Annotated in this window: 51 protein-coding genes and 1 pseudogene (1 of these 52 cut by a window edge); 18 read left to right on the top strand and 34 right to left on the bottom strand. The window is 71.4% G+C overall.

Annotated features, from left to right (window positions below; genetic code table 11):
* Positions 1-195: 195 nt before the first annotated feature.
* Entirely contained in the window at positions 196-645 is a 450-nt protein-coding gene (locus ACIGWZ_RS29330) for a ribonuclease (protein WP_400069709.1), read from the bottom strand.
* 171 nt (positions 646-816) lie between these two features.
* Between ACIGWZ_RS29330 and ACIGWZ_RS29335 the strand changes: the two genes are divergently transcribed.
* The 3 genes from ACIGWZ_RS29335 (at position 817) to ACIGWZ_RS29345 (ending at position 4,542) form a co-directional block, all read left to right on the top strand.
* Positions 817-1,500 carry a helix-turn-helix domain-containing protein gene (locus ACIGWZ_RS29335; protein WP_400069710.1) on the top strand — a complete coding sequence of 228 codons (684 nt, stop codon included), beginning with the start codon at positions 817-819 and terminating at the stop codon, positions 1,498-1,500.
* A gap of 44 nt (positions 1,501-1,544) precedes the next feature.
* The gene (locus ACIGWZ_RS29340) at positions 1,545-1,700 is read left to right on the top strand and encodes a DUF6126 family protein (RefSeq protein WP_400069711.1); all 156 of its coding nucleotides are present in this window, start codon (positions 1,545-1,547) and stop codon (positions 1,698-1,700) included.
* Positions 1,701-1,854: 154 nt separating this feature from the next.
* Positions 1,855-4,542 (top strand): beta-N-acetylglucosaminidase domain-containing protein, encoded by a 2,688-nt coding sequence (locus tag ACIGWZ_RS29345; RefSeq protein ID WP_400069712.1) that lies wholly within the window; start codon positions 1,855-1,857, stop codon positions 4,540-4,542.
* Between the two features lie 111 nt (positions 4,543-4,653).
* Here the strand turns inward: ACIGWZ_RS29345 and alc are convergent, their stop codons facing one another.
* The 4 genes from alc to ACIGWZ_RS29365 form a co-directional block, all read right to left on the bottom strand.
* Complete coding sequence (gene alc, locus ACIGWZ_RS29350) at positions 4,654-5,787, bottom strand: allantoicase (RefSeq protein WP_400069713.1); 1,134 nt, start codon at positions 5,785-5,787, stop codon at positions 4,654-4,656.
* Entirely contained in the window at positions 5,784-7,127 is a 1,344-nt protein-coding gene (gene allB / locus ACIGWZ_RS29355; RefSeq protein ID WP_400069714.1) for an allantoinase AllB, read from the bottom strand. Before allB ends, alc begins: the two co-directional genes overlap by 4 nt.
* A gap of 157 nt (positions 7,128-7,284) precedes the next feature.
* Positions 7,285-8,844 (bottom strand): NCS1 family nucleobase:cation symporter-1, encoded by a 1,560-nt coding sequence (locus ACIGWZ_RS29360; RefSeq protein ID WP_400069715.1) that lies wholly within the window; start codon positions 8,842-8,844, stop codon positions 7,285-7,287.
* Between the two features lie 163 nt (positions 8,845-9,007).
* Complete coding sequence (locus ACIGWZ_RS29365) at positions 9,008-9,802, bottom strand: aspartate/glutamate racemase family protein (protein WP_400069716.1); 795 nt, start codon at positions 9,800-9,802, stop codon at positions 9,008-9,010.
* A gap of 279 nt (positions 9,803-10,081) precedes the next feature.
* Between ACIGWZ_RS29365 and ACIGWZ_RS29370 the strand changes: the two genes are divergently transcribed.
* Positions 10,082-10,885 carry an IclR family transcriptional regulator gene (locus ACIGWZ_RS29370; protein ID WP_400069717.1) on the top strand — a complete coding sequence of 268 codons (804 nt, stop codon included), beginning with the start codon at positions 10,082-10,084 and terminating at the stop codon, positions 10,883-10,885.
* Between the two features lie 140 nt (positions 10,886-11,025).
* Here ACIGWZ_RS29370 and ACIGWZ_RS29375 read toward each other — a convergent pair whose 3' ends face one another.
* The gene (locus tag ACIGWZ_RS29375; RefSeq protein WP_400069849.1) at positions 11,026-11,316 is read right to left on the bottom strand and encodes a DUF5955 family protein; all 291 of its coding nucleotides are present in this window, start codon (positions 11,314-11,316) and stop codon (positions 11,026-11,028) included.
* A gap of 938 nt (positions 11,317-12,254) precedes the next feature.
* Entirely contained in the window at positions 12,255-14,069 is a 1,815-nt protein-coding gene (locus tag ACIGWZ_RS29380) for a protein kinase (RefSeq protein ID WP_400069718.1), read from the bottom strand.
* A 326-nt stretch (positions 14,070-14,395) separates the two neighbouring features.
* Here ACIGWZ_RS29380 and ACIGWZ_RS29385 point away from each other — a divergent pair, with 326 nt between their 5' ends.
* The 3 genes from ACIGWZ_RS29385 (at position 14,396) to aceB (ending at position 17,399) form a co-directional block, all read left to right on the top strand.
* A complete protein-coding gene (locus tag ACIGWZ_RS29385) occupies positions 14,396-14,620 on the top strand; it encodes a hypothetical protein (RefSeq protein WP_400069719.1) in 225 nt (74 codons plus the stop codon).
* Between the two features lie 277 nt (positions 14,621-14,897).
* Positions 14,898-15,476 (top strand): NTP transferase domain-containing protein, encoded by a 579-nt coding sequence (locus tag ACIGWZ_RS29390; RefSeq protein WP_400069720.1) that lies wholly within the window; start codon positions 14,898-14,900, stop codon positions 15,474-15,476.
* Positions 15,477-15,770: 294 nt separating this feature from the next.
* Complete coding sequence (gene aceB / locus ACIGWZ_RS29395; protein ID WP_400069721.1) at positions 15,771-17,399, top strand: malate synthase A; 1,629 nt, start codon at positions 15,771-15,773, stop codon at positions 17,397-17,399.
* A gap of 353 nt (positions 17,400-17,752) precedes the next feature.
* Here aceB and ACIGWZ_RS29400 read toward each other — a convergent pair whose 3' ends face one another.
* From ACIGWZ_RS29400 to ACIGWZ_RS29415, 4 genes are all read right to left on the bottom strand, one after another.
* Positions 17,753-18,274 carry a hypothetical protein gene (locus ACIGWZ_RS29400; protein ID WP_400069722.1) on the bottom strand — a complete coding sequence of 174 codons (522 nt, stop codon included), beginning with the start codon at positions 18,272-18,274 and terminating at the stop codon, positions 17,753-17,755.
* 19 nt (positions 18,275-18,293) lie between these two features.
* A complete protein-coding gene (locus ACIGWZ_RS29405) occupies positions 18,294-19,961 on the bottom strand; it encodes a YfcC family protein (RefSeq protein ID WP_400069723.1) in 1,668 nt (555 codons plus the stop codon).
* On the bottom strand, positions 19,958-21,382 hold the full coding sequence (locus ACIGWZ_RS29410; RefSeq protein WP_400069724.1) for a M20/M25/M40 family metallo-hydrolase: 1,425 nt from the start codon (positions 21,380-21,382) through the stop codon (positions 19,958-19,960). Before ACIGWZ_RS29410 ends, ACIGWZ_RS29405 begins: the two co-directional genes overlap by 4 nt.
* 211 nt (positions 21,383-21,593) lie before the next feature.
* Positions 21,594-22,715 carry an FAD-dependent monooxygenase gene (locus ACIGWZ_RS29415; protein WP_400069725.1) on the bottom strand — a complete coding sequence of 374 codons (1,122 nt, stop codon included), beginning with the start codon at positions 22,713-22,715 and terminating at the stop codon, positions 21,594-21,596.
* 161 nt (positions 22,716-22,876) lie between these two features.
* On the opposite strand from ACIGWZ_RS29415, the gene ACIGWZ_RS29420 reads away from it, so the two are divergent.
* From ACIGWZ_RS29420 to ACIGWZ_RS29430, 3 genes are all read left to right on the top strand, one after another.
* The gene (locus ACIGWZ_RS29420; protein ID WP_400069726.1) at positions 22,877-23,467 is read left to right on the top strand and encodes a TetR/AcrR family transcriptional regulator; all 591 of its coding nucleotides are present in this window, start codon (positions 22,877-22,879) and stop codon (positions 23,465-23,467) included.
* A 5-nt stretch (positions 23,468-23,472) separates the two neighbouring features.
* Complete coding sequence (locus ACIGWZ_RS29425) at positions 23,473-24,288, top strand: GNAT family N-acetyltransferase (RefSeq protein ID WP_400069727.1); 816 nt, start codon at positions 23,473-23,475, stop codon at positions 24,286-24,288.
* 166 nt (positions 24,289-24,454) lie between these two features.
* Positions 24,455-25,375, top strand: coding sequence for a chitosanase (locus ACIGWZ_RS29430; RefSeq protein ID WP_400069728.1), 921 nt, complete (start codon positions 24,455-24,457; stop codon positions 25,373-25,375).
* A gap of 139 nt (positions 25,376-25,514) precedes the next feature.
* Here the strand turns inward: ACIGWZ_RS29430 and ACIGWZ_RS29435 are convergent, their stop codons facing one another.
* From ACIGWZ_RS29435 to ACIGWZ_RS29470, 8 genes are all read right to left on the bottom strand, one after another.
* On the bottom strand, positions 25,515-26,993 hold the full coding sequence (locus ACIGWZ_RS29435) for a nucleobase:cation symporter-2 family protein (protein WP_400069729.1): 1,479 nt from the start codon (positions 26,991-26,993) through the stop codon (positions 25,515-25,517).
* A gap of 301 nt (positions 26,994-27,294) precedes the next feature.
* The gene (locus tag ACIGWZ_RS29440; protein WP_400069730.1) at positions 27,295-28,698 is read right to left on the bottom strand and encodes an 8-oxoguanine deaminase; all 1,404 of its coding nucleotides are present in this window, start codon (positions 28,696-28,698) and stop codon (positions 27,295-27,297) included.
* Between the two features lie 45 nt (positions 28,699-28,743).
* Positions 28,744-30,147 (bottom strand): nucleobase:cation symporter-2 family protein, encoded by a 1,404-nt coding sequence (locus ACIGWZ_RS29445; RefSeq protein WP_400069731.1) that lies wholly within the window; start codon positions 30,145-30,147, stop codon positions 28,744-28,746.
* An 82-nt stretch (positions 30,148-30,229) separates the two neighbouring features.
* Positions 30,230-31,153, bottom strand: a complete 924-nt coding sequence (gene pucL, locus ACIGWZ_RS29450; RefSeq protein ID WP_400069732.1) for a factor-independent urate hydroxylase — start codon at positions 31,151-31,153, stop codon at positions 30,230-30,232.
* 7 nt (positions 31,154-31,160) lie between these two features.
* On the bottom strand, positions 31,161-31,586 hold the full coding sequence (uraH, locus tag ACIGWZ_RS29455) for a hydroxyisourate hydrolase (protein ID WP_400069733.1): 426 nt from the start codon (positions 31,584-31,586) through the stop codon (positions 31,161-31,163).
* Complete coding sequence (uraD, locus tag ACIGWZ_RS29460; protein ID WP_400069734.1) at positions 31,583-32,104, bottom strand: 2-oxo-4-hydroxy-4-carboxy-5-ureidoimidazoline decarboxylase; 522 nt, start codon at positions 32,102-32,104, stop codon at positions 31,583-31,585. The genes uraH and uraD overlap by 4 nt, the downstream gene beginning before the upstream one ends.
* Before the next feature lie 171 nt (positions 32,105-32,275).
* Complete coding sequence (locus ACIGWZ_RS29465; protein ID WP_400069735.1) at positions 32,276-32,656, bottom strand: helix-turn-helix domain-containing protein; 381 nt, start codon at positions 32,654-32,656, stop codon at positions 32,276-32,278.
* Positions 32,653-32,922, bottom strand: a complete 270-nt coding sequence (locus tag ACIGWZ_RS29470) for a hypothetical protein (RefSeq protein WP_400069736.1) — start codon at positions 32,920-32,922, stop codon at positions 32,653-32,655. The genes ACIGWZ_RS29465 and ACIGWZ_RS29470 overlap by 4 nt, the downstream gene beginning before the upstream one ends.
* Before the next feature lie 137 nt (positions 32,923-33,059).
* On the opposite strand from ACIGWZ_RS29470, the gene ACIGWZ_RS29475 reads away from it, so the two are divergent.
* The 5 genes from ACIGWZ_RS29475 to ACIGWZ_RS29495 all read left to right on the top strand — a co-directional run bounded on the left by ACIGWZ_RS29475 (position 33,060) and on the right by ACIGWZ_RS29495 (position 38,362).
* On the top strand, positions 33,060-33,899 hold the full coding sequence (locus tag ACIGWZ_RS29475) for a TIM barrel protein (protein ID WP_400069737.1): 840 nt from the start codon (positions 33,060-33,062) through the stop codon (positions 33,897-33,899).
* 52 nt (positions 33,900-33,951) lie between these two features.
* Positions 33,952-34,848, top strand: a complete 897-nt coding sequence (locus tag ACIGWZ_RS29480) for a 2-hydroxy-3-oxopropionate reductase (RefSeq protein WP_400069738.1) — start codon at positions 33,952-33,954, stop codon at positions 34,846-34,848.
* A 215-nt stretch (positions 34,849-35,063) separates the two neighbouring features.
* The gene (locus ACIGWZ_RS29485; RefSeq protein ID WP_400069739.1) at positions 35,064-36,521 is read left to right on the top strand and encodes a catalase; all 1,458 of its coding nucleotides are present in this window, start codon (positions 35,064-35,066) and stop codon (positions 36,519-36,521) included.
* 458 nt (positions 36,522-36,979) lie between these two features.
* Positions 36,980-37,735, top strand: coding sequence for a hypothetical protein (locus ACIGWZ_RS29490; protein WP_400069740.1), 756 nt, complete (start codon positions 36,980-36,982; stop codon positions 37,733-37,735).
* Positions 37,736-37,828: 93 nt separating this feature from the next.
* Entirely contained in the window at positions 37,829-38,362 is a 534-nt protein-coding gene (locus ACIGWZ_RS29495) for a GNAT family N-acetyltransferase (protein WP_400069741.1), read from the top strand.
* On the opposite strand, the gene ACIGWZ_RS29500 is transcribed toward ACIGWZ_RS29495, so the two are convergent.
* Positions 38,346-38,636, bottom strand: coding sequence for an SDR family NAD(P)-dependent oxidoreductase (locus ACIGWZ_RS29500; protein WP_400069742.1), 291 nt, complete (start codon positions 38,634-38,636; stop codon positions 38,346-38,348). The two genes, ACIGWZ_RS29495 and ACIGWZ_RS29500, sit on opposite strands and share 17 nt — an antisense overlap.
* 121 nt (positions 38,637-38,757) lie before the next feature.
* Here ACIGWZ_RS29500 and ACIGWZ_RS29505 point away from each other — a divergent pair, with 121 nt between their 5' ends.
* A complete protein-coding gene (locus tag ACIGWZ_RS29505; protein ID WP_400069743.1) occupies positions 38,758-39,138 on the top strand; it encodes an MmcQ/YjbR family DNA-binding protein in 381 nt (126 codons plus the stop codon).
* Positions 39,139-39,235: 97 nt separating this feature from the next.
* Here ACIGWZ_RS29505 and ACIGWZ_RS29510 read toward each other — a convergent pair whose 3' ends face one another.
* Positions 39,236-39,907 (bottom strand): hypothetical protein, encoded by a 672-nt coding sequence (locus ACIGWZ_RS29510; RefSeq protein WP_400069744.1) that lies wholly within the window; start codon positions 39,905-39,907, stop codon positions 39,236-39,238.
* Between the two features lie 209 nt (positions 39,908-40,116).
* Here ACIGWZ_RS29510 and ACIGWZ_RS29515 point away from each other — a divergent pair, with 209 nt between their 5' ends.
* Positions 40,117-41,721 (top strand): NUDIX hydrolase, encoded by a 1,605-nt coding sequence (locus ACIGWZ_RS29515; protein WP_400069745.1) that lies wholly within the window; start codon positions 40,117-40,119, stop codon positions 41,719-41,721.
* Here the strand turns inward: ACIGWZ_RS29515 and ACIGWZ_RS29520 are convergent.
* From ACIGWZ_RS29520 to ACIGWZ_RS29540, 5 genes and pseudogenes are all read right to left on the bottom strand, one after another.
* On the bottom strand, positions 41,718-43,391 hold the full coding sequence (locus tag ACIGWZ_RS29520; RefSeq protein ID WP_400069746.1) for an AMP-binding protein: 1,674 nt from the start codon (positions 43,389-43,391) through the stop codon (positions 41,718-41,720). The two genes, ACIGWZ_RS29515 and ACIGWZ_RS29520, sit on opposite strands and share 4 nt — an antisense overlap.
* A 584-nt stretch (positions 43,392-43,975) precedes the next feature.
* Complete coding sequence (locus ACIGWZ_RS29525; RefSeq protein WP_400069747.1) at positions 43,976-44,437, bottom strand: PPOX class F420-dependent oxidoreductase; 462 nt, start codon at positions 44,435-44,437, stop codon at positions 43,976-43,978.
* 78 nt (positions 44,438-44,515) lie between these two features.
* Positions 44,516-44,710 (bottom strand): annotated as a pseudogene (locus ACIGWZ_RS29530) (methionine adenosyltransferase domain-containing protein); the annotation flags it as partial.
* Between the two features lie 113 nt (positions 44,711-44,823).
* The gene (locus ACIGWZ_RS29535; protein WP_400069748.1) at positions 44,824-45,564 is read right to left on the bottom strand and encodes a class I SAM-dependent methyltransferase; all 741 of its coding nucleotides are present in this window, start codon (positions 45,562-45,564) and stop codon (positions 44,824-44,826) included.
* A 49-nt stretch (positions 45,565-45,613) separates the two neighbouring features.
* The gene (locus tag ACIGWZ_RS29540; RefSeq protein WP_400069749.1) at positions 45,614-46,903 is read right to left on the bottom strand and encodes an MFS transporter; all 1,290 of its coding nucleotides are present in this window, start codon (positions 46,901-46,903) and stop codon (positions 45,614-45,616) included.
* Between the two features lie 143 nt (positions 46,904-47,046).
* On the opposite strand from ACIGWZ_RS29540, the gene ACIGWZ_RS29545 reads away from it, so the two are divergent.
* Positions 47,047-47,604, top strand: coding sequence for a PadR family transcriptional regulator (locus ACIGWZ_RS29545; RefSeq protein ID WP_400069750.1), 558 nt, complete (start codon positions 47,047-47,049; stop codon positions 47,602-47,604).
* Here ACIGWZ_RS29545 and ACIGWZ_RS29550 read toward each other — a convergent pair.
* The 8 genes from ACIGWZ_RS29550 to ACIGWZ_RS29585 all read right to left on the bottom strand — a co-directional run.
* Positions 47,540-48,127 (bottom strand): TIGR00730 family Rossman fold protein, encoded by a 588-nt coding sequence (locus ACIGWZ_RS29550; protein ID WP_400069751.1) that lies wholly within the window; start codon positions 48,125-48,127, stop codon positions 47,540-47,542. The two genes, ACIGWZ_RS29545 and ACIGWZ_RS29550, sit on opposite strands and share 65 nt — an antisense overlap.
* A 76-nt stretch (positions 48,128-48,203) precedes the next feature.
* Positions 48,204-48,965 carry an FAD-dependent thymidylate synthase gene (gene thyX, locus ACIGWZ_RS29555; protein WP_400069752.1) on the bottom strand — a complete coding sequence of 254 codons (762 nt, stop codon included), beginning with the start codon at positions 48,963-48,965 and terminating at the stop codon, positions 48,204-48,206.
* A 28-nt stretch (positions 48,966-48,993) separates the two neighbouring features.
* The gene (locus tag ACIGWZ_RS29560) at positions 48,994-49,971 is read right to left on the bottom strand and encodes a DMT family transporter (RefSeq protein ID WP_400069753.1); all 978 of its coding nucleotides are present in this window, start codon (positions 49,969-49,971) and stop codon (positions 48,994-48,996) included.
* A 47-nt stretch (positions 49,972-50,018) separates the two neighbouring features.
* Positions 50,019-51,083: an isopenicillin N synthase family dioxygenase gene (locus ACIGWZ_RS29565; RefSeq protein ID WP_400069754.1), complete on the bottom strand. Its 1,065-nt coding sequence runs from the start codon at positions 51,081-51,083 to the stop codon at positions 50,019-50,021.
* A gap of 3 nt (positions 51,084-51,086) precedes the next feature.
* Positions 51,087-52,127 carry a ketoacyl-ACP synthase III family protein gene (locus ACIGWZ_RS29570; RefSeq protein ID WP_400069755.1) on the bottom strand — a complete coding sequence of 347 codons (1,041 nt, stop codon included), beginning with the start codon at positions 52,125-52,127 and terminating at the stop codon, positions 51,087-51,089.
* A gap of 121 nt (positions 52,128-52,248) precedes the next feature.
* A complete protein-coding gene (locus tag ACIGWZ_RS29575; protein WP_400069756.1) occupies positions 52,249-53,505 on the bottom strand; it encodes an MFS transporter in 1,257 nt (418 codons plus the stop codon).
* A complete protein-coding gene (locus tag ACIGWZ_RS29580) occupies positions 53,502-55,421 on the bottom strand; it encodes an FAD/NAD(P)-binding protein (protein WP_400069757.1) in 1,920 nt (639 codons plus the stop codon). The genes ACIGWZ_RS29575 and ACIGWZ_RS29580 overlap by 4 nt, the downstream gene beginning before the upstream one ends.
* A 497-nt stretch (positions 55,422-55,918) precedes the next feature.
* On the bottom strand, positions 55,919-56,650 hold the 3' portion of the coding sequence (locus ACIGWZ_RS29585; protein WP_400069758.1) for a helix-turn-helix domain-containing protein. Its footprint extends 630 nt past the window's final position; only the last 732 of its 1,362 coding nucleotides appear in the window; its start codon lies beyond the right edge, outside the window; the stop codon is at positions 55,919-55,921.

A 56,650-nucleotide genomic window follows, 5' to 3' on the forward strand; every position in this document is an offset into this window, starting at 1 on the left:
CAAACACCCCCCGCGGGGGGCCGCCCCCCCCCCCCCCCCCCCCCGGGGGGGGGCCCCCCCCCCGCGCCCGGGCGCCCCCCCCCCCCCCGGGGGGGGGGGGGGGGGCGCCCCCCCCCCCCCGCCGCGGTTCTCGTCCACGGCGTTCCGGTCCGCCGCCGAAGCGGTCCCGGTCCGCCGCCGTTCGCGTCCGCTGCGTCAGCAGCTGCGGTCGACGAGGTCGAACGACTCGTAGTGGTCTGCGGTGTAGTAGTCCTCGTCCTTCTTCTCACCGGCCACGATGCGCCGCGCACCGCGGTCGGGCGAGCCAGGAGTGATCACGGTGTACTCGTGGTAGTAGCCCGTGCTCTGCGAGGGGAGGATGCCCTCGCGGTTGTCGAAGACGGTGCCGTCCTTCGGGTAGGGGAAGGGCCCGCCCTTCTCGATCAGGTCCAGGGTGTCGTGGGCCTGGGAGGGCAGCTTGGAGTAGCAGATGTCGCCGACCGCGTTCACCTGCACGGTCTTTGCGTGCGCCGTCGCGGCGTACGCGGTGACCTGGTGCGGGGTGGCGACGGCGGGCGTGGCGGCGACCGCGGTGCCGCCGATGAGCAGGGCCGATGCGAGGGCGCCGGCGGCGCCGATGCGGGTGATCCGTGGGGGGATTCTCATGCCTTTCAGCATGACGCGCGTAGACATGGCCCTGTCAATCCCAACGGGCTTAAGTTTCCCGGGAGTTCACAGGATCCCCACCTTGACCACGCGCCCGCTCCGGGCCGTCGGCGGGTTTGCCTCAGAGGCAAAAGTTTTGCCTCTGAGGCGAAGGGTCGCTATACCGGGCATATGACCGATACGCGCAGGGACCCGCCCGCGGAGCGACGGACGGATCCGCTCCCGGCCGGGCTCTCCGACGAGCCACCGGCCGCCCCGGCCCCGACCGAGGAACTGTCCACGGTCGCCCCACGGTTGCGTGACCTGAGACGGCACAGCGGTCTGACCCTGGAGTCCGCGGCGCGCCGCGTCGGGCTGTCGCCGGCGCATCTGTCCCGGCTGGAGACCGGCCGGCGCCAGCCGTCGCTGCCGATGCTGCTGGCCCTCGCCCGTACGTACGGAACCACGGTATCCGACCTGCTCGGGGAGGCCGCACCCGAGCGGGACCCGATCATGCGGGCCGGCCGCGCCGAACCGTCGGAGGCCGGCGGCTGGACGTACTGGACCGTGGGCGGCGCCGGGCGGGCGATGCAGGCCCTGCGGGTGCATGTGCCGCAGCGGGCGCAGGGAGAGCTGGTGCGGGTGCACCCGGGGGAGGAGTGGCTGTACGTCCTCAAGGGACGGCTGCGGCTGACGCTCGGCGACGCGGTCCATGTGCTGGATCCCGGCGACGCGGCGCACTTCGACTCGCTGACGCCGCACCGGATCGCGGCCGCCTCTCGGGGCGGGACGGAGCTGCTGTTCGTCCACACGCTGCTGCAGAGCGGCGCCACGGAGCTGTGCCTGGGGGACGAGCCCCCGCGCCGCGGCCTGTGACACCCGACACCACCCCACCGAACCCCCCAGGGAAGGATCGCGCCGTGCCCGGACAGACCCCCGAGGACAGCCCCGCCCGGAAGTACGTCGAGACCAAGCCGCCCCGCGGGGTCTACGTCCGCGTCTTCATCTACGTCGTCGCCACGCATGTGCTGCTGGCGTTCATGAGCCTGCTGGTGTACGCCGCCAAGACCCGCTGAGCAGGGCCCGCCTCGGCCGGGGCCTGTCCGGTGGATCGCGACCTGGGTCCATCCATACGGCGGGAAAGTCCATTGCCTCCGCCCGCCGGGCGGGTAAAGCCTGCATGCGCACTCCGCTCCGCGCAGCCGCTCGCCGCACCGAGGAGACCGAAGGATGCCCCGTACGCGCACCGCCGCGGCCACCGCGTTCGCCCTGGCCCTCGCCACCGTCCCGCTGACGGGCATGACCGGGCCGCCGGCCACCGCCGCGGACGCCGGCCGCGCCCCGGACCGGCCCACGGCCCGGGCGCCCCTCTCCCCCACCCCGCAGTCCGTCCACGCCCGCCGGGACCGGGTCACCATCACCCCGTCCGTGACCGTCGTCGCGGGCCCCGGGGCCGACGCACCCGCGCTGGCCCTCGTCGAGAAGTCCCTCAAGGCCGCCGGCGCCGACCGGGTCGTCCGCGCCCGGCGGGCCCCGGCCGGCAAGCAGCTGACCGTCTACGTGGACGGGACGGGCGCGGCCCGCACCCTGCGGGGCCTGGGCACCCGCGACGCCGGCGGGCTGCCCGCGGAGGGCTACGCCCTGGCGCTCGGCGACGGCCGGATCGCGCTGTCCGGCAAGGATGCCACCGGGACCTACTACGCCGCCCAGACGCTCACCCAGCTGCTGCCGCACCGCTCCCGTCCCGGCGCCCGCGTCCAGGGCACCGTCGTACGGGACTGGCCGGCCACCCCGCTGCGCGGCGTCATCGAGGGCTTCTACGGCACCCCGTGGTCGCATGCGGCCCGCCTCGACCAGCTCGACTTCTACGCCGACCACAAGATGAACATCTACGTCTACTCGCCGAAGGACGACGCCTACCTGCGCGAGAAGTGGCGCGATCCCTATCCGGCCGACCGGCTCGCAGGGCTCAAGGAGCTGGTGGACCGGGCGCGGCAGCGGCATGTGGAGTTCACCTACGCGCTCTCGCCCGGCCTGTCCGTCTGCTACAGCTCGGAGGCGGATCTCAAGGCGCTGACCGCCAAGTTCGGGACGCTGTGGGACATCGGCGTACGGACCTTCGCGGTGCCGCTGGACGACATCAGCTACACGGACTGGAACTGCGCGGCGGACAAGGAGAAGTTCGGCACCGGCGGCGGAGCGGCGGGGGCGGCGCAGGCGTATCTGCTCAACCGGGTCGAGAAGGAGTTCATCGCCCAGCATCCGGGTGCCGAGCCGCTGCAGATGGTGCCGACCGAGTACTACGACGTGAAACCGTCGCCGTACAAGAAGGCGCTGGCCACGCAGCTGGACAAGGATGTGCTGGTGGAGTGGACGGGCGTGGGCGTGATCGCGCCGACGATGACCGTCGCGCAGGCCCGGCAGGCCCGGGAGGTGTTCGGGCATCCGATCCTGACCTGGGACAACTACCCGGTCAACGACTATGTGACCGGCCGGCTGCTGCTCGGGCCGTTCAACGGGCGCGAGCGCGGGCTGCCCGCGCAGCTGGCCGGGATCACCGCCAACCCGATGATCCAGCCGTCCGCGTCCAAGATCGCGCTGCACACGGTGGCCGATTACGCGTGGAACGACGCGGCATACGACCCGCGCGCCTCCTGGAGCGCGGCGATCGAGGAACTGGCCGGTGGCGATGCCCGTACGGCGCGGGCGCTGCGGGCCTTCGCGGACACCGGCTACGCCTCGTCGCTGAACCCGCGGCAGGCGCCCGAACTGGCCGCCGCCCTCGCGGAGTTCGGCAAGGACGGCAACGCCCGGCGGCTGGACGCGGCGCTGCGTACCGTCGAGGAGGCGCCCGCGGTGCTGCGCGACCGGCTCGCCGACCGCGGCTTCGTCGAGGACAGCGGGCCATGGCTGGATGCGACCGAGGCGTGGGGCGTCGCGGCCCGTACCGCCCTCCGGCTGATCGAGGCGACCAGGGCGGGCGACGACGCGACGGCATGGCGCCTGCGGCAGCGGATCCCGGAGTTGGTGAAGACGGCCACGTCCTTCGTCTATGTCGACATGAAGGGCAAGAAGATCCCGGTGGTGGTGGCGGACGGGGTGCTGGACACCTTTGTCGAGGACGCGGTCGCCGCGCATGACGAGGCGCTGGGCGTCATCGGCCGCCCCAAGGCCTCATCGGACCTCGCCGCCTATCAGGACAACGCCGTCTCCCGGATGGCCGACGGCGACGATGCGACGTTCTACTGGAGCGCGGCGGGGCCCAAGGCGCAGTCCGCCGTCGGGCTGGATCTGCGTACCGAGCGCCCGCTGGGCACCGTCACCCTCGCGATGGGCAAGAGCGGCAGCCCGGACGACTATCTGCACCACGGGGTCCTGGAGTATTCCTCCGACCGCACGCACTGGCGACCGCTGGCCGTCTTCGACGGCAAGCCGGAGGTGACCGCCGAACCGCCGGCGGGAACGACGGCCCGGTATGTGCGGGCCCGCGCCACCCAGGCGCAGGACAGCTGGCTGGCGGTACGGGAGTTCGCGGTCGCCGGGACCGATCGGGTGACGGTCGCCGGGGACCCGCCCGCGGCGCGGGGCGGGGCGCTGCGGGCGGCGGCGGACGGCGACCCGGCGACCGCCTATCGCGCGGCGCGGCCCGCCCGGCGGGGCGAGGCGCTGGAGTTCACGCCGGAGGCGCCCCGCGGCGCGCGGTCCGTGGTGGTGCTGCGGCCGCAGGGCGCACCGGCCGAAGCGGCGCAGGTCGAGGTCCGTACGGGCGGAGCCTGGCGCACGCTCGGCGCGCTGGGCGGCGCGTACACCCGGCTGGCGACGGGCGGCGGCCGGGTCGAGGGCGTACGGCTGGCGTGGCGGGACGGGGCGGGCGACGGCGAGCGGGCCCTTGAGGTCAATGAGGTGATTCTGCGCTGACCCGGGGCGTCCGGCGGCCCTACCCTCAGGCCCTGGCGCCGCCGGCCTCCGGCCTCACGGCCCGGGGTGACCGGACGGCACGGACCGCCCGGTCACCGGTTCACGGGGCGGCTACCGGCCGCCCAACTCCTTGTGGCGGTCGGCCAGTCGGCGCGCGCCCTCCTCGGTGAGCGAGCCGTGCAGCCGCAGCCGGGCGATGCCGCCGTCCGGGAAGATGTCGATCCGGACATGGGTGGCGCACGGGGCGTCGTGCAGCAGGAAGCGGTGGACGGTGTCGGGCTGCAGCCGGGTGCGCGGCAGCAGTTCGGTCCAGCTGCCGTCCTCGCCGTCCCGTCCGAACAGGGCGGCCCAGCCGGCCGAGTTGCCCTTCAGGTAGCCGGTGTCGATCTCGACGGCGCGGATGACGGACTGCTCGGTGAGGCGGTAGCGCACCCAGTCGTTGCCGCTGCCGCGGCGGCGCCGGGTCTCCCAGCCGTCGTCCATCTTGCGGGAGCGGCCCGGCTGGATGGTGTTGGTGGGCGAGGAGTAGAAGCGGTCCGAGGCGTCCTCGACCTGACCGCCGTTCTCCAGCGCGGCGAGGTCGAACGTGCCCAGCGCGGCGAGCCAGTTGGGGGCGGGCACGACCTCGCCGTGGACGCGGAGGCGGGCGACGCCGCCGTCGGGGTGCTGGTTGAGCCGCAGGTGGGTGAAGCGCCGTTCGGCGTCGATGGCGAAGCCGTTGGCGGCGTGTCCGCCGATGGCGGTGCGCGGTACGAGCGTCGTCCATTCGACGCCGTCGGAGAGCAGCTGCTCGGGCGACGGGGAGCCCACGACGCAGGCGCCCTCGACGCTGACGGACTGCGGGTAGTTGCCGCGGAAGTGGGCGGTGTCGACCACGATGCCGCGGATCACGCCGGGGGCGCCGAGTCGGATCAGCGCCCAGTCGCGGTCCTCGTCCGTCGGGAAGGGGTGCTCGCCGTCGGTGCCGCGGCGCCGCCGGGTCTCCCAGCCGTCCATGATCTTGCCCTTGTGGCCGAAGGCCTCGGGGTCGAAGTGGGCGGCCTCGGGCTTGAGGAGGTTCTCGCGCTCGGCGAAGAACTCGTCGTTCGCGGCGATCACCCCCGCGCCGAGCCGCCGGTCGGCGAGGTCGGGCAGGTGGGTGAAGGGGAAGCCGTCGGGGCCCGGGGTGCGGTAGTCGGCGTACGGGTCGCCGCCTCCGTAGGGGCTCGCATCTCCGGTGTAGCAGGGGAACTCGGCGGTCGTCATACGCGGTCCGCCCTTTCGAGAAGCTCGCCGGTGGGCTCGGCGAGGGTGGCCCCGTCGTTGATCTGCCGGCCGCGCAGCCAGGTGGAGCGGACGACGCCGTACAGCGTCTTCCCGGCGTACGCGGTGATCTTGTTGCGGTGCTGGAGCGCCTGCGGGTCGACGGTGAAGGTCTCGTCCGGCGCGAGGACCGCGAAGTCGGCGTCCCGGCCGGGCTCGATGGCGCCCTTCCGGCCGAGGCCGACCAGCGCCGCGGGGGCGGTGGCCATCCAGCGCACGACGTCGTCCAGGGTGTGGCCGCGCTCGCGGGCCGCCGTCCAGATGGCGGGCAGGCCGAGCTGGAGGGAGGAGATGCCGCCCCAGGCCGCGCCGAAGTCGGCGGTCTTGAGGTCGGCGGTGGAGGGCGAGTGGTCGGAGACGATGCAGTCGATGGTGCCGTCGGCCAGGCCCTGCCAGAGCGCGTCCTGGTTGGAGGCCTCGCGGATCGGCGGGCAGCACTTGAACTCCGTTGCGCCGTCCGGGATCTCCTCGGCGGTCAGGGTCAGGAAGTGCGGGCAGGACTCCACGGTGATCTTGACGCCCTCGCCCTTGGCGGCGGCGATCAGCGGCAGCGCGTCGCTGGAGGACAGGTGCAGGACGTGCACCCGGGCGTCCAGCAGCTTGGCCAGGGCGATCAGCCCGGCGATGGCGTCGTCCTCGGAGACGCGGGGGCGGGAGGCGAGGAAGTCGACGTACTTGGGGCCGTGCGCCTCGGGGGCGGCGTCCAGGTGGCCCGGGTCCTCGGCGTGCACGATCAGCAGACCGTCGAAGCCGGCGATCTCCCCGAGGGCGGCGGCCAGCTGCTCCTGGTCGAGCTGGGGGAACTCGTCCACGCCGGAGGGCGACAGGAAGCACTTGAAGCCGAAGACCCCGGCGTCGTGCAGGGGGCGCAAGTCCTTGACGTTGCCGGGGATGGCGCCGCCCCAGAAGCCGACGTCGATATGCGCCTTGCTGCGGGCGACCTCGCGCTTGGTGTCGAGGTGGGCGGCGGTGGTGGTAGGGGGAAGGCTGTTGAGCGGCATGTCCACGAGGGTGGTGATACCGCCGGCCGCGGCCGCGCGGGTGGCCGTCCAGAAGCCCTCCCACTCGGTGCGGCCGGGGTCGTTGACGTGGACGTGGGTGTCGACGAGACCGGGCAGCAGGACGTCGTCGCCGAAGTCCTCGACCCGCGCCCCGGCCGGGGCCTCGGCGTCGTGCGGCAGCACCGCGTCGATCTTCCCGTCCCTGACGGTGACGGACGCGGCGCGCGTCCCCTCCGGGGTGACGACGCGCGTGGAACGCAGCACCAGCTCTATTTCGGACACCCGGTCCCCTCCTCGTATCGTGTCTTCATCGTTGCGTGACGGCGCTCGGTACGCACGGCCACCGGGCTCGCTCCGTCCGGAGCGGGGAATTCGCTCCGTGACGACATGCGGAATTCAACAGTCTGTTGAATGAGTCTTCACTCCGGACCCCGGCCCGTCAAGACCCCTTCGCCGGCACTGGCGCGACGGCCACCGCACGGCCCTCGGGAACCACCGGCTCCGCCACCCCACCGCCCCTGACCTGCGACGGGATAATCTCCTCCGGGATCGGCCCGGCGCCCGCCGCGATCCGCCCACGGCGCGCGAGCGCGGCGTAGAGCGCCCCGGAGATCCCCATCCCGAAGATCCAGGAGAACGGCGCCAGCACATCGAAGGCCGGCACCAGAGCGAGCCCGGCGGAGACCGCCGCGGCCGGCAGAAAGGCGAGCACGGCCTTCGGGTTGTAGCCGCGGCGATAGAAATACGCCCCCTCCGCATCGGCCGAGAACAGCGCATCGACATCGATCCGGCCGCGCCGTATCAGGTAGTAGTCGACGAGCAGAATGGCCACCAGCGGGCCGAGGAAGGCACCCAGGGCCCCCAGGAAGTACTGGATCACCAGCGCCGAGGAGTACAGCTTCCAGGGCATGACGAGGACCGCCAGCACCGCCGTGATCATGCCGCCGCGCTTGAAGTCCAGATACTTCGGCGCGAGGTTGGCGAAGTCGTAGGCGGGCGAGACGAAATTGGCGACGACGTTGATGCCGATGGTGGCAACGATGAAGGCCAGCGCGCCGATGACCGTCACCACCGGATTGTCGATCTTCTCGATCACCTTCACCGGGTCGTAGATCGCCTCACCGAAGACGGAGATGGTGCCCGCGGTGACCAGGACGGCGACCACCGCGAAGGCCGTGAAGTTCACCGGCAGCCCGATCAGATTGCCGCGCCGGTACGAGCCGTGATCGGGCGTGAACCGCGCGAAGTCCGCATAATTGAGAACCAGCGTCAGGAACGTGGCCACGGTCAGGCTGACCGCGATCAGACTCTGCTCCACCTGCGAGGCACCGCTGAGACCGGTGAGGCTGCGGGTCAGCGAGATGTCGCCGCCGGCCTTGACGACCAGATAGACCGCGAGCGCCAGGACCACGAGCCAGACCACCGGGCCGGTCGCGAAGTCCTGCACCTTGCGGATGAACTCCATCCCCCGGGTCAGCAGGACCGCCTGCAGCCCCCACATCACCATGAATGCGATCCAGCCCAGGGTGGACAGGCCCAGCACCGAGTTGTGGTTATACGTGGCCAGGCCGGGCGCGATCTGCAGGGTCAGCAGGACCACCGCCGTCGAGGCGAGCCAGGTCTGGATGCCGTACCAGGCCACCGCCATGATCGCGCGCAGCAGCGCGGGGATGTTGGCGCCGTAGACGCCCCAGCTGGCGCGCGCGAGCACCGGATAGGGAACGCCGGTCCGATGGCCCGCGTGCCCCATGCGATTCATCAGCCAGTAGACGATCGTGATGCCGACGAGCAGGGACAGGAACACCTCCCAGGCCGGCAGCCCGAGGACGAACAGGCTGGCGGCGAAGGCGTAGTTGCTGATCGCGTGGGTGTCGGACATCCACAGCGCGAAGATGCTGTACGTGCCCCATTTGCGCTCGGCGGCGGGCGCGAGGTCCTCGTTGAAGAGGCGGGGGTCGGGTGGCGCGGGGAGCTGCTTGTTCTGCGGGGACGTTGGCATGTGTCCTCCCGGGCAGGTGGGGTGGAGCTCAGGGACCGGTGGTCGGGTGTCGGATCCAGTGGTGTCGTCGGCCGGTGCTGTCGTCGGCCAGTGGTGCCGTCGGCCAGTGGTGCCGTCGGCCTGCAGCCGGTTGAACGCGGCCACGGGACGTAGTTGTCAGTTGTCAGATGCCTGATGTCTGTGGGGAAAATTCGACCTCGTGCGAGGAGGCCTGAACGCGCCCCTGGGGCAGCCGGAGATGCGCGCTCAGCGGCCAGGAACCGATGGCCTTCGGTCGCGGTGGCGCGAAGCTGCGGCCCGTACTGGTGGTCAGCCCGAGGCCGACGACCGCCTCCGCGAACTTCACCGCGGCGGCGACCCCGTCGACAACCGGCACCCCGAGCGCCGCCGCGACCCTCTCCTGGAGCCCGGCCATCCCCCCGCACCCCAGGCAGATCACCTCGGCCCCGGCCCGTACGACCTCGCGGGCGGTCTCGATGATGACCTCGACGGTGCGCTCCGGGTCCTCCTCCAGCTCCAGGACGCCGAGGCCGGTACCGCGGACGGCGGCGCAGCGCTGGAGCAGTCCGGCGGTCAGCAGCCGGTCCTGGATCTGCGGCACGGAGCGGTCGAGGGTGGTGACGATCCCGTAGGCGTGCCCCAGCATCATGGCCATCTGGGCGGCGCTCTCGGTGATGTCCAGTACGGGGACGTCCAGCAGCTCCTGGGCGCCCTCCCGGCCCGGTTCACCGAAGCCGGCCATGACCAGCGCGTCGAAGGGCGTATCAAGGGTGGCGAGCCGGTCCAGGACGGCCGCGGCGCTGAGGTAGCCCTCGAAGTGACCCTCGATCGACTCCGGGCCCCAGAGAGGTTCGGTGGCGATGATCCGGGTCCCCGGGGCGGCGACGGCGGTGGCGGTGGCGCGGATCGAGGCGGTCATGGAAGCCGTGGTGTTCGGGTTCATGACGAGAATGCGCATGACACTCCAGCAATTTGGAGGATTCCACAGAATGGACAGTAGGTTTCGCGCAGCAGAACGTAGCTACGACCACTGGCACCGTCAAGGGATGGCGAGTAGGGAAGGGGACCTTCTCGCTCCTCAAGACGATCTGCACCCTGACCGGCGGGAACGAGTGTGCGAGAGACCGTGTGTCAATGAGAGGGGACCGGTAGGCTGCTCCGGTCGGGCCCGGCGCCCGAAAGCCTTCGGGCACGCACCTGCCGAGACCGACCTGACCCGCCCCGAAAGGAACGCGACGTGCCGCCGTCCAGCGCCAGCACCTCCGCCGCCGAAGCCAAGCCCACAGGCGCCAGCGGCGGCGTCCAGTCCCTTGAGCGCGCCTTCGACCTGCTCGAGCGGATGGCCGACGCCGGTGGCGAGGTCGGCCTCAGCGAACTCTCCGGCAGCAGCGGACTTCCGCTCCCCACCATCCACCGCCTGATGCGCACGCTCGTGGCCTGCGGCTATGTCCGCCAGCAGCCCAACCGCCGGTACGCCCTCGGCCCCCGCCTGATCCGGCTGGGCGAGAGCGCGTCGAGGCTGCTGGGCACCTGGGCCCGGCCGTATCTGGCCCGCCTGGTGGAAGAGACCGGCGAGACCGCCAATATGGCGCTGCTGGACGGCGACGAGATCGTGTACGTCGCACAGGTCCCCTCCCGGCACGCGGTGCGCATGTTCACCGAGGTCGGACGCCGCGTCCTGCCGCACTCCACCGGGGTCGGCAAGGCGCTGCTGGCCAACCACCCGTCGGAGGAGGTCCGCGCGCTGCTCGGCCGTACGGGCATGCCGGCCGCGACCGAGAAGACGATCACCGACCCGGACACCTTCCTCGATGCGCTCGCCGATGTCCGGCGGCTCGGCTACGCGGTGGACGACAACGAGCAGGAGATCGGCGTCCGCTGCTTCGCGGTGCCGGTGCCCAACTCCCCCACGTCGGCGGCGATCTCCATCTCGGGCCCCACGGGACGCGTGACGGAAGCGTCGACGGAGAAGATCGTGCCGGTGCTGCAGGAGATCGCGGCGCAGCTCTCGGTGGCGCTGGCGAGCCAGTCACCGGCATAGGGGGCAGCGAGCGGGACCGGGGCTCCCTCGGGCCTTCGGGCCACCTGGCCATCGGCCGTCAGACTTCGGGCCGCGATCCGGGGCCGTGGCCGGGGCGCGTTCGCTCCGGCCCGCGCCGGGCTGCGCTTCCGTGCACCCGTTCACCGGCCGCGGGGCAGCTCACCGAAACTGTCGATTCCCTCGCGCACCTCGGTCAGCGCGGGCGACAGCGCGCTCACCGAGCCGACCGCCCCCGCGATCAGCAGCAGCGAACGCCGCAGGCGGGGCACTTCGGGCATCCCGTGGCTCACCATCGCATCAAGCGCGGCCAGCTCCTCATCGGCGGCGGCACGGTCGGGTAACTCCCCTGGAAGTACGGCCAGTTGGCGCCGCAGCCGGGCCACCGCGCCGCGCAGCACCTCGACCCGTACATCGCCCTCTCCCCCGGTCATCTGCCCGGCCACTCGCCCGCGCCTCTGCCTCTGCGTCTCCACCTGCACCTGCATCTGTAGCCGTGTCTTTGCCTGCACCCGGGTCCGCACCTGTTCCACAACGACAGCGGCCTCCATGCTCGTTGACCGTTTCACAATGCGGGACAGTTAACGCCACTCTGTGGTGATCGCGCCATACGGAGAGCGAAATATTCCGATCACCGGGGGGAACGGCTGGGGCGGCCCTGGCAGGCGGGCCCCGGGCGCCGGTTCCGGTGCGTTGGCCTCCTGCCGGGGGCCGTTGAGGGGCGGGCGACGGGTGCGGGGTCACGGGTGAGTCGGTCGACTGCGGGCGATCCCGATGAGGTGGGCGACGGGTGCGGCTCGCGGGTGGGGCGAGTGAGCCGAGTGGCCTCCGTGGGGCCTGTGGGCCGGGTGGATCGGCGGGACGGGTGGGCCTGGCGACCGCCGCGGGTGCGGTGGGTCGGCGGCTGTCGTCATGGGCGGGTCACCCTTGGGAGACCGCACCAATTCCGGCCATTCCCGGCCACATTGCCGCGGTTCCTGGTGGCGCTTCGGGGCACCCCTTGGTTTTTTCCCCGCCGCCCACGCACCTGTTGGTTTTTTCCCCGCCGCCCACCCCCCTTCGGGGGGTGGGCGGGTCAGGAAGGGCGGTTCGGGGGCGGGGGGCGGGGGCGGGTCCGGGTCAGCACCCACCCAGAGGGCGGGAGAACCGCGGGAGCAGCCGATGCCCACCGAAACGCTCAGAGGCCGCGAGGCGGCCTCTGAGTGGGCGCGGCGGGCCAAGGGTTGGGCCGCGCCCCAAAGCCGGCCAGAGGCAGCCCGAGCCGGGCAGCGGACCACCGCCCCGCACCGCCCGGAGCCCGCCACGACCCGCACCGGTGCGGTTCAGGGTCAGCCCCGGGCCGCCCCCGCACAAGCGCCGCTACAAGCGCCGCTCACTGGTTGGTGTCGGCCTCCGTCGCGTTGCGCCACACCCGTACGTCGACGGTGATGTAGCGGCTCGGGGACTGCTCGGGCGCGGAGCGCTTGTACGTGATCAGCGCGATCGTTCCGTAGTTGGTGGTCAGGCAGATCTGCGAGCCCTTGCTGAGCTGCTTGGAGACGATGCTCGTGGTGAACCGGGTTTCGGCCCGGCAGGTGTCGAGCGTGCCCTCCTGGCCAGGGTTGAGCAGCACCAGCTTGCCGGTCTCAGTGCTGACCGAGTCGTCCGAGTATTCGTTGTCGTCGTACTGGAAGTCGACGTCCGAGCCGCCCTCGGCCTTCGGCTTGAGCGGAGAGTCGGCCATGGACAGGTGATAGCTGTCCGTCAGGTCGACGTCCTTGGTGTCGACCGGCTCGGGGTCCGCAACCGGCTCGCTCGAGCCGTTGTTGCCGCCCTGGGCACCGGGGCTCGCCGTACCCCCGCTGGGGTCCGCGGACGCGTCGCCGCTCGTCGGCTTCTTCTTGTCGCCCTTGTTGCCGGCACCGTCCGCCTGATCCTTCGCCTTGCCGTCGCCCTTCATGACGTAGTAGACGGCGGTGCCGCCCGCTCCCGCGAAGACCAGCATGCAGGTCAGCGCCAGGGCCGTGACCAGCCCCTTGCGCTTCTTCTTCGGCGGCTGCGGGGCCGGCGCGTGGCCGGCCGGGCCGCCCCCCACCTGGGTCAGGGGCGCGGTGGCGTTGGCGGTCGGCGCGTAGGCCGCCGGGCCGAAACCGGGCGGCGGGGTCTGCGGGTGGCTCGGCGCGGTCGGCACCGGAGGGGCCGGCGGGTGCGCCGGCGCCTGCGGAGCGGCCGACTGCCGGCCGAGCGGCTGCGTGGCCGGTGACTCCACCGGGGGCGGCGGGGCCTGCGCGGGCGCGGGCGCCGCCGTACGCGCGGTGATGTCCGCGGCCACCGCGGTGGGCAGCCAGTCCTCGGGGCGGCGCAGTTGCGTCTGCCCGGAGGCCTCGCCGCACAGCGCGATCACCTCGGCGACGGACGGCCGGTCCGCGGCTTCCTTGGCGAGGCAGCGGGAGACCAACTCGCGCAGCTCGTCGGGGAGTCCGGTCAGATCCGGCTCCTCGTGGACGATGCGGTAGAGCACACCGTGCGAGGTGCCCTCACCGAACGCCGGGGTGCCGATGGCCGCGTACGCCGCCACCTGGCCGAGCGCGAAGATGTCGGTGGCGGGGGTGATGGTGCTGCCGGCGGCCTGTTCGGGCGCCATGAACGTGGGTGTGCCGACCGTGACGCCGCTGCTGGTCAGGGACGTGGCATCGGCGGCGCGCGCGATACCGAAGTCGATGACCCGCGGACCGTCGGCGGCGAGCAGGACGTTGGACGGCTTCAGGTCCCGGTGGACGATCCCCGCGCCATGGATGACCTGCAGCGCTTCGGCGATCCCGGCGACCATCAACAGCACGGTGGGGACCGGCAGCTTGCCGTGCTCGGCGATCGCCGCGGAGAGCGAGGGGCCGGGCACGTACGCGGTCGCGAGCCAGGGGCTGGCGCCATCGGAGTCGCTGTCGATGACCGGGGCGGTGAACAGCCCCTGGACGCGCTGCGCGGACTGCACCTCCTGCTTGAAGCGGCGACGGAATTCCGCGTCCTCGCTGAACTCGGGGCGGATCACCTTGATGGCGACCGGACGGCCACCAGGCGTGTACGAGAGATAGACCTTGCCCATGCCGCCGGCGCCGAGCTTCGCCGCAAGGCGGTAGCCCGCGATCGCCCGCGGGTCATCACCTTCCAGCGGCTGGAAGATCCCGGACGAGCCCACACTGTTCACCATTAGGTCCCCCGACTCAGAAACTGGGCCCGCCGCGTCGGCACGGCGGCCACGATGTCCGCAACGGAGCAGAACTTTATCCGGCCAACCGCCGTGCCGTGACATCCGTCCCGCCCGGGTAGGCGCCATGTCCGAAGCGTCGGATTCGTGGCCGGATTTCGTCCCGTCGGCTGCGCAATGCCCCACTCCGCCCCGATCATGCATCAGACGTTCGTTCGCATCGTCACCCGTTGGCATGAGCGTGGGGAATCCGATGCGTATGGCGCGGCCTGATGGAGCACTCTCACGTTCAGGGAAATTTCCGGCATATCACTGGATCGGAGACTGTCTTGGAGCCCAACACCGGCCCCGAATCCGGCCCGAACCCGCACCCCGTCAGCGTCGTACAGCTGATCTGCCGGGCATACGGCCTCACCGACGCGTCCGAGATCACCGTCGAGCACATACACCGCTACGTCACCGAGCACCGCCTCACCGACCACCGGACGCACCAACTCCGGGACCGGCTGCGGCCGAGGATCCCCCGTCAGCGGGCGTCGGGCGATGCGGCGTGAGCCAGGACGGCGCCGACAGGAAGGCGCGGGACGGGACGCCGTCGGTCCGGATGGCGTCGACCCGGACGACACCGGTCCGGACGCCGTCGGACAACACCGCGTCGGACAACACCGCGTCAGACGGCGCCGCGTCGGACAGTACGGCGTCGGACAGGGCGGCGTGAGACGGGACACCGTGCAGCCGGCCGCCATGAGGTAAGCACTCCCCATGGCTTCAACCTCACGGACAACAGCAACATCCCGGCCGCCTCAGTCGGCACCGCCTCCACCGGGACGGGTGGCCGGTCTCCTGCTCGCCGCGGGTGGCGGGCGGCGGCTGGGCGGGCGCCCCAAGGCGCTGCTCGGCCACCGGGGACGCCCCCTCGTCGAGCACGCCGCGCAGGTGTTGCGGGACGGCGGCTGCGACCCGGTACACATCGTGCTGGGCGCGGCCGCCGACGCCGTACGCGAGCGGGCCGACCTCGCCGCTTACGGCACGTCGGAGAATCCCGACTGGGCCCAGGGGATGGGCTCTTCGCTGCGCGTCGGACTCGCGGCGCTGGCCGGCTCCGGGGCGGATGCGGTCGTGGTGTCCCTGGTGGACCAGCCGGGGATCGGCGCCGCGGCGGTGGCGCGGGTGGTGGCCGCGTACGAGGGGCGCGCGTCGCTGGCATCCGCGGCGTACGGAGGCCGGCGCGGCCACCCGGTCCTGTTCGGCGCCGACCGCTGGGCGGACATCGCGGCGGGCGCGGAGGGCGACCGGGGGGCGCGCGACTATCTCCAGCAACACGCCGGTGTGATCAAGCTCATCGAATGCTCGGACGTGGCCGAGCCGTACGACATCGACACACCGGAGGATCTGCGGCGGCTGGAGTGACCGATCAGGGGCGCTACCAGGGACGCAGCCCGGGACACCGGGGAGCCCGGGACGCACCATGGAGAGTGACGGCGATGGCACTGAGAGCCATTTGATCTCCACTTCTGTCGACTCAGAGAATCTCGACATCAACAAACCATTGAAGTTCCGCGATAAGGAAACTACTCTCCACTGGTCAGAAGCGCCCTGAATCTCAGACGGCGCCCGCGACCGTATCCCGGAGTCCGCGGCACCCCGTGCCGCATGGGCGCCCCGGCGGCCGCCAGGCACCGCCGCTGAATGGAGTGACAGCCCATGTCCGCACCAGCGCCGTCCCCGCTGGCCATCGTCGAAGTCGACCCCGAACACACCCCTGCACGGCAGGACGAGGTCCTCACCGACGCCGCACTCGCCTTCGTCGCCGAGCTTCACCGGCGATTCACCCCGCGTCGCGACGAGCTCCTCGCCCGCCGCGGCGAGCGCCGCGCCGAGATCGCCCGCACCAGCACCCTGGACTTCCTCCCGGAGACCGCGCACATCCGGGCGGACGACAGCTGGAAGGTGGCCGCGGCGCCCGCCGCGCTCAACGACCGCCGCGTGGAGATCACCGGTCCCACCGACCGCAAGATGACCATCAACGCGCTCAACTCCGGCGCCAAGGTGTGGCTCGCCGACTTCGAGGACGCCTCCGCTCCCACCTGGGAGAACGTGGTCGGTGGCCAGCTCAACCTCATCGACGCCTACGAGCGCCGGATCGACTTCACGGACCCGAAGTCCGGCAAGTCCTACGCCCTCAAGCCCGCCGAGGAGCTCGCGACCGTCGTGATGCGCCCGCGCGGCTGGCACCTGGAGGAGCGCCACCTGCGCTTCGAGGGGACCCCCGTCCCCGGCGCCCTGGTGGACTTCGGCCTGTACTTCTTCCACAACGCCCAGCGCCTCCTGGACCTGGGCAAGGGCCCGTACTTCTACCTCCCGAAGACCGAGTCGCACCTCGAGGCCCGCCTCTGGAACGACATCTTCGTCTTCGCCCAGGACTACGTCGGCATCCCCCAGGGCACCATCCGCGCCACCGTCCTCATCGAGACGATCACGGCCGCGTACGAGATGGAGGAGATCCTCTACGAGCTGCGCGACCACGCCTCGGGCCTGAACGCCGGCCGCTGGGACTACCTCTTCTCCATCGTCAAGAACTTCCGTGACGGCGGCGCCACGTTCGTCCTCCCCGACCGCAACGCGGTCACGATGACGGCCCCCTTCATGCGCGCCTACACCGAACTCCTCGTTCGCACCTGCCACAAGCGCGGCGCGCACGCCATCGGCGGCATGGCGGCCTTCATCCCCAACCGCCGCGACCCCGAGGCCAACGAGAAGGCCCTGGCCAAGGTCAAGAACGACAAGGACCGCGAGGCCGGCGACGGCTTCGACGGCTCCTGGGTCGCCCACCCCGATCTGGTCAGGGTGGCCCGCGCCTCCTTCGACGCGGTCCTCGGCGACAAGCCCAACCAGAAGGACCGCCTGCGCGAGGACGTCTCGGTCGCGGCCGCCGACCTCATCGCCATCGACTCCCTCGACGCCAAGCCCACCTACCAGGGCCTGGTCGACGCCGTCCAGGTCGGCACCCGCTACATCGAGGCCTGGCTGCGCGGCCTGGGCGCCGTCGCCATCTTCGGCCTGATGGAGGACGCCGCCACCGCCGAGATCTCGCGCTCGCAGATCTGGCAGTGGGTCGACGCCGGCGTCGTCTTCGAGAACGGCGAGACGGCGACGGCCGACCTGGTCCGCAAGGTCGCCACGGAGCAGCTGGCCGCCATCCGCGCCGAGGTCGGCGAGGACGCCTTCACCTCCGGCAAGTGGCAGCAGGCCCACGACCTGCTGCTCCAGGTCTCCCTGGACGCCGACTTCGCCGACTTCCTCACCCTCCCGGCATACAAGCTGCTGGGCTGATCCCCGCGCCCGAAGGGCCCGTACGCGCCGCCGCACTGCGGGGCGTACGGGCCCTTCGTCATGCCCGGCGGGTGCGACGCGAGGGCGTTGTCAGTGGCGGGTCGTACGGTATGTGCATGAGCGATTACGACTCGTTACGCGTGCATCAACTGCTGGTCGGGGCGGCCGGATTGCTCCCCGTGGAGCTGGGCGAAGGGCGGCGGTTCGCGCTGTGGGAGCTGGGCGCGCCAGTGGAGCCGGCGTTGGGGGAAATCGTCGAGCCGGGGAGGCTGACCGGACCCCGGGAGCGGGGCTGCCGCCGCCGTCGTGGAGGAGGGATGGCCAGGGCGCGCCCGGTGGGGCACGGCCGTCCGCTACGGGGCCGGGTCCACGTTCCATGCCGCGGGCAGGTCGGCGCCGCAGAAGACGCAGACGAAGTCGTTCTCGCGCACGATGTTGTGCTCCTGGCAGCGTTCGCAGCGCCGGAACACCACCTGGTGCGTAAAGCCGCCGGGGTGACGGAGGCCGATGCGGTCCAGGGCCGCGGCGACGGCGGGCCAGGAGGTGACCTCGGGGCAGTAGCCGGTGGACTGGTTGGTGACCTCGCCGACCTTCCAGGCGTCCGCCGCGCGGCCGAAGCCCATCTCGCCGGCGCTCAGGACCCGTTCGCCGCCCGCGCATGCCACATGCTCGCTACGCCGCGACGCCAGTCGCAGAGAGCCGGTCAGGTCGATGACGAAGGTGAAGGGTTCGGCCAGGTCCGCTGGCGCGCACGAGGAGATCCAGGTGTGGAAGTCGGCCGCCGAGCCGATCGGCAAGGCTCCGGCGCCGGGCCGGACCGCGGCCATCAGCCCCGGGGGCCCGACATACCGGTAGCTCCTTCCGTACGCAGTCATGCGGGTCAACGTAGTCCGCCTAGGTGGCCATCGCGCCCACGGCGATGAAGGCGCAGATGAGGACGGCGAGGGTGAGGAGGAGGGGCCAGATGAAGCGGAGGTAGGTGTCGTAGCCGACCTTGGCGAGGGAGATGCCGCCCATGATGACGGCGGTGGTGGGGACCCAGAGGTTCATCCAGCCGCTGGCGGCCTGCCAGGCCGTGACGGCCACGGCGCGGGAGACGTGGGCGAAGTCGGCGAGTGGGGCGAGGATCGGCATGGCCAGGGTGGCGTGGCCGGAGGTGGAGGGGATGAGGAAGGCCAGGGGGAGGTTGACGACGTAGACCATGATCCCGAAGAGGGCGGACGGGGTGCCGGAGACCGCGCCTTCGATGGAGTGCAGGACGGTGTCGGTGATCTTGGAGTTGTTCATGATGACGGTGACTCCGCGGGCCAGCACGATGACGAGGGCGGGCGAGATGAAGTCGGCCGCGCCCTGGACGAACGTCGCGCTGAGCCGGGGTTCGGACATGCGGGCGATGATGCCGACGAGGACCGCCGCGACCAGGAACAGTGCCGCCAACTGGGGGAAGGACCAGCCGAGTTCGAAGGGGTAGGGGGTGGCGTCGGCTTCTCCGGTGAGGGCACCGGCCCAGGGGATCACCGAGAAGATCATGAAGGCGAAGACCAGGGCCACGGTCAGCAGGACGACTTTGTGGAGGGGGGTGAGGGGCGGGGGTTCCTCCGCGTCGGCGGTGTTCTGGGCGTGCTCGCGGTCGCCGGGGAGGAAGCCGCAGAGGGAGCGTTCGGGGTCGGTGCGGACGCGGCGGGCGTAGCGGATGACGTAGGCGATCGTGACGGCGGTGAGGACGAGCCACATGGTGAAGCGGAGGGCGATGCCGTCGCCCAGGGAGATCTCCGCGGCGGAGGAGGCGACGCCGGTGGCGAAGGGATTGACGGTGGAGCAGAGGACGCCGATCCCGGCGCCGAGGATGATCGTTCCGGTGGCGACGAGACGGTCATAGCCGAGAGCGAGCATCAAGGGGACGATCAGGCCGTAGAAGCCCAGGGTCTCCTCGGCGAAGCCTTCGACGGTGCCGAGGAGGGAGAAGACCGCCATGATGCCGGCGATGAGGAGGGCGCCGCGGTGGCGGAGGCGGTGGGCGAGACGGCCGATGCCGCGGTCGAGGGCACCGGTGGCGAAGACCACGGTGATGAAGGCCCCGATGGCGAGCACGAAGAGGAAGACGCCGGCGCTGCCGTACAGTTCGCCGGCCAGATCGGGGCCGACGCGGCCGGTGGCGGAGTCCCTGATGCCGTAGAGGCCGTTGACCGGGGAGAGGAAGAGGTCGGTGAGGCGGTCGAGGAAGGCCTGGCCGGAGGGCAGGCGGTGGTACGTGCCCTGGACGGGGCTGCCGGCGGCGGTGCGGCGGTAGGCGCCGGAGGGGATGAAGAAGGCCAGGATCCAGACCGCGAGGGTCACGATGACCAGGACGGTGAGGGCGCTGGGGAAGGTGAAACGGGGGCGGTGCGGGTGGCTCGGGGGCGCTTCTCCGGCCGGGGGCGGCCGGTGGGGCGGGCCCTCCCCTGCGGACGGGCCGGGCGGTTCCTCGGCGGCGGTCCGGTGCGGCGGGTCTTCGGCGGGAGACCGGTGGGGCGGCCTCCGGGGCGTGGGCCGGCCGGGGTTCGGGGGTTGCGGGTCGGTCATGCGGGGGCTCCGGCGTGGTGCATCGCCGCGTACTCGGCCAGGAAGGCGGTCACGGCGAGGAGGGCACCGCGGAGTTCGGAGAAGAGGACCCGTTCGTTGGGACCGTGCAGGTTGCTCAGGCTGTCCTCGGCGCCGAAGAGCAGGATCTCGGCGTGCGGCACGGCCTTGGCCAGGCCGTTGACCAGGGGGATGGAGCCGCCGCCGGCGGCGTGGACGGGGTCGCGGCCCCAGGCGCGGCGCAGTGCGGTGGCGGCCGCGCGGTAGGCAGGGCCGTCGGTGGCGGCCTCGTAGCCGGGGCCCGTCTCGCCGGGGGTGACGGTCAGGGAGACACCGAAAGGGCGCAGCCGTTCCAGGTGGCGCACGAGGGCGGCGAGGGCTTCCTTGGGGTCCTGGCGGGGATGGACGCGGAGGTTGAGTTTGGCGCGGGCGTAGGGGACGACGGCGGAGGCGGCGCGGTCGACGGGCGGCGCGTCCAGGCCGATGACGGTGAGGGCGGGGCCGCTCCAGAGCCGTTCGCCGAGGCCGCCGGAGCCGAGGAGCGGGGTGCCGCGGGTGACGCCGGCCAGTTCGCGGAACTCGTCGTCGCTGAAGGTCGTGCCGTGCCACGGTGCGCGGTGCAGGCCTTCGACGGCGACATCACCGTGCACGTCGTGCAGGGTCGCGAGGGCCTTGAGGAGGGTGAGCAGGGCGTCGGGGGCGGCGCCGCCGTATTGGCCGCTGTGCACGGCGGCGTCGAGGGTGCGGGCCTCGACGAGGAGATCGGCGGAGCCGCGCAGCGCGGTGGTGAGGGTGGGTGTGCCGGGGCGGATGTTGCCGGTGTCGGCGATGACCATCGCATCGCAGGCGACGAGGTCGGGGTCGGTGGGCGGATAGTCGTCGAAGGCGCTGCCGTACTCCTCCTGCCCCTCGAAGATGATCTTGATGCCGACCGGGGGCCGCCCGCCGAACGCCCGGAGCGCGCCGATATGGACCATCACATTGGCCTTGTCGTCGGCGATGCCGCGGGCGCGGATGCCGCCCTCGATGCCGGTGGGTTCGAAGGGCGGGGAGTCCCAGAGCCGCTCGTCGCCGGGCGGCTGGACGTCGTAGTGGCCGTAGAGCAGGACGGTGGGGGCATCCGGGGTGGGCGGCGGGACGGTGGCGGTGATGACGGGGGCGGTGCCGGGCAGGTTGAGTTCGCCGATGTCGGTGACGCCGGCATCCCTGAGCAGGGCGACGATCAGATCGCGCGCCTCGAGGACCGGTTCGGGTGAGAAACCGGGGAAGGCGATGGAGGGGATGGCCGCGAGTCGCTTGAGGTCGGCGGACACCCCGTCCATCAGGGCGTCGACGGTGGACTCCAGGCCGGGGGCCACCACACCGGACCGAGCGTGCCAGGTGTGCCGGGCGTGCCTGTGCGGATCGTTGGCTGCCTGATTCACCGCGAAACCCCTCTCCATGGCGCCGCCGGGGCGCCCGCGCCCATTGACTCACCGTCAGAGCCAGTGCAGCAGCATATGGGGCAAATGGGGAGTCAATGGGGCGTGTCGGGTGAGTGGCTTCCAGGGTTCCGGGGTTCTGAGGCTCCGGGTTCCGGTGCGGGTTTGCGGGCCCGCCTTCCGACTCCGGTTGCCCGCGCGCGGGATTGCGGCGCTACGAGGGCGGCCCACCCAGCGCGAGTGCGGCACGCAGGAGCGCATCGCGGGCACCCGTGCCGCGGCGCACCCGCGACATACGGTTCATCGCCCGCGACAGGCGGGCCAGCCGTTGGGTGGCCGGCCGGCGCCCGGCGTCGTAGGCACGCAAGGCGGTCGGCACATCGGGGGCAGTACGCAGGGCGGCGGCCAGCGCCACGGCGTCCAGCAGCGCTTCACACGCCCCGCGCCCCAGATCCGGGGTCATCGCATGGGCGGCGTCACCGATCAGGACCGTACGGCCGGCGAAGTAGCGCGGCAACGGCGGGGCGAGGCGGTAGAGATCGTGGCGCAGCACCTCACCCTCCTCCAGGCGGTCCAGGACGTCGCGTACGGCGGGGTGCCAGTGCCCGAAGCGGGCGCGCAGTGCGGCGATTTCCCCGTCGGGTGAGCGGGCGCCCTCGGGTGCGGGGCCGGTAGCGAACCAGTTGGTCCGGCCGCCTTCCTGCGGGGTGACGCCGAAGCGCCGCCCCTCCCCCCAGGTCTCGGTGCAGGTCCCGGTATCCCCGGCGACCGTGCCCCGCCAGCCGGTCGCGCCCACGTAAACCGGCCGGTACGCCGGGCCGAACAAGGCGGTCCGGGCGCGGCTGTTCAGGCCGTCGGCCGCGATGACCAGGTCGTACGCGGCCTCCAAGCCGGGCAGCCGGTCGGCGTCGACGGGCGCGCCGAAGCGCACCGCTCCGGGACCGGCGGCGCCGCGCAGGAGGCCCAGGAGGGCGGGGTGGGAGAGCAGATGGACGACGTCGCCGGTGCGGCGCGCCGGTCCGGCGACGTCGAGTGCGGCGATCCGGCGGCCGTCGGGACGCAGGAAGGCGCCGCCGGTCGCCGGTCGCCCCAGATCCCGTACGGCACCGCCGATGCCGAGTGCGTCGAGGGCGGCCAGGGCGGTGGGCCACAGGCCGAGGGCGGTGCCCGCGGGCGGGGCGGCGTCGGCGCGCTCCAGGATCTCGACCCGCCAGCCGTCGGCGCGCAGGGCGATGGCGGCGGCGAGCCCGCCGATGCCGCCGCCGATGACGACCGCGGAGGACCGGGCGCCCGGCGACGACCCTGTGCGCGGCGACGACCGCGTGCGGGGCAACAAGGGCCGCGCGGGCGATGAAGACGGTGTACGGGAGGAAGACGGTGTACAGGACAAGGACGCCGCCTGCGACGACGGATGCGCGACCGCGTGAGGCTTCATGTCCGCACGGTACTATGTTTGTAGTGGCCGGGCACTATGAACGTAGTAAAAGGACGGATGACGTGGCACGACGGCGGGACCAGGTACTGGACGCGGCGATCGAGGTACTGGGGGCCGAGGGGCTGCGACGGCTGACCTATCAGGCCGTGGACACCACCGCGGGCGTCCCCACCGGCACCACGTCCAACTACTTCCGCAACCGCACGGCCCTGATCGACGGCATCGTCGACCACCTCCAGGCTGTGGAGCGGCGCGAATGGGAGTCCTTCGCGGCGGGCACCGATCCGGCCGACCCCGGCGAACTGGCCGACGCGATGGCCGCCTTCGCCCGCCACGCCACCGGGCCGGCGCGGGCCCGTACGGCCGCCCGCTTCGCCCTCTTCCTGGAGTCGACGGCCCGGCCCGAACTGCGCGCCCCTCTCGCCCGGGGCCGGCAGACGGTCCTGGCCTGGGGTGCGGAGTGGGTGGGCCGCTTCGGCTCCGCCGCCCCGGACCGGCACGGCCGGATCCTGCTCGACCACCTCGACGGCGCCATCCTGCATCAACTCGCCTTCCCCGACGAGGACTTCGACCCGGCACCGGAGATCCGGGAGCTGCTGGGCGGGCTGCTGGGAAAAGGAGGTCGCGGCACGGGACCCCGTGTGGTGAAGTGACGCGGATGACGACCCATGACGACGACGGCCGGGCCGCCGCCTATCGCGCCGCGTACGACACACAGTTGCGGGCCCGCGGCTTCGCTCCGGGCCGGGCGGGAACCGAACGCATCGGCCCGGTGCTGCGCCGGGTCCAGCCGGGGCAGGGCGGGCTGATCCTCTACCGCGATCTGGGCGGGCTGGACGGGCCGGAGCTGGATGCCTTCATCGCCGCGCAGCGCGATCATTTCGCGGCGCTCGGGCAGCCGGTCGAGTGGAAGTACCACGGCCACGACCTGCCCGCCGATCTGCCCGAGCGGCTGAGGGCGGCCGGTTTCACCCCCGGCGAGCGGGAGACGGTGGTGATCGGCGAGGCCGCGACGGCCGCCGCGGAGCCCCGGCTTCCGGAGGGCGTACGGCTGCGCGAGGTCAGCACCGGGGCCGGCTTCGCGCGGATCCGGGCGCTCGCGGAGGAGGTGTGGGGCGGGGACTGGAGCTGGCTGCCGCCGGCGATGACGGAGTGGGTGTCAGGGGCGGACGACCCCTGCACCGTACTGGCCGTCGAATCGCCGGACGGCGAGGTGGTGAGCGCCGCCTGGGCCCGCTTCCACACCGGGACCGACTTCGCCTCGCTGTGGGGCGGTGCCACCCTCCCCGGCTGGCGCGGCCGCGGCCTCTACCGCACGCTGGTGGGCGCCCGCGCCGCGCTCGCCGTACGGCGCGGCTTCCGCTACGTCCAGGTGGACGCGCTGGAGACCAGCCGCCCGATCCTCGCCCGTCTCGGGCTGGTCCCGGCGGCCACGACCACGCCGTACATCTGGCGCCCGGCAAACGGCCGCTGACGGACGGTGCGGCCCGACCGCCGCCCTCCACCGCGCCGCTCTCCCCGCCCGTTGGTGACGCATGACGGGTTCACGCCATCCCTCAAGTCTGGTAGGAAAGCTTCCTAACGATCGGGACCCCCCACGGGCCCCAGCCCCACGGCCCATTTCCGGACTGGAGGACTCCATGCGCACCGGATCGATAGGCAGCCGACGCACAGACAGCCCGTCAGCAGACGGCCGGCCGCCCCGCAGAGGCCTGCCCAAGAGCGCAGCCCGCGTCGCCCTGGGCCTCGCCCTGCTCGCCGTACCGGCCACCGCCGTCGCCACCACGGCCGCTCCGGCCGAGCACCACGCCCCGGCGGCGGCCCCGCACGCGCCCGCCGCCGCACGGGCCGCCACCGGCCTCGACGATCCGGCGAAGAAGGAGATCGCCATGCAGCTGGTCTCCAGCGCGGAGAACTCCTCGCTGGACTGGAAGGCCCAGTACACGTACATCGAGGACATCGGCGACGGGCGCGGCTACACCGCCGGCATCATCGGCTTCTGCTCCGGTACGCACGACATGCTCGAACTCGTGGAGCTGTACACGAAGCGCAAGCCGGACAACATCCTGGCCAAGTACCTGCCCGCGCTGCGCGAGGTGGACGGCAGCGACTCGCACGAGGGGCTGGACCCCGGCTACCCCAAGGACTGGAAGAAGGCGGCCCAGGACCCCGAGTTCCAGAAGGCGCAGAACGATGAGCGCGACCGGGTGTACTTCAACCCGGCGGTCGAGCGGGGCAAGTCCGACGGCATCGGCGTGCTGGGCCAGTTCGCGTACTACGACGCGCTCGTGATGCACGGCGACGGCGACGACGAAACCAGCTTCTCCAGCATCCGCAAGCGCGCCCTGGCCAAGGCGAAGCCGCCGGCCCAGGGCGGCGACGAGAAGGCCTACCTGAACGCCTTCCTCGACGCGCGGGTCTGGGCGATGCAGCAGGAGGAGGCACACAGCGACACCAGCCGGGTGGACACCGAGCAGCGGCTCTTCCTCAAGAAGGGGAACCTCGATCTGCACACCCCGCTGGACTGGAAGGTCTACGGGGACGGCTACCACATCGGCTGATCCGGCACCGGCGACCGGGCGACCGGGCGCCGCGAGTGCTCCGCACACCTCGACGGCCCGTAGGGGAACGGCAGATGCCGCTTCCCTACGGGCCGTTGCCGACGTCAGGGGTCTGCTGGGGTAATCCGCTGACCATGGGTCAGTGCGCGGGGGCCGACGCCGGGTCGCCCGAGTCCGCGGCCCGGCGGTCGGGCTGCTGCGGGATGCTCGCCTCGGCGGGCGCACCCTCGTCGGCCTCCGCCGCATCCGGCTCCGGGGCATCCGGCTCCCCCGCCGTGTCCGCGCCCTTGCCGAAGTGGTTGAAGGCGATGTTGAGGACGATGGCGACAAGGCACCCGGTGCTGATGCCGGAGTCCAGCACGACCAGCAGGTCCTTGGGGAGGTTGTGGTAGAAGTCCGGCGCCGCGATCGGGATCAGGCCGATGCCGATGGCGGCGGCGACGATCAGGGAGTTCTCGCCCTTCTCCATGGCGGCGGAGGCCAGCGTCTGGATGCCGCTGGCGGCCACCGAGCCGAAGAGCACGATGCCGGCGCCGCCCAGGACGGGCAGCGGGACCAGCGAGATGACCGAGGCGGCCACCGGGGACAGGCCCAGCACGATCAGGATCAGGCCGCTGGTGGCGACCACGAACCGGCTGCGGACCTTGGTCATCGCGACCAGGCCGATGTTCTGGGCGAAGGCGCTGTTGGCGAAGCCGTTGAAGAGGGGGCTGATGGCCGTCCCCAGAGTGTCGGCGCGCAGGCCGCCCTCGATGGTGCGCTCGTCCGCCGGGCGGCCGACGATCTTGCCGAGGGCGAGCATGTCGGCCGTCGACTCGGTCATGCACACCAGCATCACGATGCACATGGAGACGATCGCGGCCACGTCGAACTGCGGCGCCCCGAAGTGGAAGGGCGTCGGGAAGCCGACGATGTCCGCGTCGGTGATGGCGGAGAAGTGGGTGATGCCGACGGGGATCGAGATCAGGGTGCCAGCGACCAGGCCGAGGAGGATCGAGATCTGCTGGAGGAAGCCGCGTAGGACCTTGCGCAGCACCAGCACGATCACGAACGTCAGCGCGGCCATCCCGATGTTCGTCAGGGAACCGTAGTCGGGGGCCCGGTCGTTGCCTCCCTGGGACCAGTTGAAGGCCACGGGAAGGAGGGAGACACCGATCAGGGTGATGACGGTGCCGGTGACGACCGGGGGGAAGAAGCGTACGAGCTTGGAGAAGTAGGGGGCGAGGACGAAGCCGAGCACACCGGCGACGATGACCGCGCCGAAGATGATCGGCAGCGCGTTCTCGGGGCTCTGGGCCTTGCCGATGGCGACCATCGGCGTCACGCCGGCGAAGGAGACGCCATTGACAAAGGGGAGCTTGGCGCCGACCTTCCAGAAGCCGAGGGTCTGGAGGAGCGTGGCGATACCGGCGGTGAAGAGGCTCGCGCCCATCAGGAACGCGGTCTCGGTGGGGCTCAGCCCGCAGGCCGGTCCCACGATCATCGGCGGGGCCACCACACCCGCGTACATCGCGGCCACGTGCTGCAGGCCGCTGGTGAACATCTTGAAGGGCGGGAGGGTCTGATCGACCGGATGCTTCCGGTCCTCCTCCGACTTCTGCCCGGAAATTGCGGCCACTGCGGGCCTCCTTCGTTTTACTGCGTCACCGGCGACCGGCGAGGCGAGGCTGTCACGGAGGGCTTGCCATGTGGTGCGATGGTGCGAGAAGTCGCGCTGGTGAGCGTGTCAAGGTGGGTCCGCGCTTGTGGCGCAGGGACGGATGTGGGGCGGTCGACCGGCCCGAGGAGGTACCCGGACCCGGGGGTACGAGGAGATCCCGCACCCCCGGGGTCCGGCGCTTGTGGATCCCGCTCGGATCCACAAGCTCAGCCGGGAGCCGTCCCTCCCGGCCGAGTCTTGTGTGGTGCTCCCGAGGGGATCAGCCCTCGGAGGCGATTCGGGCCAGACGCTGGGCCTCGGCGCGGGCGGTGCGCGCGATGGCGTCCTCGTCGACGTTGGTGAGGTGGTTGTCCTCGACGACCGGCTTGCCGTTGACCAGCGACAGCGTGACCGGGGCGGCCGCGCCGAAGACCAGGGCGGTGACCGGGTCGGCGATCGAGGAGTGGCCGAGACCGTCCAGCTTCCACAGGACCAGGTCGGCGAGCTTGCCGGCCTCCAGGGAGCCGATCTCGCCGGTGCGGCCGAGGACCTGGGCGCCGCCGTAGGTGCCGAGCCGCAGCGCCTTGCGGGCGTTGAGGGCGGCCTCCTTGTGGGCGCCGAGGCGGTTGATCAGCAGCGCGTTGCGCAGCTCGGTGTGCAGTTCGCCGGACTCGTTGGAGGCGGTGCCGTCCACGCCGAGGCCGACCGGGACGCCGGCCGCGAGCATGTCGGGGACGCGGGCGATGCCGGCGGCGAGCCGGGCGTTGGAGGACGGGCAGTGCGCGACGCCGGTGCCGGTGCGGGCGAAGGCGGCGATGTCGGAGTCGTTCATGTGGACGCAGTGCGCCATCCACACGTCGTCACCGAGCCAGCCGGTCGACTCGAAGTAGTCGGTCGGGCCCATGCCGAACAGCTCGTGGCAGAACTTCTCCTCCTCCACGGTCTCCGAGCCGTGGGTGTGCATCCGGACGCCCTTGCGGCGGGCGAGCTTGGCGCCCTCCTTGAGGAGTTCGGTGGAGATGGAGAACGGCGAACAGGGCGCCGCGGCGATGTGCACCATCGAGCCGAAGGAGGCGTCGTGGTACTTGTCGATGGCCTCCTCGGTCCCCAGCAGGGCGCCCTCGGTGGTCTCGACGGCGAAGTCCGGGGGCAGGCCGCCGTCCTTCTTGCTGCGGTCCATGGAGCCGCGGGCCAGGGTGATCCGGGCGCCGATCTCGGCGGCCGCGGCCAGCTCGGCGCCGACCAGGTCGCCGGAGCCCTGGGGGAAGACGTAGTGGTGGTCGGAGGCGGTGGTGACGCCGCCCTTGACCATCATGCCGAGCGAGCCCTGGGTGGCGGCGGCGAGCATCGGGGCGTCGATGCGGGCCCAGGTCGGGTAGAGCGCGACCAGCCAGTTGAACAGGTTGTGGTCGGTGGCCAGGCCCCGGGTGATCCACTGGTAGAAGTGGTGATGGGTGTTGATCAGACCCGGGGTGACCAGGTGTCCCGTGCCGTCGACCCGGCGGACGACATTCTCCAGGCCCTCGGGGGCCTTGCCGGCGCCCAGCGACTCGATGATGTTGTCCGCGACGACCACATAGCCGGTGGCGTACTCAGTGTCGTTGGCGTCGACGGTCGCGATGGCGCAGTTCTCGATGACGATGCGCTGCTTCACCGCGCTGTCAGGGGCTGCCGATGCTGCCATGGTGCTTCCTACTTTCCGTACTGGCGATGTGGGCACGGCATGGCCCTACGGGATTTGAGTGCCGGAGCCGGACGAGGCGGCTGACAGTACCGCCGTCCGTGGGGTGCTCCGGGTGCCGAGATGGTGGAAGAACAGGTTGAGCAGGACCGCGGTCAGGGCTCCGGCGCTGATCCCGGAGCCGAGCACGGTCTGTGCCCAGGCGGGGAAGTCCGCGTAGAAGGTGGGCGCGGCGAGCGGGATGATGCCTGCGCCGAGCGACACCGCCACCAGGATGATGTTGGAGCTGTCGTCGAGTCCGGCCTCGGAGAGCGTACGGATACCGCTGACCGCGATCGAGCCGAACAGGACGATACCCGCACCGCCGAGCACCGGCATCGGCACCAGGGAGACCACGGCGCCCAGGACGGGGAAAGCGCCGAGGACCAGGAGCGCGGCGCCGGCGAGGGCGACGACGTAGCGGCTGCGGACCCGGGTCAGTGACACCACACCGACATTCTGCGCGAAGGCGCTGGTCGGGAAGCCGCCGAAGACGGGGCCGAGCAGCGTGGCGATGCCGTCGGTGCGCAGTCCGCGGGTGATGGTGGCACCGTTCGTCCTGCGGTCGCAGATCTCGCCGAGGGCCAGCATGCCGGCGGACGACTCCGTCATCAGCACCAGCATCACGATGCACAGCGAGAGGATCGCGGCGGGCTGGAATTCGGGGGCGCCGAAGGCGAACGGTGTGGGCAGCGCGGCGATCGGGGCCGAGCGCAGCCCGTCGAAGCTCGCCATCCCGAAGGGGATCGCGGCGAGGGTGCCGACGACCAGACCGATCAGCAGCGCGATCTGCTTGACGAAGCCCTGGGTGAAGCGCTGGATGAGCAGGATCACCACGAGGGTGAAGGCGGCGAGCGCCAGGTTCGGCATGTCGCCGAAGTCGGCGGCGGTCTTGTCGCCGCCCTGCGCCCAGCCGACCGGTACGGGCATCAGCGTGACCCCGATGAGGGTGATCACGACGCCGGTGACCAGCGGCGGGAAGAAGCGCAGCAGCTTCCCGAAGAACGGGCCGATGGCGAGGCAGAAGACGCCGGCGACCATCACCGCCCCGTAGATCGCGGGGAGTTGGTGGCCCTTGGCGGTGGTCTCGGCGATGGCGAGCATCGGGGTGATGCCGGCGGAGCTGGCGGCGTTGACGAACGGGAGGCGGTTGCCGACGAACTTCCGGATGCCGAGTGTCTGGAGCAGGGTCGCGAGCCCGGCGATGAGGAGGCTCGCGGCGATCAGCCGGGTGCGGCCGGCGGTGTCCAGGCCGACGGCCTGGCCGATGATGAGCGGAGGGGTGACGACACCGGCGTACATGGCAGCGATGTGCTGGAGTGCGGCAGGGACGAGCCGCTTTGCCGCCGGCTTCTCGTCCACCGGGTGAACCGGTGGGACGGGGTGGTGCTCAACTTGCTCGTGCTGTGCCATGGGTCGTTCCCCTCGGATTTCGCGGCCCCTCCCCGCTGTCGGGTGGGGAGGGGCCGCGAGGCACGGCGTTGCGTCGGAGCCGTCAGAGGTTCGTCAGATCCATCGGGATCCGGGCTTCGACACCGTCGCGCAGAACAGTGGCTTCGATCAGGCCGTACGGGCGGTCCGCCGCGTAGTAGACCTCGTTGTCGTTCTTCAGCCCGAACGGCTCCAGATCCACCAGGAAGTGGTGCTTGTTCGGCAGCGAGAAGCGGATCTCGTCGACCTCGGAACGGTTGTTGATGATGCGCGAACCCATTTGGTACAGGGTCTGCTGGAGGCTGAGGCTGTAGGTCTCCGCGAAGGCCTGCAGCATGTGCTTCTTGACCTGCTCGTACGAACGCTCCCAGTTGGGCATCCGCTGCTCGTCGTCGGTCCAGTTGAACCGCCAGCGGCTGGATACCTGCGTGGCCAGGATGCGGTCGTACGCCTCCTTGAGGGTCGTGTACTTGTCCTTGATGTAGCCCCAGAACTCCGAGTTGGTGGAGTTCATGACGACCAGGTCCTTCAGGCCGGAGATGACCTGCCACTGCTCACCGTCGTAGACGATCTCCGTCAGCCGGGTCTCCTGGCCCTGGCGGACGAAGGAGTGCTTGACGTCGTCCGAGCCGATGAACTTCGAGTTGGCGTCGGAGGTGGCGATCCGCTCCCAGGCGTACTCCTCGATGCGGATCCGGGCCTGCTTGATCGGCTCCTGGCTGGTCACGAAGTGCCGGGCCAGGTGGATGCCGAACTGCTCGGCCGACTCGATGCCGTACTCCTTGGCGAAGGCGTACACGGTGTTCTTCGTCGTGTCCGTCGGCAGGCAGTTGGCGTTGGAGCCGGAGAGGTGGACCTCTTCCAGGTCGCCGGAGAGCGCGACCGAGACGTTCAGGTCCTTGATGTGGTGCGTGTCGCCGTCGCGGGTGATCTTGACGACGCGGTTTTCCGCTTTGCCGTACTGGTTCTGGCCGAGAATCGTGGGCATGTCGGTGCTAGCTCCCTCGGTATACGGAGTAGCCGAACGGGTTGAGCAGCAGCGGTACGTGATAGTGCTCGCCCGGCTTGACGGCAAAGGTGATTGCCACCTCCGGGAAGAAGGCTCCGCTGTCCCTTACGCGGGGGGCGTCCTGCTGTTCCTCGGCTTGCTGGGTTGCCTTGTGGTGGGTGCAGTGCTTGTTTGAAACGAAGTAGTCCTCGACCGCGAAGTCGAGGCGTACGTGCGTGGTGCCTTCCGGCAGGGCCGGCAGGTCCTTGCAGCGCCCGTCGGCGTCGGTCTTGGACGCTCCGTGGGCGGTCCAGGCACCCTCACTTCCGGAGCGCACCGAGAGCGTGAGGGCGACGCCCTCCGCGGGGCGGCCCACGCTGGTGTCCAGGATGTGCGTGGACACCGACGTCGATGCAGCCGTCTCGCTGCTCATGCTGCGTCTCCTTCTGCAAGTTCGGTCAGGCGGGTCAGGCGAATCCGGTTGATCTTGCCGAGCTCGACTCGAACGATCTCCCGTTCCTGTTCCGGCGTGTTGTCGATCCGGTTACGGACCGCGTCGCGCATCTGCTCCCCGGTACGGCCGGAGGCGCAGATCAGGAAGACGTGCCCGAACTTCTCCTGGTAGGCCAGGTTGAGCTCGAGCATCTCCGCTTTGAGCTCGTCGGAGGCGCCGGCCATGCCGCTCTGTTCGCGGTGCGACGTCGGGTCGCCCGGCTTGGGCCGGCCGATGGGCGGGTGCCCCGCCATCGCCTCGGCCAGGTCGTCCGCGGTCAGCTCGGCCATGGCGGCGTCGCTGGCGGCGAACAAGGCGTCGGGGGTGGCGTAGGGGCGCTGGGCGAGGATCTTGCTTCCCCATGCCCGGCTGGCGCACGCCTCGTGCAGCTCGGCCGCGGCCGTACTGTCGTCGGCGTCGTTGAACCGGGAAAGACCTGGGGTCGAACTCGAAGACACGGGAAGCCTCCGTGGCCTGGTGCTGGACAGCTCTGCTTGGCTGGAAACAGCTAAGACCCCCGGCAACATCACGTCAACACTTTGTTGAAAACTCGGCAACACAAAAGCCGCCATCCGGGGATTCCGGACGGCGGCTTCGGGCTTCGGGGCGGGGCTTGCGACCGGTTCGCCTCAGTCGGCACCCTTCGCGGCGTTCTCCCGGTTCAGATAGTTGTACACGGTGAAGCGGCTGACGCCGAGCGCGCCGGCGACCGTCTCCACGCCGTGCCGTACGGAGAAGGCGCCGCGCGTCTCCAGTATCCGGACGACCGACTGCTTGGTCTTGCGGTCCAGCTCCGCCAGGGGCATGCCGTGCCGGCGCTGGAGCTCGGCGAGGATGTGGTCGAGCGAGTCCGACAGATGCGGGAGCCGTACGGCCACGCGGTCCTGCCCCTCCCAGGCCAGGACGACATCGTCACCCTGGGCCAGGTCGGGCGCGACCATCTGTCCGCCCATCGCATCCACCAGCGGCTTGACCGCCTGGACGAACGGGTGGTCGGCGGGCTCGGTCACGTGGCATCCCCCTTGTCCGGCTCGGCGTCCGCGATCACATTGACCTGCAGCGAGACCCGGGTGGCTCCTGCCTCCAGGGATTCGCGCAGCAGGGCATTGACCGCGCCCAGCACCCGCTCGGCGTCGCCCTCGGCCGTATTGCCGAACGGTCCGACGTCCACGGCGTCCAGCTCGGCGCCGGTGACGATGTCGCGCGCCACCACCGCATGGGCCGGGGCCTCATCGAGGTCGAACGGCTCCGTCGTGAACTCCACTCTCAATCGCACGCGGTTCAACCTACGCGTGCATCGCCCCGGCCACCAGAAATTGCCCAGGACCCCCCTTGACAGCATCCGAGCCGGGCAGGCAGTGTTCCGTTACGCAGAAAAGAAGTTCCACAATTCGGAAGGGACGCCGGACCTTCATGGGTTTCACGGACACGCGCTTCAACGTCAACCTGTCGATTCTGTTCACCGAGCTTCCGCTGCTGGAGCGGCCGGCGGCCGCCCGCGCGGCGGGCTTCACGGCGGTGGAGCTGTGGTGGCCGTGGGTGGACGCCCCGGTCCCCGAGCAGTCGGAGCTGGATGCGCTGCGCGATGCGCTCGTCGACGCCGGGACCCGGCTGGTGGGACTGAACTTCTACGCCGGGCAGCTGCCCGGCCCCGACCGCGGCGCCCTGTCGATCCCGGGCGAGGAGTCGGAGAAGTTCCGGGCGAACGTGCCGGTGGCCGTCGAGTTCGCCCGGTCGCTGGGCTGCACCACCTTCAACGCCCTCTACGGCAACCGCCTCGAGGGCGTCGAGGCGGCCGAGCAGGACGCGCTGGCCCTTGAGAACCTGGCCTTCGCCGCCCGCGCGGTCGCCGAGATCGAGGGCACCCTGCTCATCGAGGCGCTCAACGCGCCCGAATCACCCCAGTGCCCCCTCGTCTCCGCGCCGAAGGCCATCGAGATCGTGGACGCGGTCAACGCGGCGACCGGCCTGGACAACACGCGGTTCCTGATGGACCTCTACCACCTGTCGATGAACGGCGAGGACCTCGAGGAGGTCATCGACCGCCACACCGCCAAGACCGCGCACGTCCAGATCGCCGACAACCCCGGCCGCGGCGCCCCCGGCACCGGCTCACTGGACTTCACCGCCCTCCTCGACCGGCTCAAGAAGAGCGGCTACGACGGCTGGATCGGCCTGGAGTACAAGCCCGGCGACGCCCCCAGCGCCTCGTCCTTCGCATGGCTGCCCGCCCCGCTGCGCGCCGCCCCGTAACCGGTCCGCACGACCGCCCCCTTGATTTTTTGAGTGTGAAAGAGGCATTTCGATGAGCAACCTCCCCAAGATCGCGTGGATCGGCCTGGGCATCATGGGCTCCCCCATGGCCGAGAACCTGATCAAGGCCGGCTACGCCGTCTCCGGCTTCACCCTCGAGGCCGACAAGCTCGAGCGCCTGGCCAAGGCCGGCGGCACCGCGGCCGCCTCGATCGCCGAAGCCGTCAAGGACGCCGACGTCGTCATCACCATGGTCCCCGCCTCCCCCCAGGTCGAGGCCATCGCCTACGGACCCGACGGCATCCTGGACAACGCCAAGGCCGGCGCCCTGCTGATCGACATGTCCTCGATCACCCCCCAGACCTCCATCGACCTGGCCAAGGCCGCCGGCGACAAGGGCATCCGCGTCCTGGACGCCCCCGTCTCCGGCGGCGAGGCCGGCGCCATCGAAGCCGTCCTGTCGATCATGGTCGGCGGCGACCAGGCCGACTTCGACGCCGCCCGCCCGATCCTCGAGGCCCTCGGCAAGACCATCGTGCTCTGCGGCCCGCACGGCTCCGGCCAGACCGTCAAGGCCGCCAACCAGCTCATCGTCGCCATCAACATCCAGGCCTGCGCCGAAGCCGTCGTCTTCCTGGAGAAGTCCGGCGTCGACCTGCCCGCCGCCCTCGACGTCCTGGGCGGCGGCCTGGCCGGCTCCACCGTCCTGGCCCGCAAGAAGGACAACTTCAAAAACCGCGACTTCAAGCCCGGCTTCCGCATCGACCTCCACCACAAGGACATGGGCATCGTCACCGACGCCGCCCGCACCGTCGGCGCCGCCCTGCCCGTCGGCTCCGTCGTCGCCAACCTCGTCGCCTCCCTCCGCGCCCAGGGCGACGGCTCCCTCGACCACTCCGCCCTCCTCCGCGGCGTCGAACGCCTCTCCGGCCACACCATCGAAGGCTGACACCCTTCGGGACCCACGTTTCCAAGGGTCCGGACCCTGAATTTCCGGGCGGCGGCCGCGCCGACACCTGTCCTGTCGCGCCCAGGCGCGGCCGTCGCCCGGAACACCACCCCACCCCCAGGTTTTATTTCAACAAACTGTTGACGTTTGGTCGGAGCAGTTCTTACGCTCCGACATGCGGAAGCCAATTCCGCGCTCTCGTACGGAAGGTCACCATGTCGAAGCCCACGCTGACGACCGAGTCCGGCGCCCCGGTCGCCGACAACCAGAACTCCGCCACCGCCGGCGTCGGCGGCCCGATCATCCTCCAGGACCAGCACCTGCTGGAGAAGCTCGCGCGGTTCAACCGCGAGCGCATCCCGGAGCGCGTCGTGCACGCCCGCGGCTCCGGCGCCTACGGCTACTTCGAGGTGACCGACGACGTCACTGGCTTCACCCGCGCTGATTTTCTGAGCACCGTCGGCAAGCGAACCGAGACGTTCATCCGCTTCTCGACCGTCGCCGACAACCTGGGCGGCCCCGACGCGGCCCGTGACCCCCGCGGCTTCGCCCTGAAGTTCTACACCGAAGAGGGCAACTACGACCTCGTCGGCAACAACACCCCGGTGTTCTTCATCAAGGACCCGATCAAGTTCCCCGACTTCATCCACTCGCAGAAGCGCGACCCCTTCACGGGCAAGCAGGAGCCGGACAACGTCTGGGACTTCTGGGCGCACGCCCCCGAGGCCACCCACCAGATCACCTGGCTCATGGGCGACCGCGGCATCCCGGCCTCCTACCGCCACATGAACGGCTACGGCTCGCACACCTACCAGTGGACGAACGCCCAGGGCGAGGCCTTCTTCGTCAAGTACCACTTCAAGACGAACCAGGGCATCCGCTCCCTGAGCAGCGAGCAGGGCGCCGAGCTGGCGGGCAAGGACCCCAACAGCCACCAGACCGACCTGCTGCAGTCCATCGAGCGGGGCGTGTACCCCTCCTGGACCCTGTACGTGCAGATCATGCCGGCGGCCGAGGCGGCGAACTACCGCTTCAACCCGTTCGACCTGACCAAGGTGTGGCCGCACAGCGACTACCCGCTCCAGCGGGTCGGCCGCCTGGTGCTGGACCGCAACCCGGACAACGTCTTCGCCGAGGTCGAGCAGTCGGCCTTCTCGCCGAACAACTTCGTGCCCGGCATCGGCCCGTCCCCGGACAAGATGCTCCAGGGCCGGCTGTTCGCCTACGCCGACGCGCACCGCTACCGCCTGGGCGTCAACCACACCCAGCTGCCGGTGAACGCCCCCAAGGCGACCAAGGCCGACAACTACGGCCGGGACGGCCTGATGGCCGCCAACGGCTACGACCGGCACGCCAAGAACTACGAGCCGAACTCCTACAGCGGCCCGGTGCAGACGAACGAGGCGCTCTCCGCCCCGCTCGCCGTCTCCGGCTACACCGGCACCCACGAGGCCCCGGCACACACCAAGGACGACGACTTCTTCCAGGCCGGTGAGCTCTACCGCCTGATGTCCGAGGACGAGAAGAAGCGCCTGGTGGACAACATCGCCGGCGGTCTCTCCCAGGTCGGCCGCGACGATGTGATCGAGAAGAACCTCGCCCACTTCCACGCCGCCGACCAGGACTACGGCAAGCGCGTCGAGGCCAAGGTCCGCGAGCTGCGCGAGGACTGACGGGAGGTCAGCTTCCTTGCGCATCCGTACCGGTCGGCCCGTTGAGGGGTGGTCGACCGGTGCGGAGAGGTAGTGCGGTGCTCCGCGGCACCAGGGGAATTACCAGTGCGGTGGCAGTGCTCGCCCGATAGGGAAGGGCGAGCCACTCCCCGCCGCGGAGCCCGCCTCCTGCCTCCGTCCCACGGATCTTCCTGTGGGACCACGACTCCGTCCGGTGGTGCGATGTCCTGTCGCGCCCAACTCTCGTATCACCGGGCGGGAACCACCCACGAAGGGCCCGGAATCCGTACGGTCACGGATTCCGGGCCCTTCGTGCGCTCCCCCGCCTCCCGCCGGATACCCGCCCGGCCTGCGGCTCTCCTGTCATTTCGGCCCCCTGCGCCCGGTTTTGGAGAGAACATGGTCGGCAACGGCAGCGCCGTCCGGCTGCCGACCTGACCTACCCGCCGGGAGCCCCCATGGCCGACAGCGTGCCGGTGCGGTGCCCTACGTGCCGCCGCGAGAACGCCTTCACCCCGCCCACCTTCCCGTGCGCCTGCGGCGCGCCGCTGACCATGCCCGTCCTGCGCGGCGGGGTGCCGGTCGAGATACTCCACCGCACCTGGCAGGCGTCCTGGGTGGAGGTGCGGTGCGAGGTCTGCGGACGGCTGGACCAGTGGCCGGCGCCGGAGTCGGGCTGTGCCTGCGGCACGGTCGTCCGCGTGCCGGTGGTCCCGGCGCCGGCCTCCTCATCGCCCGGCATCCCGGAGCCCGGCTCCCTCGGCGCGCCCGGCGCCCCCGCCGTCCGGCCGGCGGCCGCGCCGGGCTCCCGGCCCGCCGTGCTGCGGCCGGCGTTCCGCCCCGTCACGATCCGTACGGCCCGGGACTGCGTCACCGCCGCCGCGCAGTATCTGAAGTGGCTGGGCTTCGCGGATGTCACCCGTACCCAGGAGCGCACCGCCGCGGGCGTCGATCTGCGGGGCACCGGAGTGGTGGCCCAGGTCGACCCGACGACCCGGGCCACCAAGCTCCGCGAGATCGAATGCGTATGGCTCAACGGCCTCAACGACTCGGCCATCGCCGTCTTCTTCTCCCTGGCCGGCTATGCCCGCGACGCCCGCGCACGCGCCGACGAACTGCACCTCCCGCTGTTCGTCATGGACCTCACGGGCACCCCGCAACCGGTCAACGACCCCGCCGACGAGCTGATCAAGTACGGGGCGACGGGACGCTGAGCCCGCGGCGGGGCGGTACCGGACGGCGGTGCGGGGCGGGCGCGCCGCCGCAATCCGGTGGCCGCCCGCGCCGGAACCGACGACAATCGCCGGATGATCATCCGTACTCCGGACCTCGGCGAACTGCCGGTGCTGCGCGCCATCGAGCGGGCAGCGGGCGAGGCGTTCCGCCCGCTCGGCATGGCGGCGATCGCGGACGACGAGCCGCCGTCGATCGCCGAGTTGACGCGGTACCTGCTGGCGGGCCGGCTGTCGGCCGCCTACGAGGACGCGGGGTCCGGCGGCACAACGGCAGGGCCGATCGGCTATCTGGTGCGGGAGCCGGTCGACGGTTGCGTGCACATCGAGCAGGTCACGGTGCATCCGGACCACGCCCGCCGCGGCATCGGCCGGGCCCTGATCGACCGGGCCGAGCGGGACGGGCGGGGCGCCGCCGCCCTGACCCTGACCACCTTCGCCGAGGTGCCGTGGAACGCCCCGTACTACGAGCGGCTCGGGTTCCGGGTGCTCGCCGACGACGAACTCACCCCCGGGCTGCGGGACATCCGTGCCGACGAGGCGCGGCGCGGCCTGGACCGCTGGCCGCGGGTGGCGATGCGGCGCCCGTGCGCTACGCCGTCGCGGTGACCGTCGGCGCCCGGCCCGCCGTCGAGCCGCCGTCGACCGCGATCTCGGCTCCGGTCGGATGGGCCGCGGCGTCGGAGGCGAGGAAGGCGACCGGACCGGCGACCCGGATGCCGTGCTCGCCGAGTTCCAGGGCGGCGGCCTTCTCCCCGAGGTCGTCGCGTACGTCGCCGAGCACCACCCGCGCGCCGAGCCGGGCGAACGACCGGGCGGCCTCGGCGCCCTGGCCGCGCGCGGCCCCCGTGATGACGGCGGTCTTGCCTTCGCGTGTGAGCACGGGCCCTCCCGCGACGGCGGCTGTCGTGGCACGTCCGTCGGCAATATGACAGGTGGTCAGGCAGCTGGGTCAAGGGGCGGGCCGAAGGAGCCCGCGCGGACCACCGGGAGATAATGGGGAGATGATCGACGCGAACGCGCTCCGGGCCGTCTGCCTGGACTTCCCCGGCGCGACCGAGGAATTCCCCTTTCCCCGGCACCCGGACGTCTCGACCTTCAAGGTCGGGGGCAAGATCTTTGCGCTGACCACGCTGACGGCCGCCCCGCTCACCGTGAGCCTCAAGTGCGATCCGGAGCTGGCCGAGCGGCTGCGCGCGGCGCACCCGGAGGTGGTGCCCGGCTACCACCTCAACAAGCGGCACTGGAACACCGTTTCCCTGGACGGCGACCTGGCGGACCGGCTGGTCCTCGACATGATCGAGGACTCCTACGACCTGATCGTCGCCGCGCTGCCACGGGCGCAGCGCCTTCTGCTGGACTGGCCGGGGGAAGGGCAGCGCTGACCGGTCGGCCTCGGCGCGCCGGACGCGGGCGTACCTCCCACGCGCTTACGGCCATGGGAGGAGCGGCGCCCGGCACCGGCGCGCCGAAGGCGGGGGCCTACAGCACGCCGCCCCGTGCGGTGGCGGGGGCCACGGTGTTGAACGCGCCGTTCACGCTGCCGTTCCCGGCGTACTCGGCGGTGTAGCCGCCCAGCAGCGCCTCGGCGACGGCCAGCGACGGCTTCGCGTCACAGGAGGCCCGGCCGGCGGAGTCCGTCCTGGCCACGCACAGGACCTTGCCCGCGCCGTCCTTGAACGTGATGGTCGCGTTCCAGATGGCGTCCTGGGGGCCGTTGTCGCGGTCCCTGACCAGGGTGGCGTTCAGATGGTGGAGCTTGACCTCCAGCGGCGCCTTCCGGACCGGTTCGGCGCGTCCCGCGGTCAGCTTGGTGCCCATCTCGGGCACCGTGCGCGCCGGGCCGCACAGACCGCGCGTCCAGTCGAAGTAGGCGCCGGGGGCGCAGGTCACGCGCTCCTGCTGGGCCGCCGCTCCGCCGGTGGACGGGTTGCAGCGGTAGTAGGCGGCGGCGTTGTCGGCGTCGATCGCCAGCCGGTCGCCGGGCTTGTGGCCGGTTGCCGACCCTGCTGCGCTCCCGCAGCCCGCGGTGAACACCTCGGTGTCGTAGCCGCCGTACTGGTCGGGCCCGACGGCGGAGGCGGGGGCGGCGAAGGCCCCCAGAGAAGCGACCACGGCAGCTGCTGCGGTCGCCCAACGAGCAATACGCGTCATGGATTTCCGTTTCTTCGGGTGGTGCGACGGGTGAGTGATGGGGGGTTGTGGGGGGTTGAGGTAGTGGGCGGTGATTGGCGCGAAGAGGCCTTGCCCGTGGCCTGAATGCTGTCATGATCGCGCCGACCGCACCCTACGGGGACCCGCCCGCGCCAGTGATCTTGTACGAACGAAACAAGCCAGGCCGACGCCCCGAATAGGGTGGCCGCATGCGCATACCTCGCCAGGCGGCACGCGTTGCCGTCCTCGACCCCGACGGCGCGATCTTCCTCTTCCGCTACGACAACGAAGAGGTCGGCGCCCACTGGGCCATGCCCGGCGGCGGCCTGAACCCCGGCGAGAGCCCGCGCGAGGGCGCACTGCGCGAACTCCGCGAGGAAACCGGCTGGACCGACCTGGAGCCGGGCCCGTTGCTGGGCACCTGGGAACACGACTTCACCCTCGCCCCGGCCGAGGGGACCTCCGTCGGCGTGCCCGTACGCCAGCACGAGCACCTCTACCTCGCACGCGGTCCGCGCCGGGAACCGGCCGACGGCGTGGCGGCCGCACACGCCGTCGACAGGATCCTGCACGGCCGCTGGTGGACCCCGGCCGAACTGGCCGCCGCCCCCGACCCGCTCTGGCCGCCCCAACTGCCCGCCCTGCTGGCAGCGGTGCGCGACGCCCCGCCCGGCGCCGTCCCCGACCCGGTCGCCCTCGGGTACGTACCGAACGAGGCGCCACCGCCTCCCGAGGTGCTGTGGACACACGGCGCCGCCCTCGCCGCCTGGGCCGCCGAGCGCCCCCTCCCCCTGCACAACTACCGGGTGGACGACGTCGGACTGCACTCCGAGGACATCGGCAACGGCTGGTGGTCGCTGCTCCGGGTCGAGGGCGGACGCGCGGTGCTCTACGGGATCGACAACGACTACAGCGAGAGCATCGCGCAGGTCCCGCCCGTCGATCTGCTGGCCGGGGGCCCGTCATGGCTGCCCTGGGACCGGCTGGCCACGCTGACCGACCGCGGCGAGACCTTCGGCTTCCTCTACTGGTGGGCGGACGGCGCGTGGGGCCGCGCTCCGTTCCCTCACTCGGTGCGCGAGGACGGGCTGCGCAGCATGGTCCCGGACGGCGACGGTGAGGTGCGGGCCGTCCTGGAGGCGCTGGAGGAGGACGGCGCCGAGGCCGCGGACGTGCGGCGCATGGGGACACCCGAGGCGCAGGCGGCCGCCGCGCGCACCGTCGCCCGCCCCCGGCTGCCGGCCGGCCGCGGGGAACCGGCGGGCCGGCGGGTGCCGTGCGATCTGCCGGAACAGTACGCGGGCGTGATCGCGGTCGCGATGCGCGCGGCCGACGAACTGCCGCGCACGACGCCCGCCGCAGGCCCCGCCCTGGAGCGCCTGACGTCCTGGCTGCGCGCCAACCACCCGTCGACCGACGGGCATGGCGCGCTCACCGCGGCGTTCGCCGACGGCGCCGACGCCGGCAACTTCTACCGCCGCGACGGTTTCCACGACGAGCGGGGCACGCGGCTGGGCGACGAGGTGTGCGGACTGCTCGGTGATCTACGGGACGCCGAGGCCGACACCGAAGCCTCGTCCGGCCGCTGGATGTACCTCCGGGTACGGGTCACGGCCGACACCGTCACCGTCGACCGCGCCCACGACCACCTGCCCGACTGGTGGCGCTCCCGTTACGGCAGCGCCGAGGCCCGGCCGGGCACCCTGGCCCGCGAGATGGCAGCCCGCGCACCCCGCTGGCGTCCGTCCTGGGTCGGGCTCCTGGACGAGGACATCCCCCGCAACGGCGCACCCGCGGCGCTCTGCCGCCCCTAAGGGGCTGTCGGCCCCGCCTGGCGCGCCGCCCCCAGCTCCTTCGCCAGCCGCTCCCGCAGCTCCACCTTGCGGACCTTCCCACTCACCGTCATCGGGAACTCCTCGAGGATCTCGAGGTAGCGCGGAATCTTGTAATGCGCGAGCCGGGAGCGGCAGTAGTGCGCCAACTCATCGCGGGTGAACGGGACTTCGGGATCGCGGAGGATGACGCAGGCGGCGATCTCCTCGCCGTACTTCTCATCCGGGACGCCGACGACCTGAACGTCCGCGATCCTGGGATGGGAGTAGAGGAACTCCTCGATCTCCCGCGGATAGACGTTCTCACCGCCCCGGATGATCATGTCCTTGATGCGGCCCACGATCCGTACGTACCCGTCGTCGTTCATCACCGCGAGATCGCCGGTGTGCATCCAGCCCGCGGCGTCGATGACCTCCGCGGTGCGCTCGGGTTCCTCCCAGTAGCCGAGCATCACGCTGTAGCCGCGGGTGCACAGTTCGCCCGGAGTGCCGCGCGGTACGGTCACGCCGGTCGTCGGGTCGCTCACCTTGACCTCGATATGCGGCAGTACCCGGCCCACCGTCGCGGTGCGGTGCTCGAGATCGTCGTCGCGGCGGGTCTGGGTGGAGACCGGCGAGGTCTCGGTCATGCCGTAGCAGATCGACACCTCGGCCATGTGCATCTCGGTGACGACGCGTTTCATGACCTCTTCCGGGCACGGGGAGCCCGCCATGATCCCGGTACGCAGCGAGGAGAGGTCGTACGAGGCGAAGTCGGGGTGATCGAGTTCGGCGATGAACATGGTGGGGACGCCGTAGAGGGAGGTGCAGCGCTCGTCCTGTACGGCCCGGAGCGTGGCGGCGGCGTCGAAGGCGGGGGCCGGGATGACGATGCAGGCGCCGTGCGAGGTGGCGCCCAGGTTGCCCATGACCATGCCGAAGCAGTGGTAGAAGGGGACCGGGAGACAGACCCGGTCGTGTTCGGTGTAGCCGATCGTCTCGCCCACCCAGTAGCCGTTGTTGAGGATGTTGCGGTGGGAGAGGGTGGCGCCCTTGGGGAAGCCGGTGGTGCCGGAGGTGTACTGGATGTTGACCGGGTCGTCGGCGGAGAGGTCCCGCTCGCATACGGCCAGTCGCGCCGGCGGGACGGCCGCGCCGGCCGCCAGCAGGGCGCCCCAGGTGGGGTCACCGATGTGGACGACGTCGCGCAGCGCGGGGCAGTCGGCCCGTACCTGCTCGATCATCCCGCGGTAGTCGCTGCTCCTGTGGTGCAGGGCGGAGACCAGGACGGCGATACCGGCCTGCTGGAGGACGTAGGCCAGCTCATGGACGCGATACGCCGGGTTGACGTTGACGAGGACGGCACCGATCTTGGCGACGGCGTACTGGACGAGCACCCATTCGGCGCAGTTCGGCGACCAGATGCCGACCCGGTCGCCCTTGCCGACCCCTTTGGCGAGCAGGCCCAGGGCCACCTCGTCCACCGCGCGGCCCAGCTCGGCGTACGTCCAGCGGCGGCCGCTCGCCGCCTCGACCAGCGCCTCGCGGTCGCCGAAGCGGGCGAGAGTGAGGGCGAGATCGGCGCCGATGGTACGGCCGAGCAAGGGCCGTTCTGCGCCCCCGCTCGCATACGCGAGCTCCGCCCGCCCGGTCTGCTGCTGGCTGCTGCTCATCGGAGGTTCTCCTCGCGGTACTCGGCTCCGCCGTCGTCCCGCGCGGTGCGCCCGCGCGGCTCGAACGGCGAGACCCTGCGGACGGACGCCTTGACGGGAACACCGGTTTCTGCGGACGGATCGTTTCTCAGCGGTAGCCGAGCGTCAACCCGCCCTGGGACCCGAGGGGCCGAGGCCGGTCCGGTGGATCACGGCCGCTCGACCGCGGTCGCCACAGGGAAGAGGGCCGACAACGAGACAACGGCCGGGCATGCCACGCACGGTGAGGCATGCCGCCTCTTCTCGTCCCCGACCCTCGACGGCGCCGACTGCGAAGAGCGTCGGGCGGGTCAGAGAGCGACCCCGAGGACCCTCCAATCGACCGGGATCCCGTGGTCCGTGAGGATGCCGCTCAGGGGCATCTTGAGGTGAGGCTGGACCGGAGTGTCGTCCCTGGGAACGGCCACGGCTTGTGCCGATACCGGGCCGAGAAGCATCGTGGCGAGCGCGAGACCGGCGAGTGTGCGATGCATGTATGTCATGTCGTGCCAACGAGTCCACGAGGGTCACGTCACCGCCCGGGGCCCGGCCCAGGGCCGGTTGGACTACGGCCCGTTGGCCGATCCATCAGAAGCGCCCTGGTCGGCGATGCCGCTGCGGGCGATGATGCGGTCGATGCGGGCCCGGACGAGGAATTCGCCGGGGACTGCGTTGCGTCGGCCGTAGGCGGCTGCGTTCTCCTGGCCCATGTAGCGGTTCCCGAGGCGGGTGGCCCAGGTGAGGAGTTCGGCCGGGTTGTCGTCGAGTCGAGCGGTGCCGTTGAGTTGTACATAGGAGTACGGCGGGGCTTGGTCGTCGACGCACAGGCTGAAGTGTGGTGAGCGGCGGAGTACTCGTGCCTTGAGGGAGTCGCCCCAGACGGTGAAGACGATTTCCGGTGGTGAGGGGGCGTCGTCCAGGAGAAACCAGATGGGGGTGACATGAGGTTCTCCCGAGGCCCGGGTGACGGCGAGTTTGCCGGTTCGGGTGCCGTGTGAGACGAACATCCGCCATTCGTGTTCCGTCATGGTGCGCACGCTTCGGGCCTTCCTCGGGTGCCGCTCACCGGGCGATGTCGCGTCTCGGCGTTGGTGTGCGTGTCGGTTTCACCGGGCGGCGGCGCGTAGGGCCGCTGCGCGGTCGGTGCGTTCCCAGGTGAAGTCCGGCAGTTCGCGGCCGAAGTGGCCGTACGCCGCCGTCTGCGCGTAGATGGGGCGGAGCAGGTCGAGGTCGCGGATGGTGGCGGCCGGGCGCAGGTCGAAGACCTCGGTGACGGCCCGTTCGATGCGGTTTTGGGACACCGAGGGTTGCGGCGGCTGCCGGCCGGGGTGGGTGGAGAGGACCGGAGCACCCCCGTCGCGGGGGTGCCCGGGGGTGCTCCGGTCCGGTCTGGGAGGGGTGGTGGGACGGTGGCTCAGGTGGCGCGGCAGCGCAGCAGGATGAGAGTCGGGTTGGCCCGCCAGTCGTCCCAGAAGGAGTCGCCCATGGCGTTGATGCCGTCTGCGGCGATGTGGACGGGTTCCCAGGTCACGTCGGTGAAGCCGGTGGCCTTGAGGGCGCTCTCGTAGACGTCGCGGCGTGGAAAGTGGGCGGTGATGGTGACGGTGGGGTCCAGGAGTGCGGTGATGCGGGCACGCGGGCCGACGGCGGTCGGTTCCTGGTATTCGTGCAGGAAGCCGTACTTCCTGGTGGAGGGGCCGTCGAAGCGGTAGTCGGGGTTCTGGGTGAGGGTGAGGAACTCCCCGCCGGGTGCGAGGGCGCCGCGGACGCCCTCGCACATGCGCTTCATGGCGGTCTCGCTGTCGGCGTAGTTGAGCAGGTAGGCGGCGGCAGCTACGTCGAACGGGGCGTCCTCGAGGGTGAGTTCGGCGACGTCGGCGGTCTCGTAGCGGACTCCTGCCGGGCTGCGTTCCTCGATTGCCCGGGCGGCGTCGATCATGGCGGGTGAGATGTCCACTCCGACCACGTCTGCGGCACCGAGTTCCTTGATGCGGCGGGTGTAGAACCCGGTGCCGCACGCCAAGTCGAGAACCGAGCGTCCGACAACGTCGTCCAACATCCCCATGAAGCTGGGGAGTTCGGAGTATTTGATCATCGGCAGGGATTTGAATCCCTCGTAGGCCACGCCGATTTCGTCGTACTGGTCAACGCTCATGTCGTTTCTCTCCTCTTCGGCCGTTCGGTGCGGCCGCCAGGTTCGGCCGTCAGGCGGAGAGCCCGTCGGGTGATGCTGCGGTGGCCGGGCGGGTGCGGAGTGCGATCAGCATGCCGATCAGGGAGAGCACGACGATTGCGGCTCCCACGTAGGCGAGGGTGGTGACCTCGGTGCCGGAGCCGAGCAGCCGGGATCCGGTCCAGGAGCCGGCGGCGTTGCCGAGGTTGAACGCCGAGGTGTTGGCGGCGAGGACCAGGGTGGAGCCGCCGCCTGCGGCGCCCAGCGCCCATGCCTGCAGGGGAGGTACGAGGGCTCCGGAAGCCAGGCCGATCAGGAGTACCGCGGCGATGGTGGGTACCGGCCGGCCGGCGCCGACGCCGATGAGGAGCAGCATCGCGGCGAGCAGGGCCAGCATGGCGGCGAGTGTGCCGCGCAGGGATTTGTCGGCGAACCGTCCGCCGAGTGCGTTGCCGATGAAGCCGCCCATGCCGAAGACGAACAGCATGCCGGCGGATACTCCGGCGCTGAAGCCGGTGACGTGGCGCAGCAGAGGGGTGATGTAGCTGTAGAGCAGGAACCAGCCGGTCTGTGAGACGACGGTGATGCCCATTGCCCACAGGACCTGGGATGTGCCGAGCGCGCCGATTTCGGCGCGCAGTAAGACTTTCTGTCCGCCGCCCAGTCCGCCGGGGATGAGGAAGCCGATGGCGACGACGCCGACGACGGCGGCGCCCGCCACTGTCCAGAAGGTGGCTCGCCAGCCCCATTGTTCACCGATGACGGTGCCGAGGGGACCGCCGAGCACGGTTGCCAGTCCCAGGCCGCCGGCGACCCAGGCGATGGCGGATGCCTGGCGGCCGGGGGGCGAGAGCCGGATTGCCAGCAGGATGCTGACGGCGGCGAAGGTGCTGTGGGTGAGTGCGCCGATGGTGCGGGCCGCCATCAGCGTGTCGAAGGTGGGGGCGAGGGCGCCGAGGACGTTGGCGAGCGCGAAGGCCACGAGGAGGGCGAGGGCCAGTTTTTTGGGCGCCATGCGGGCGGTCAGGACGGTGACGACGGGGCCGCCGATGGCAACGGCGAATGCGTAGACGCTCAGCAGCTGGCCGGCGGTCGCCACCGTTACGTGCATGTCGCTGGAGACGTCGAGGAGCAGTCCGATCAGCGCGAACTCTGCGGAGCAGAGGGCGAAGACGGAGAGCGACAGGGCCACCAGCGGCACCACGGAGAAGCGCTCGACTACCGGATCGGCAGCCGTGACGGGTGCCGCGGGCACCGCCGGATCACTGGGCTCGCCTCCAGGCGCCAGTGCCGTGGACTGCGGATTCGATGAGGCGGACAAGGGTGTGACCTCCTAGCCGTTCGACCGGGTGCGTTCGCTTGCGTCGACCGCTCCTCCCGGGATGCATATGTCGATGCGACCTATATCGCTCTCGCTGTATGTCGTATCGACCTATTGCGAGTTTAGCCGTATGCTGGTGAGCCATGTCAAGCACACTTGATCTGGCCGTTCTCGGCTTCCTCCACGAGGAGCCCCTGCACGGATACGAACTGCGCGTCCGGCTCGCCCGGCTGACCGGACACGTGCGCGCCGTCAGCCAGGGCACGCTCTACCCGGCCATCAAGCGGATGGAAAAGGCCGGCCTGCTCAAGCGAACGCCCGAACAGGGCTCGGCCGCCGCGCCCCGCCAAGTGCTGACCCTGACCGACCACGGCGAGGAGACGCTGCGCACGTTGTTGCGCAAGCCCGACGAACCGTTCATCACCGACGAGAACCGGTGGTTCGTGCTGCTCGCCTTCCTGCGCCATCTGCCGGACCCGGCAGCACAGGCCGAGGTGCTGCAGCGGCGGCTGGACTTCCTCAGCGAGCCCAGCAGCTACTTCTACGACGGCGACCGGCCGCTCAGCGCCCAAGAGGTCGACGACCCGTTCCGCAAGGGGGTCCTGGCCATCGCCCGGGCCACCTCTCGCGCGGAACTCACCTGGCTCCGGGAGACGTTGCAGCAGCTGACCAGCGCGGCCTCGGAGGCTTCCAGCCGCTGACGGTTTCGAACAGGCCCTCCGCACTACGGATGGGAACCAGCGAACGGCTCTCCTCGGCACTCATGAACCCGTAGTTGGCGGTCTTGAGTGCCAGGGAGACCAACCGGTTCCAGTACCCCTCCGTATCGAGGAGCATGAGCGGCTTTTGGTGGTGGCCGAGCACCAGGCCCGCCCAGACCTCGAAGAGTTCCTCCAGGGTGCCGACGCCGCCGGGAAGGGCGACGAAACAGTCCCCGAGCTCTTCCATCAAGGCCTTGCGCTCCTGCATGGAATCGACCACCCGGAGCTCGGTGAGCGAGGTGTGCGCGACCTCCGCGTCGACCAGGGACTGCGGGATGACACCGGTCACCTTGCCGCCGTTGGCCAGCGCGGCGTCGGCGATCACACCCATCAGGCCTACGCTGCCACCGCCGTAGACAATCTCGCAGCCCCGCTGGGCCAGCCGGGCCGCGAACCGGCCGGCCTCCTCGGCGAACACAGGCCGGTTACCCGACGAGGACCCGGCATAGATGGTGACGCGCATTTGGACCTCCTGTTGAGGGGATACCGCCGCGACCGGAGGCGGACCGGTCCCAGTGGCCGAAGACCGGGACCCGCGGTTACGGGCTGACCCGCCCGAACTTCTCGAACGCGGCATGGGTGTGCGGCATCAGACGCGCGAACTCGATCTCCATGCCCTCCGCGACCAGCTCGATCTCCCTCTGGGGCGAGGACGGGTACGCGGCGTCGGGCCGGTTGGTGCGCAGCCCCAGGAAGTGCATCAGGGCCCGCGCGTTGCAGGTCGCGTACACGGAGGAGTACGTCGCCACGGGCAGCACCATGCGGGCGATCTCCCGGGCGATGCCGCTCTCCAGCATCCGGCTGTACTCGCGGAACGCCGCCCCGTACACCGACCGGGCGGAGGTCACGACGTCCTCCAGGTCGCCGGGGGCTCCCGGCACGTAGTTGTAGTGGCCCGGCTTGCCTTCCTGCCGCAGCAGCCGGTCGCTGTCCGGGACGTAGAACACCGGGTCCATCTCCCGGTAGCGCGCGCTCTCCTCGTTGAACGACCAGGTGCGGTGGCGCATGAGGTGGCGCACGGTGAAGATCGGCGCGTTGATGAGGAAGGTCATGTAGTTGTGTTCGAAGGGGCTTCCGTGCCGGCTGCGCATCAGGTAGTTGATGAGCCCCGCGGCGTACGTGTCGCCGCGCTCCTCCTGATGGGCCCGCTCACCCGCGGTGGACACCCGGGCCGCCCGTACGACACCGATGTCGTCGGCCCGGTGGTCGACCAGCTCGACCGTGATGCTGCTGCGCAGTTCGATGTCGGTGCCGGGGCCGGAGTCGAAGGCCGGGGTGGTGACCAAGGGGGTTTCGGTCATGGACGTCATAATGGTCCGCCTGTTTCTGTCAAGGAGCCGAGAGCTCCGGTTCGAGTGAGGGGCGCTCGTCGCGTCCGGGGCGCAAAGTGAGGTCCGGCGACTGGCAGGCCAGCGCGGCGGCAAGCAGGACAGCGAGGGAGGAGAGGACCGCGCCGGCCCCGGTGCCGGCGTCCCCGGGGAAGAGTGCGTCGACGGCCAGCGCGCCCAGGGTCTGCCCGGCCACCATGGCCAGTCCCATCACCAGCACGCCGATGCGGCGTACCAGAAGGACCGAGGCGAGGACGAAGAGCAGGCCCAGCAGTCCGCCGGAGTAGAGCAGGGGATCGTCCGGCCAGTGGTGCGGGAGGCCGTTGCGGGCCAGGTCGATGCACAGCGCGATGCCGAGCACGACGGCGGCGAGCAGGAAGTTCAGGGTGACGGACGGGTAGGGGGTGCGGGCCGACACGTTGAGCCGGCCGTTGACCGCCATCTGCCAGGACAGGCCCACACCGGCCAGGAACGGCAGCACGGCGAGCCACCCTGCCGTCGTGCCGAACGATCCGAGCAGCGGCACGGCCACCGCCACCAGCGCCAGTGCCGCGCCGGCCAGCCGCCGGGGGGTGACCCGGCAGGCGCCGCCCGGCCCGAGCCCGAAGTGGTCGACCCACAGCCCGCTCAGCGTCTGCCCGCCGACCAGGGCCACCGTGTAGGCCGCGGTGCCCAGGACCGCGGTGCTGACCCCTTGGGAGAGGACGACGACTCCGCCGACCAGGCCGCCGAGGAAGTGGTACGGCCGCAGTCGGCCGACGGCACCGGCCGGCCGGCGTACGGCATCGGCCAGGCGCCGCACCCCGCCCCGGAATACGGGCAGCAGCGGACAGACGATCAGCAGGAGCGCCAGACCCGCCGCATCGGACAAGGTGGCGGCTGCCACCCCGTCGTGCACGCGCCCACCCAGCCTGCCGTTCACCCATGCCTGGACGGAGAGCACCGCACCGGCCGCGACCGAGAGGACGATCGCCGGCACCCGGGCTCTCCCCGGCCGGCGGGCGGCCGGGGAGGGCGGTGGCGTCCTCATATTCCGTAGGCGGCGCCGAGCTTGCCGACCAGGTACGCACCCGACGTGGTCGAAGCGTGCCGCGGGGGGTTGTCCGGACCACTGCAGGTGGGGATGCACTCGATGGGAGCCGTGTAGTTGGGCTGGAGGAAGAACGGGATGGAGTACCGCTCGCGGTGGGCGACCTCGCGCGGCGGATTGACGACCCGGTGCACCGTGCTGACCCAGCGGTCGTTGGTCCACACGGCCATCAGATCACCGATGTTGACGACGAAGGTCCCCTCGACGGCGGGTACGTCGACCCAGGCGCCGGACTTGTCGCGTACCTGCAGGCCGCCGGGCGCGCCGTCCTGGTAGAGGACGGTCAGCAGCCCCCAGTCGCTGTGCACCCCCTTGCGGAGCTGGCCGGGCTGCGGCGGATTCTCCTGCCCGGGGTAGTAGTTGGCGGTCATGTTCGAGATGTGGTGGTCGATCTTGTCCTCGAACCAGTTCTCGTGGAGTCCCAGGGCGAGCGCCATCAGCCGGGCCAGCTCCCCTGCCAGCTGCTCCATCTCGCGGTAGTACGCGAGGTAGGCCGCGCGGAATCCGTCGAGCACCGGCCATTTGTTGAGGGTGACGAGCCCGCGCCGGGCATCGTCGGGGATGCCGGTGGCGCCCACGTCGCCGAGCCTGTTGTACGTGTACGTCTCGGACAGGTCGGCCAGCTTCCTGGCCTGCTCCGCGTCCACCCCGTCGTTCGCGGCGCCGAGGTTCCCCTCGACACCGAAGCCGCGCATCAGCGGGTCGGCCGGGTCGGCGAGCAACTGGCGCTTGGTCTGCGCGGGGAGGGCGAAGAACTGCTTGGTCGCCTCGTAGACGCCCTGGATGCGTGACTCGGGCACTCCGTGGCCGGTGATGGCCATGAAGCCGCTGGTCTCGCAGACCTCCCCGATGGCGCGGGCGACCTGCAGACGGCGGAAGGGGTCGCCCTTCCGGGCCGAGGAGATGTCGATGACGGGCACATAGCCGTGCGCGAGGGTGACCGGAGCGTCGCCCGTCGCCGGGGCGCCGGACCGGCCAGCGGCCGGCGTTTCAGTGATCATGTGTCAACTCCCTTGTGCAGTGACGTTTTCGGGGGCTTGGACGATCGCCGACACCCAGGTGAGACCGGCACCCGCCCCGATCAGCAGCGCCATCTCGCCGGGCGCCAGAATCCGGCTTTCGTGCAGGTCGTTGAGGTCCGCGCCCCAGTCACCGCAGCCCAGATGTCCGGTGAGGTCGTCGAAGCGCAGATACTCCACGTCCAGCAGGTCCTGCAGCGCGGGCATATAGAGAGTTGCCACTCCGCCGGCGCCGATGCGCGGCAGGACCACATACCGCAGCCGGGGGTCGTGTGCCTCGATCCCGGCGTCGTCGAGGGTCGCCTTGACCAGGCTGGTGAGGTGGTCGTAGGCGACGCTGCCGAGCAGCTCCGCGCCCTTGCGGGCGGAGTCGAGAACGCTGAAGGGCAGCTCGACCTGCATGGGCATGTCGGCGAACGGCCGGTCGCCGCGCACCAGGACCTCCAGCTCCGGAGCCACGTATGTGTTGACCGCGAGCAGCGAGAACGCGGCGCCCGGCTCGTCGGAGCGGTCCAGCAGGATGGCGGTGCCGGAGTCTCCGAGCGGCATGGACGGCTGGAAGTTCCAGCGGTCGATGCCCGGCAGCACGAACCGGTCGGAGCTGGAGACCAGGGCCTTGCGGCTGGCGGGATCGGCGGTGAGCCGGAGGGCGGCGTCCTGGAGGGCCAGCCCGCCGCCGTCGCAGCCCTGGTGGAGGGCGAGCGGCAGGCAGTTCGTCGCGCCGAGCAGCTTCGCGATGTAGTGCGGGGGCGACCACATGTCATGCCCCTGGTGGTAGATCCAGGTGTGGATCAGGACGTCGAGCTCGCTGCCGTCCCATAGGGCTCGGTCCAGTGCGATCCGGGCCGCCCGTACAGCCATGTCCGGTGCGGAGATGTCGGACGCCACCGGGAGCGCCGTGATGCCCATGCGCTGGGCCACTTCCGGGATGAGCCGTCCCTCGGCCACTGCCTGGGCGGTGGTGTCGAGAGCCGGTGGCGTCCAGGCCCCCACCGCTCGTATCTGCACGTCGGTTCCGAATCTCATACCGCTTCCCTCCGGGAACGGGCCGAACGGGCCGTTGACAAGCCATGCAAGCAGCCCCCTCGTGACATGTCAATACTGTCATTGACATGTGCGAGGGTTCGTCAAGTCAAAGCAATAGTTGTCATGTCGACGCGTTGCGACGTCCGGCGGCGACGCAGCACAGCGCCATCAGGCCGACGGCTGCCATGACCGCCCAGGCCCCGCCTTCGAGCTGCTCGTAGAGCCGCCCGAAGGCGAAGGGGCCGACGGCGGCCCCCAGCGAGACACCCATCTGCGTCATGGCGGTGGCGTGCTTCTCGTGGCCGGGATACGAGGCTCCCGCCACGTGGTGCAGCAGCCCGGCCCAGCCCCAGCCGCCCGTATAGGTGAGAACGGCGCCGACGACGCCGCTGACGGCGCCTCCCCCGGCCAGCAGCAGGGCGCCGCCCGCACCGGTCGCGAACATGACGCCCAGCAGCCGCCACGTCCACCTGCCCGCCCGGTCCGTCGCCCAGCCCGCGCCGATCCGCACCAGCACCGAAAGCCCCGCGGCACCTGCCGCGAGAAAGCCGGCCGTGCCGAGCGGGAAGCCGTCCCCCTGCAGGGTCAGGATGAGGAACCCACCCAGGCTGTTGCCGATCACCGCGCCCAGCAGCCCGGCGGCCGCGAGCGCCACCAGCCGCCGGTCCCAGGGCAGCCCGCCCTCCGTGCCGGACAGCTCCAGCAGGGACCCGCGCCGGGCCCGCGTCAGCAGCACCGCCGCGTACCCGGCGCACACCACCGCGCCGCCCGCGAAGACCGCCCACCAACCCAGCGGCACCGCGCACAACGGGACGGCGACACTGCACAGCAGGGTCGCGGCCGGCACGGCCGCCTGTTTGAGGCCGAACGCCGTGCCGTGCCGCCGCGGCGGACACCGGCGCATCAGCAGGAAGTTGGTGTACGGCTGGCTGAACCCGTAGACGCACCCGCCGAGCGCCGATCCCGCCCACAGGCCCGGGCCCGGCACGGCGGCGCCCGCTCCGAGTGCGGCGGCGGTGACGAGCAGCGCCACGGCGACGACGCTCTCGGCGGGCACCGGCATCCTGATCCGGCGGCTGGTGTACGCGCCGAGCAGCGACCCGAGCCAGTAGACGGCCAGCACCGCGCCGATCCGGCCGGTGCCCCAGCCCAGTTGGCGGCAGATCAGGCTGCTCGCGGCCCCGGGCAGGAAAACGGGCATCGAGGTCAGCGTGGTCACGGCGGCGACGTGCCAGGCGGCGCCCAGCCCGCGGCCGGACCGCCCGCCCGCCCCGAGAGCCGCCTGCGGGGCGGGGGTCCCGGCGGGCGCGGCGAACGGGCGCTGTGCCGGTCGCACGGAGGACAGCGAAGGGAGCGTCCGGGACGGTGCCTTGCTCATGCCGTGCTGCCCTCCCGGGTGCGCCCCGGCTGCCGGCGCCGCGCCGCACCCAGACCGAGCAGCGCGCTCGCGATGGCGTCCGAGTCCTCAAGGGTGACCGAGCCCACGCACGGCCGGATCCCCGCGGCGGTCACCCAGTGGACGCCTTCGGTCGGCACCCCCAGCACGAATCTGCGCGGGTGCGCCCGGCCCCCGGCCGTGACCAGTCGCCCCGGTCGCCCGGTCACGGCCAGCGCGCCGGTGTTGTACGCCGGGCCGTCCGCTTCCGGGACGGTGAAGGACGTGGCCTGCCCGTGTGCCAGCAGGTCCCGCAGCAGCGGGTCCGCGGTACGGCGGACGTCGGTCCCGGGGAGCCGCGCCTCGATCAGGGCCCCGGCCAGCACCGGCTCTCCCGGCACCACCGACGACCGGGCGAGGAAGCCCCGCCCGGCCGCGTCCGGCGTGACCTCCAGCCGCGGGCCGACCAGCCGCAGCACCCCCGCTTCCATCAGCGCAACGGCCTCCTCGGTACGCCGGCCGGGCGGCCCGATGGAGAGAAAGGCGTTCAACGGGGTGTACCAGCCGCGCAGTTCGTCGCGGTAGGAACGGCCGGTGATGCCGGCGTGGTCGACGATCTGCCGGACCGCGTTGCGCAGATCGCGCAGTACGTCCACCGCGGCCTTCACCGGGTCGCAGACATTGCCCCCGCGGGCCCGATCGGCGTCCCGCCGCAGATACTCCTGTGCCCACAGCCCGTACGCGTCGGGGCCGTCGAAGGCCAGATCGCGGTACGGCTCCGCGATCCGCTGCCAGTCCCATCGGGCCCGGACCCCGATCCCGTGCGCGTCGAGCAGCGCGTCCTCGGCGGCGCCGCCCCGCTCGGTCGCCGGAAACCGGCGCCGGAACCCCCGCACGTCGGCGGCGGAGAGGCCCCGCTTGCCCAGCAGGGCGCAGTAGTAGACGGTTTCCACTTCCTTGGCGACGAGGGGCCAGACATCCCGCCGGAAGGTGACGTCACCGTGCTCGGCCGCCCGCCGCCGCAGGCGCCGTATCACCGCCGGTGTCAGCAGCAGCGGTTCGTGCATGCCGTGCGCGCCCTTTTCGTTCTCGCCGCGCGCGTGGTACGGGACACCGCGCCGCGAGCCCGCGTGGAGCACCGGTTCCCGGCCGGAGGGGCGGTAGCGGAGCCTGCCGTGCGGTCCGGTCACGAAGGAGCCGCCGCGTCCCGCGGTGAACAGGGCCATGTAGTCGAAGAAGTTGAGGCCCAGGCCGCGCAGCAGCACCGGGGTGCCGGGGGCGATCTGGGACAGGTCGACGTCGGCCGGGTTGGCCGGGCCCACGTACCGCAGGCCGTTGCTCTCGGCGTAGAGCCCGAGTTCGGTCTCCGCCTCCGTCGGGGCCATCGGCACATGCCCCTGGGCCAGTACCACCGCGTCCAGGCCGGTCAGGACCGTCCCGCCGGCCAGTTCGAGCCCCTGCCCCGCCGCGTCCTCGAAGAGGCGCACGGCGCGGTCCTGGTGGATCCGCACCGTCATGCCGTCCGGCACCCGGCCGACGATGTACTGCAGCGCCCAGCGCAGATACCTGCCGTACAGGGCCCGGGGAGCGTAGTCGTCGGGTCTGAGCGCGCCGGTGCGTGCCTGCGGCGACGAGCGCGCCCATTCGTAGAGGCTCGGGCCGCGCAGCACCGGGACGTCGCGTCCCACGGTGCTGTCGGCGAAGGCCGTGACCTGTGAGGCGACGGTGTTCATCAGCAGGTGTGCGGACTGGTCCTCGCGCCAGACGGCGCCCGCACCTGCCGGATGGGCGTCGATCAGGTGGACCGTCACGCGCGCGTTGCGGTCTTCTCCCTTCGCGACCCTGGCCGAGAGCCGTTCCAGAACGGACAGACCCCGCGGGCCCGACCCGACGACTCCTATGTTCGTGCTCGTACTCACGCTGGCCTCCTGAACTGTGGGGGGGAGTGCCGGTGGAGCACCGAGAGCGGCACGCAGTCGCGTGGTCCGCCGCACGGCGACGAGTTGCTCAAGGACGGGACATGCACCGGGCAAGGGGCCTCGGTGGACGGCTGCCGCACCGCCGCACGACAGGGTGTCGCTGTGGGCGGGTCCATGGCGGGCTCGGTCGGGCCGTCGGTGCCGGAGCAGCGTGCAGTGCGCTCCTGAAAACCATGCGTCTCCCCCGTGCATCGCATTCCGAGCTCATAGTGCCCGACCCGGGAGAGAGACAGAAATAGCTCTTGAAGCGCACTTATAGCCCGTACGCATCAATCGAGCAGTACATGCCATAAGTCCTGGGACGACGCTCGCGGGCGGGCCGTTCACAGACGCCTGACGGCGGGCGAACGGGGGTGCGGCAGCGCGGAGTTGACGGAAAACGGGGGTATCCGCGGGCGGGCGAACGCGCGCCCGCGGCCAGGAGGAGGGGTGTGCGGTCAGGAGGACCTGAGGCCGTCGCGCTCCTCCTGGTGGGCCATCCCATCGGCCGGCAGCAACCCTGCCACGGCGGAGGCCCGCCGGTAGCAGATGAGGGCGGAGCGCACGTCGCCGTCGGACTCGTACAGTTCGGCGAGTTCGAGGTAGGCGCCGGCGCTCTGCCGGTCCGCACCGAGACCCGTCAGCTCGGCGGCCGCCTCCTCGAAGTGCTCGGCGGAGCCGTGCTCGCCGAGCGTCCACATGGCCCGTCCCAGGGCCAGCAGGGCGTGCGCCCGCAGACGACGCCAGGAGGGGCCGACGCGCTCGAGTGCCGACCGGGCGGCGTCCCGGGCGCGCGCCGCGTCGCCGGCCGCGAGAAGCAGTCCGGCGTGGGCGGTCTCGGCGGCGGCGATGTCCGCGGGCGAGCCCCACGCGCGCAGTTCACGCAGGGCCGGCTCCAGGCTGCGCGGCGAGCCGTCCCCGGGCAGCGAGCCGTGCCGCAGCAGCACCGCCGTGGCGGCGACGCGCAGCCGGGCGAGGGGGCAGCCGCCGTCACCACTGCGGCAGATGTCGACGGACCGCTGCGCGAGCGCGACGGCGTGCCCCATCCGGCCCGCAGCCCGGGCCGCGTCGGCGGCCGCGTCGTACGCCCGCGCCCAGTCGTCGCGGCCTGGCAGCCGGTCGGTGACGGCCACCGCCCACCCGAGGAGTTCGGCGGCCGCGGCGCCCTGGCCGACATCCCAGCGCAACTC

Source organism: Streptomyces sp. NPDC053427 (assembly GCF_044544985.1).
In the GTDB taxonomy this organism is placed as follows: Bacteria; Actinomycetota; Actinomycetes; order Streptomycetales; family Streptomycetaceae; genus Streptomyces.

Bases quoted from the DNA above. Each gene is read 5' to 3' on its own strand.
- ACIGWZ_RS29480 (WP_400069738.1), top strand. From the start codon at position 33,952: ATGAGCAACCTCCCCAAGATCGCGTGGATCGGCCTGGGCATCATGGGC.
- ACIGWZ_RS29360 (WP_400069715.1), bottom strand. From the start codon at position 8,844: ATGCCAACGTCCCCGCAGAACAAGCAGCTCCCCGCGCCACCCGACCCC.
- ACIGWZ_RS29405 (WP_400069723.1), bottom strand. From the start codon at position 19,961: ATGACCGACCCGCAACCCCCGAACCCCGGCCGGCCCACGCCCCGGAGG.
- alc (WP_400069713.1), bottom strand. From the start codon at position 5,787: ATGACGACCGCCGAGTTCCCCTGCTACACCGGAGATGCGAGCCCCTAC.
- ACIGWZ_RS29335 (WP_400069710.1), top strand. From the start codon at position 817: ATGACCGATACGCGCAGGGACCCGCCCGCGGAGCGACGGACGGATCCG.
- ACIGWZ_RS29425 (WP_400069727.1), top strand. From the start codon at position 23,473: ATGACGACCCATGACGACGACGGCCGGGCCGCCGCCTATCGCGCCGCG.
- ACIGWZ_RS29485 (WP_400069739.1), top strand. From the start codon at position 35,064: ATGTCGAAGCCCACGCTGACGACCGAGTCCGGCGCCCCGGTCGCCGAC.
- ACIGWZ_RS29575 (WP_400069756.1), bottom strand. From the start codon at position 53,505: ATGAGCAAGGCACCGTCCCGGACGCTCCCTTCGCTGTCCTCCGTGCGA.
- ACIGWZ_RS29490 (WP_400069740.1), top strand. From the start codon at position 36,980: ATGGCCGACAGCGTGCCGGTGCGGTGCCCTACGTGCCGCCGCGAGAAC.
- ACIGWZ_RS29505 (WP_400069743.1), top strand. From the start codon at position 38,758: ATGATCGACGCGAACGCGCTCCGGGCCGTCTGCCTGGACTTCCCCGGC.
- ACIGWZ_RS29440 (WP_400069730.1), bottom strand. From the start codon at position 28,698: ATGGCAGCATCGGCAGCCCCTGACAGCGCGGTGAAGCAGCGCATCGTC.
- ACIGWZ_RS29570 (WP_400069755.1), bottom strand. From the start codon at position 52,127: ATGAGATTCGGAACCGACGTGCAGATACGAGCGGTGGGGGCCTGGACG.
- ACIGWZ_RS29365 (WP_400069716.1), bottom strand. From the start codon at position 9,802: ATGCGCATTCTCGTCATGAACCCGAACACCACGGCTTCCATGACCGCC.
- ACIGWZ_RS29430 (WP_400069728.1), top strand. From the start codon at position 24,455: ATGCGCACCGGATCGATAGGCAGCCGACGCACAGACAGCCCGTCAGCA.
- ACIGWZ_RS29475 (WP_400069737.1), top strand. From the start codon at position 33,060: ATGGGTTTCACGGACACGCGCTTCAACGTCAACCTGTCGATTCTGTTC.
- ACIGWZ_RS29565 (WP_400069754.1), bottom strand. From the start codon at position 51,083: ATGATCACTGAAACGCCGGCCGCTGGCCGGTCCGGCGCCCCGGCGACG.
- ACIGWZ_RS29445 (WP_400069731.1), bottom strand. From the start codon at position 30,147: ATGGCACAGCACGAGCAAGTTGAGCACCACCCCGTCCCACCGGTTCAC.
- uraH (WP_400069733.1), bottom strand. From the start codon at position 31,586: ATGAGCAGCGAGACGGCTGCATCGACGTCGGTGTCCACGCACATCCTG.
- ACIGWZ_RS29520 (WP_400069746.1), bottom strand. From the start codon at position 43,391: ATGAGCAGCAGCCAGCAGCAGACCGGGCGGGCGGAGCTCGCGTATGCG.
- ACIGWZ_RS29345 (WP_400069712.1), top strand. From the start codon at position 1,855: ATGCCCCGTACGCGCACCGCCGCGGCCACCGCGTTCGCCCTGGCCCTC.
- ACIGWZ_RS29330 (WP_400069709.1), bottom strand. From the start codon at position 645: ATGAGAATCCCCCCACGGATCACCCGCATCGGCGCCGCCGGCGCCCTC.
- pucL (WP_400069732.1), bottom strand. From the start codon at position 31,153: ATGCCCACGATTCTCGGCCAGAACCAGTACGGCAAAGCGGAAAACCGC.
- ACIGWZ_RS29535 (WP_400069748.1), bottom strand. From the start codon at position 45,564: ATGAGCGTTGACCAGTACGACGAAATCGGCGTGGCCTACGAGGGATTC.
- ACIGWZ_RS29375 (WP_400069849.1), bottom strand. From the start codon at position 11,316: ATGACCGGGGGAGAGGGCGATGTACGGGTCGAGGTGCTGCGCGGCGCG.
- ACIGWZ_RS29495 (WP_400069741.1), top strand. From the start codon at position 37,829: ATGATCATCCGTACTCCGGACCTCGGCGAACTGCCGGTGCTGCGCGCC.
- ACIGWZ_RS29400 (WP_400069722.1), bottom strand. From the start codon at position 18,274: ATGACTGCGTACGGAAGGAGCTACCGGTATGTCGGGCCCCCGGGGCTG.
- ACIGWZ_RS29550 (WP_400069751.1), bottom strand. From the start codon at position 48,127: ATGCGCGTCACCATCTATGCCGGGTCCTCGTCGGGTAACCGGCCTGTG.
- ACIGWZ_RS29525 (WP_400069747.1), bottom strand. From the start codon at position 44,437: ATGACGGAACACGAATGGCGGATGTTCGTCTCACACGGCACCCGAACC.
- ACIGWZ_RS29515 (WP_400069745.1), top strand. From the start codon at position 40,117: ATGCGCATACCTCGCCAGGCGGCACGCGTTGCCGTCCTCGACCCCGAC.
- ACIGWZ_RS29545 (WP_400069750.1), top strand. From the start codon at position 47,047: ATGTCAAGCACACTTGATCTGGCCGTTCTCGGCTTCCTCCACGAGGAG.
- aceB (WP_400069721.1), top strand. From the start codon at position 15,771: ATGTCCGCACCAGCGCCGTCCCCGCTGGCCATCGTCGAAGTCGACCCC.
- thyX (WP_400069752.1), bottom strand. From the start codon at position 48,965: ATGACCGAAACCCCCTTGGTCACCACCCCGGCCTTCGACTCCGGCCCC.
- ACIGWZ_RS29510 (WP_400069744.1), bottom strand. From the start codon at position 39,907: ATGACGCGTATTGCTCGTTGGGCGACCGCAGCAGCTGCCGTGGTCGCT.
- ACIGWZ_RS29380 (WP_400069718.1), bottom strand. From the start codon at position 14,069: ATGGTGAACAGTGTGGGCTCGTCCGGGATCTTCCAGCCGCTGGAAGGT.